This is a genomic window from Marinomonas spartinae, from assembly GCF_900089775.1.
Classification (GTDB): Bacteria; Pseudomonadota; Gammaproteobacteria; order Pseudomonadales; family Marinomonadaceae; genus Marinomonas; species Marinomonas spartinae.
This window is the reverse complement of sequence record NZ_FLOB01000002.1, coordinates 173,015-230,685: the sequence shown is the minus strand read 5'-3', so window position 1 is coordinate 230,685 and position 57,671 is coordinate 173,015. Positions and strand designations below refer to the sequence as shown.

The 57,671-nt window shown below is 44.3% G+C and carries 53 protein-coding genes and 3 tRNA genes (2 of these 56 running past the window's edge); 24 read left to right on the top strand and 32 right to left on the bottom strand.

Annotation, left to right across the window (positions count from 1 at the left end):
- Positions 1-1,320, top strand: partial view of an APC family permease gene (locus MSP8886_RS05130; RefSeq protein ID WP_067013423.1) — the 3' portion only. It extends 102 nt beyond the left edge of the window; the window shows 1,320 of its 1,422 coding nt (coding positions 103-1,422); its start codon lies off the left edge, out of view; it ends in the stop codon at positions 1,318-1,320.
- Positions 1,321-1,489: 169 nt separating this feature from the next.
- Positions 1,490-1,565 (top strand) — tRNA-Arg (locus MSP8886_RS05125).
- A gap of 146 nt (positions 1,566-1,711) precedes the next feature.
- Here the strand turns inward: MSP8886_RS05125 and MSP8886_RS05120 are convergent.
- Genes MSP8886_RS05120 through MSP8886_RS05105 form a run of 4 tightly spaced genes read right to left on the bottom strand, consistent with a single transcriptional unit; the run spans position 1,712 to position 4,621 of the window.
- Positions 1,712-2,119 carry an OsmC family protein gene (locus MSP8886_RS05120; RefSeq protein ID WP_067013421.1) on the bottom strand — a complete coding sequence of 136 codons (408 nt, stop codon included), beginning with the start codon at positions 2,117-2,119 and terminating at the stop codon, positions 1,712-1,714.
- A gap of 37 nt (positions 2,120-2,156) precedes the next feature.
- Positions 2,157-2,969 carry an indole-3-glycerol phosphate synthase TrpC gene (trpC, locus tag MSP8886_RS05115; protein WP_067013419.1) on the bottom strand — a complete coding sequence of 271 codons (813 nt, stop codon included), beginning with the start codon at positions 2,967-2,969 and terminating at the stop codon, positions 2,157-2,159.
- A 35-nt stretch (positions 2,970-3,004) separates the two neighbouring features.
- Positions 3,005-4,033 carry an anthranilate phosphoribosyltransferase gene (trpD, locus tag MSP8886_RS05110; RefSeq protein WP_067013417.1) on the bottom strand — a complete coding sequence of 343 codons (1,029 nt, stop codon included), beginning with the start codon at positions 4,031-4,033 and terminating at the stop codon, positions 3,005-3,007.
- 9 nt (positions 4,034-4,042) lie between these two features.
- Positions 4,043-4,621, bottom strand: a complete 579-nt coding sequence (locus MSP8886_RS05105; RefSeq protein ID WP_067013414.1) for an anthranilate synthase component II — start codon at positions 4,619-4,621, stop codon at positions 4,043-4,045.
- A 295-nt stretch (positions 4,622-4,916) separates the two neighbouring features.
- Between MSP8886_RS05105 and MSP8886_RS05100 the strand changes: the two genes are divergently transcribed.
- Entirely contained in the window at positions 4,917-6,248 is a 1,332-nt protein-coding gene (locus MSP8886_RS05100; protein ID WP_067013412.1) for a magnesium transporter, read from the top strand.
- Between the two features lie 79 nt (positions 6,249-6,327).
- A complete protein-coding gene (locus MSP8886_RS05095) occupies positions 6,328-7,500 on the top strand; it encodes a mechanosensitive ion channel family protein (RefSeq protein WP_083200831.1) in 1,173 nt (390 codons plus the stop codon).
- Positions 7,501-7,618: 118 nt separating this feature from the next.
- On the opposite strand, the gene MSP8886_RS05090 is transcribed toward MSP8886_RS05095, so the two are convergent.
- A complete protein-coding gene (locus tag MSP8886_RS05090; RefSeq protein WP_067013410.1) occupies positions 7,619-8,299 on the bottom strand; it encodes a phosphoglycolate phosphatase in 681 nt (226 codons plus the stop codon).
- A complete protein-coding gene (rpe, locus tag MSP8886_RS05085; protein WP_067013407.1) occupies positions 8,299-8,970 on the bottom strand; it encodes a ribulose-phosphate 3-epimerase in 672 nt (223 codons plus the stop codon). Before rpe ends, MSP8886_RS05090 begins: the two co-directional genes overlap by 1 nt.
- Before the next feature lie 136 nt (positions 8,971-9,106).
- On the opposite strand from rpe, the gene MSP8886_RS05080 reads away from it, so the two are divergent.
- Positions 9,107-10,186: a DUF3530 family protein gene (locus tag MSP8886_RS05080; protein ID WP_067013405.1), complete on the top strand. Its 1,080-nt coding sequence runs from the start codon at positions 9,107-9,109 to the stop codon at positions 10,184-10,186.
- A gap of 4 nt (positions 10,187-10,190) precedes the next feature.
- On the opposite strand, the gene djlA is transcribed toward MSP8886_RS05080, so the two are convergent.
- Complete coding sequence (djlA, locus tag MSP8886_RS05075; protein ID WP_067013403.1) at positions 10,191-10,982, bottom strand: co-chaperone DjlA; 792 nt, start codon at positions 10,980-10,982, stop codon at positions 10,191-10,193.
- A gap of 128 nt (positions 10,983-11,110) precedes the next feature.
- Between djlA and MSP8886_RS05070 the strand changes: the two genes are divergently transcribed.
- The 8 genes from MSP8886_RS05070 to MSP8886_RS05035 are packed head-to-tail and all read left to right on the top strand — an operon-like array spanning position 11,111 to position 19,177.
- The gene (locus tag MSP8886_RS05070) at positions 11,111-13,399 is read left to right on the top strand and encodes an LPS-assembly protein LptD (protein ID WP_067013401.1); all 2,289 of its coding nucleotides are present in this window, start codon (positions 11,111-11,113) and stop codon (positions 13,397-13,399) included.
- Positions 13,400-14,677: a peptidylprolyl isomerase gene (locus MSP8886_RS05065; protein ID WP_245659033.1), complete on the top strand. Its 1,278-nt coding sequence runs from the start codon at positions 13,400-13,402 to the stop codon at positions 14,675-14,677.
- A gap of 4 nt (positions 14,678-14,681) precedes the next feature.
- Positions 14,682-15,719, top strand: a complete 1,038-nt coding sequence (gene pdxA, locus MSP8886_RS05060; protein ID WP_245659032.1) for a 4-hydroxythreonine-4-phosphate dehydrogenase PdxA — start codon at positions 14,682-14,684, stop codon at positions 15,717-15,719.
- On the top strand, positions 15,697-16,494 hold the full coding sequence (gene rsmA / locus MSP8886_RS05055) for a 16S rRNA (adenine(1518)-N(6)/adenine(1519)-N(6))-dimethyltransferase RsmA (protein WP_067013399.1): 798 nt from the start codon (positions 15,697-15,699) through the stop codon (positions 16,492-16,494). The genes pdxA and rsmA overlap by 23 nt, the downstream gene beginning before the upstream one ends.
- A gap of 5 nt (positions 16,495-16,499) precedes the next feature.
- Entirely contained in the window at positions 16,500-16,874 is a 375-nt protein-coding gene (gene apaG, locus MSP8886_RS05050; RefSeq protein WP_083200861.1) for a Co2+/Mg2+ efflux facilitator ApaG/CorD, read from the top strand.
- Positions 16,875-16,882: 8 nt separating this feature from the next.
- On the top strand, positions 16,883-17,710 hold the full coding sequence (locus MSP8886_RS05045; RefSeq protein ID WP_067013395.1) for a symmetrical bis(5'-nucleosyl)-tetraphosphatase: 828 nt from the start codon (positions 16,883-16,885) through the stop codon (positions 17,708-17,710).
- Entirely contained in the window at positions 17,707-18,027 is a 321-nt protein-coding gene (glpE, locus tag MSP8886_RS05040; protein WP_067013393.1) for a thiosulfate sulfurtransferase GlpE, read from the top strand. Before MSP8886_RS05045 ends, glpE begins: the two co-directional genes overlap by 4 nt.
- A gap of 55 nt (positions 18,028-18,082) precedes the next feature.
- Entirely contained in the window at positions 18,083-19,177 is a 1,095-nt protein-coding gene (locus MSP8886_RS05035) for a tRNA nucleotidyltransferase/poly(A) polymerase-related protein (RefSeq protein WP_067013391.1), read from the top strand.
- Between the two features lie 106 nt (positions 19,178-19,283).
- Here MSP8886_RS05035 and folB read toward each other — a convergent pair whose 3' ends face one another.
- Together folB and tsaD are read right to left on the bottom strand one after the other, a co-directional pair.
- Complete coding sequence (folB, locus tag MSP8886_RS05030) at positions 19,284-19,637, bottom strand: dihydroneopterin aldolase (RefSeq protein ID WP_067013389.1); 354 nt, start codon at positions 19,635-19,637, stop codon at positions 19,284-19,286.
- The gene (gene tsaD / locus MSP8886_RS05025; protein ID WP_067013387.1) at positions 19,634-20,674 is read right to left on the bottom strand and encodes a tRNA (adenosine(37)-N6)-threonylcarbamoyltransferase complex transferase subunit TsaD; all 1,041 of its coding nucleotides are present in this window, start codon (positions 20,672-20,674) and stop codon (positions 19,634-19,636) included. Before tsaD ends, folB begins: the two co-directional genes overlap by 4 nt.
- A gap of 443 nt (positions 20,675-21,117) precedes the next feature.
- Between tsaD and rpsU the strand changes: the two genes are divergently transcribed.
- The 5 genes from rpsU (at position 21,118) to MSP8886_RS05000 (ending at position 27,746) form a co-directional block, all read left to right on the top strand.
- Positions 21,118-21,333, top strand: coding sequence for a 30S ribosomal protein S21 (gene rpsU, locus MSP8886_RS05020; RefSeq protein WP_009835737.1), 216 nt, complete (start codon positions 21,118-21,120; stop codon positions 21,331-21,333).
- A gap of 172 nt (positions 21,334-21,505) precedes the next feature.
- On the top strand, positions 21,506-21,952 hold the full coding sequence (locus MSP8886_RS05015) for a GatB/YqeY domain-containing protein (protein ID WP_067013385.1): 447 nt from the start codon (positions 21,506-21,508) through the stop codon (positions 21,950-21,952).
- A gap of 4 nt (positions 21,953-21,956) precedes the next feature.
- Positions 21,957-23,957 (top strand): DNA primase, encoded by a 2,001-nt coding sequence (dnaG, locus tag MSP8886_RS05010; RefSeq protein ID WP_067013383.1) that lies wholly within the window; start codon positions 21,957-21,959, stop codon positions 23,955-23,957.
- Positions 23,958-24,070: 113 nt separating this feature from the next.
- The gene (gene rpoD, locus MSP8886_RS05005; protein ID WP_067013381.1) at positions 24,071-25,915 is read left to right on the top strand and encodes an RNA polymerase sigma factor RpoD; all 1,845 of its coding nucleotides are present in this window, start codon (positions 24,071-24,073) and stop codon (positions 25,913-25,915) included.
- Between the two features lie 403 nt (positions 25,916-26,318).
- Positions 26,319-27,746, top strand: a complete 1,428-nt coding sequence (locus tag MSP8886_RS05000; RefSeq protein WP_067013379.1) for a PhoH family protein — start codon at positions 26,319-26,321, stop codon at positions 27,744-27,746.
- Between the two features lie 84 nt (positions 27,747-27,830).
- On the opposite strand, the gene MSP8886_RS04995 is transcribed toward MSP8886_RS05000, so the two are convergent.
- The 4 genes from MSP8886_RS04995 to MSP8886_RS04980 form a co-directional block, all read right to left on the bottom strand.
- Positions 27,831-28,460 (bottom strand): bifunctional 4-hydroxy-2-oxoglutarate aldolase/2-dehydro-3-deoxy-phosphogluconate aldolase, encoded by a 630-nt coding sequence (locus MSP8886_RS04995; protein ID WP_067013377.1) that lies wholly within the window; start codon positions 28,458-28,460, stop codon positions 27,831-27,833.
- Positions 28,461-28,490: 30 nt separating this feature from the next.
- Positions 28,491-29,966, bottom strand: a complete 1,476-nt coding sequence (zwf, locus tag MSP8886_RS04990; protein ID WP_067013375.1) for a glucose-6-phosphate dehydrogenase — start codon at positions 29,964-29,966, stop codon at positions 28,491-28,493.
- 20 nt (positions 29,967-29,986) lie between these two features.
- Positions 29,987-30,961 carry a glucokinase gene (glk, locus tag MSP8886_RS04985; protein ID WP_067013373.1) on the bottom strand — a complete coding sequence of 325 codons (975 nt, stop codon included), beginning with the start codon at positions 30,959-30,961 and terminating at the stop codon, positions 29,987-29,989.
- A gap of 102 nt (positions 30,962-31,063) precedes the next feature.
- Positions 31,064-32,128, bottom strand: coding sequence for a diguanylate cyclase (locus tag MSP8886_RS04980; protein WP_067013371.1), 1,065 nt, complete (start codon positions 32,126-32,128; stop codon positions 31,064-31,066).
- Between the two features lie 290 nt (positions 32,129-32,418).
- On the opposite strand from MSP8886_RS04980, the gene MSP8886_RS04975 reads away from it, so the two are divergent.
- Entirely contained in the window at positions 32,419-32,742 is a 324-nt protein-coding gene (locus tag MSP8886_RS04975; protein ID WP_067014456.1) for a hypothetical protein, read from the top strand.
- A 5-nt stretch (positions 32,743-32,747) separates the two neighbouring features.
- Here MSP8886_RS04975 and MSP8886_RS04970 read toward each other — a convergent pair whose 3' ends face one another.
- A complete protein-coding gene (locus tag MSP8886_RS04970; protein ID WP_245659031.1) occupies positions 32,748-33,779 on the bottom strand; it encodes a DUF3080 family protein in 1,032 nt (343 codons plus the stop codon).
- Here MSP8886_RS04970 and MSP8886_RS04965 point away from each other — a divergent pair.
- Positions 33,778-34,188: an acyl-CoA thioesterase gene (locus tag MSP8886_RS04965; RefSeq protein ID WP_067013369.1), complete on the top strand. Its 411-nt coding sequence runs from the start codon at positions 33,778-33,780 to the stop codon at positions 34,186-34,188. The two genes, MSP8886_RS04970 and MSP8886_RS04965, sit on opposite strands and share 2 nt — an antisense overlap.
- Positions 34,189-34,300: 112 nt before the next feature.
- Here the strand turns inward: MSP8886_RS04965 and MSP8886_RS04960 are convergent, their stop codons facing one another.
- From MSP8886_RS04960 to rlmE, 16 genes are all read right to left on the bottom strand, one after another.
- Complete coding sequence (locus MSP8886_RS04960; protein WP_067013368.1) at positions 34,301-34,900, bottom strand: LPP20 family lipoprotein; 600 nt, start codon at positions 34,898-34,900, stop codon at positions 34,301-34,303.
- A 122-nt stretch (positions 34,901-35,022) separates the two neighbouring features.
- Entirely contained in the window at positions 35,023-37,131 is a 2,109-nt protein-coding gene (pnp, locus tag MSP8886_RS04955) for a polyribonucleotide nucleotidyltransferase (protein ID WP_067013366.1), read from the bottom strand.
- Between the two features lie 232 nt (positions 37,132-37,363).
- On the bottom strand, positions 37,364-37,633 hold the full coding sequence (rpsO, locus tag MSP8886_RS04950; protein ID WP_067013364.1) for a 30S ribosomal protein S15: 270 nt from the start codon (positions 37,631-37,633) through the stop codon (positions 37,364-37,366).
- Between the two features lie 113 nt (positions 37,634-37,746).
- Positions 37,747-38,673, bottom strand: coding sequence for a tRNA pseudouridine(55) synthase TruB (truB, locus tag MSP8886_RS04945; RefSeq protein ID WP_067013362.1), 927 nt, complete (start codon positions 38,671-38,673; stop codon positions 37,747-37,749).
- A gap of 9 nt (positions 38,674-38,682) precedes the next feature.
- Entirely contained in the window at positions 38,683-39,072 is a 390-nt protein-coding gene (gene rbfA, locus MSP8886_RS04940) for a 30S ribosome-binding factor RbfA (RefSeq protein ID WP_067013360.1), read from the bottom strand.
- 12 nt (positions 39,073-39,084) lie between these two features.
- A complete protein-coding gene (gene infB / locus MSP8886_RS04935; RefSeq protein WP_067013358.1) occupies positions 39,085-41,670 on the bottom strand; it encodes a translation initiation factor IF-2 in 2,586 nt (861 codons plus the stop codon).
- Positions 41,671-41,697: 27 nt separating this feature from the next.
- Complete coding sequence (gene nusA / locus MSP8886_RS04930) at positions 41,698-43,188, bottom strand: transcription termination factor NusA (protein ID WP_067013356.1); 1,491 nt, start codon at positions 43,186-43,188, stop codon at positions 41,698-41,700.
- 27 nt (positions 43,189-43,215) lie between these two features.
- Complete coding sequence (gene rimP, locus MSP8886_RS04925; RefSeq protein ID WP_067013354.1) at positions 43,216-43,677, bottom strand: ribosome maturation factor RimP; 462 nt, start codon at positions 43,675-43,677, stop codon at positions 43,216-43,218.
- A gap of 198 nt (positions 43,678-43,875) precedes the next feature.
- Positions 43,876-43,952 (bottom strand) — tRNA-Met (locus tag MSP8886_RS04920).
- A gap of 45 nt (positions 43,953-43,997) precedes the next feature.
- Positions 43,998-44,083, bottom strand: a tRNA-Leu gene (locus MSP8886_RS04915).
- Positions 44,084-44,105: 22 nt separating this feature from the next.
- Positions 44,106-44,471, bottom strand: coding sequence for a preprotein translocase subunit SecG (gene secG, locus MSP8886_RS04910; protein ID WP_067013352.1), 366 nt, complete (start codon positions 44,469-44,471; stop codon positions 44,106-44,108).
- Positions 44,472-44,474: 3 nt separating this feature from the next.
- Positions 44,475-45,224 (bottom strand): triose-phosphate isomerase, encoded by a 750-nt coding sequence (gene tpiA, locus MSP8886_RS04905; protein WP_067013351.1) that lies wholly within the window; start codon positions 45,222-45,224, stop codon positions 44,475-44,477.
- Positions 45,225-45,322: 98 nt separating this feature from the next.
- The gene (gene glmM, locus MSP8886_RS04900; protein ID WP_067013349.1) at positions 45,323-46,657 is read right to left on the bottom strand and encodes a phosphoglucosamine mutase; all 1,335 of its coding nucleotides are present in this window, start codon (positions 46,655-46,657) and stop codon (positions 45,323-45,325) included.
- A complete protein-coding gene (gene folP / locus MSP8886_RS04895) occupies positions 46,657-47,490 on the bottom strand; it encodes a dihydropteroate synthase (protein WP_067013347.1) in 834 nt (277 codons plus the stop codon). Before folP ends, glmM begins: the two co-directional genes overlap by 1 nt.
- Positions 47,491-47,517: 27 nt before the next feature.
- Positions 47,518-49,512: an ATP-dependent zinc metalloprotease FtsH gene (gene ftsH, locus MSP8886_RS04890; RefSeq protein WP_245659054.1), complete on the bottom strand. Its 1,995-nt coding sequence runs from the start codon at positions 49,510-49,512 to the stop codon at positions 47,518-47,520.
- Between the two features lie 67 nt (positions 49,513-49,579).
- Positions 49,580-50,200, bottom strand: coding sequence for a 23S rRNA (uridine(2552)-2'-O)-methyltransferase RlmE (rlmE, locus tag MSP8886_RS04885; RefSeq protein ID WP_083200830.1), 621 nt, complete (start codon positions 50,198-50,200; stop codon positions 49,580-49,582).
- Positions 50,201-50,299: 99 nt separating this feature from the next.
- Here rlmE and yhbY point away from each other — a divergent pair, with 99 nt between their 5' ends.
- The gene (yhbY, locus tag MSP8886_RS04880) at positions 50,300-50,602 is read left to right on the top strand and encodes a ribosome assembly RNA-binding protein YhbY (RefSeq protein WP_067013341.1); all 303 of its coding nucleotides are present in this window, start codon (positions 50,300-50,302) and stop codon (positions 50,600-50,602) included.
- Between the two features lie 113 nt (positions 50,603-50,715).
- Positions 50,716-51,567, top strand: a complete 852-nt coding sequence (locus MSP8886_RS04875; RefSeq protein ID WP_067013339.1) for a hypothetical protein — start codon at positions 50,716-50,718, stop codon at positions 51,565-51,567.
- Between the two features lie 122 nt (positions 51,568-51,689).
- Here MSP8886_RS04875 and MSP8886_RS04870 read toward each other — a convergent pair whose 3' ends face one another.
- Complete coding sequence (locus MSP8886_RS04870; RefSeq protein WP_067013337.1) at positions 51,690-54,797, bottom strand: multidrug efflux RND transporter permease subunit; 3,108 nt, start codon at positions 54,795-54,797, stop codon at positions 51,690-51,692.
- 19 nt (positions 54,798-54,816) lie between these two features.
- On the bottom strand, positions 54,817-55,968 hold the full coding sequence (locus MSP8886_RS04865; RefSeq protein ID WP_067013335.1) for an efflux RND transporter periplasmic adaptor subunit: 1,152 nt from the start codon (positions 55,966-55,968) through the stop codon (positions 54,817-54,819).
- Between the two features lie 113 nt (positions 55,969-56,081).
- Here MSP8886_RS04865 and MSP8886_RS04860 point away from each other — a divergent pair, with 113 nt between their 5' ends.
- The gene (locus tag MSP8886_RS04860) at positions 56,082-56,819 is read left to right on the top strand and encodes a response regulator (protein WP_067013333.1); all 738 of its coding nucleotides are present in this window, start codon (positions 56,082-56,084) and stop codon (positions 56,817-56,819) included.
- On the top strand, positions 56,816-57,671 hold the 5' portion of the coding sequence (locus MSP8886_RS04855) for an ATP-binding protein (protein ID WP_067013331.1). 203 nt of this gene lie beyond the right edge of the window; the window shows 856 of its 1,059 coding nt (coding positions 1-856); its start codon is at positions 56,816-56,818; the stop codon falls past the right edge of the window. Before MSP8886_RS04860 ends, MSP8886_RS04855 begins: the two co-directional genes overlap by 4 nt.

The window sequence follows — 57,671 nt, the reverse complement described above, 5'->3', positions numbered from 1 at the left end:
CCCATTGCTTTTATGGCAGGAAATGGCCCTGGTATTCCAGGCATTTATGTCGTTGCAGGAATTTTACTGATGCTATTTAGCTTTGGTTTTATTGCCATGAGCCGTCATGTCGTTAACTCAGGGGCATTCTACTCCTACATAAGTAAAGGGTTAGGTCCCTCGATTGGCTTAGGGGGATTTTCTATCGCGATGCTAGCCTACTTATCTATGGTTTTTGCTGTAAGCTCTCTATTTGGCTTTTTTTCTAGCATTTTCTTATCTAGCAATTTCGGCATTGACGTTCCTTGGTGGGTATTAGCCGTTGCGAACCAGGTTATCGTGGTCATACTTGGCATTGCCAAAGTGGAAATTGGGGGGAGAATTCTCGGCATTCTAATGCTTCTTGAAGTAGCCATCATTCTGTTAGTTGACTTTGCTATCGTCAAACAACCCGTTACCATGGAATTCTCGTCTTTTTCACCATCTGTTATATTTTCAGGCAACGCAGGTGTCGGGCTAATATTTGCCATCTGTTCGTTTATCGGGTTTGAAGCCTCTGCTATTTATTCAGAGGAATGCAAAACACCGGAAAAAACCATCCCTCGAGCCACTCTCGTTGCTGTCACGGTTATCACTATATTTTATGCCTTCACAGCATGGGCAATTGTTCAGTATTTAGGTGCTGCCAACGTCGGTTCCGTCGCAGCGAAAGACCCTGGTATGTTTATTTATAATATGGCCGATCAATTGCTCGGCGGCTGGTCAAGTCAAGTCATGTCTGTTTTGCTGATCACAAGTTTATTTGCAGCAACTCAAGCATTTCATAATACGCTTGCTCGTTACCTATTTTCGCTAAGCCGTGATGGTTTATGCTGGTCTAAATTTTCAACTTTACACAAAAAGTACCATACACCTTATGTTGCTAGCCTCGTCCAAGGCGTCGTAATAATAGGAGGACTACTTTTGTTCGTCGCAATAGGCCTTGATCCAATGGCAAATATTTTTGCATGGTCATCTGCTCTTGGTGCTATGTCAATCTTAGTTCTACAATGTGCCGTTTCCCTTGCCGTGGTTGCATTCTTCATGAGAAACCCTTCCTTAGAAGCTTCTCTTTGGAGTCGTTTAATTGCTCCCACAATAGCGTCAATTGGAATGGTCATTTCACTCTATATGGTTGTCAACAACCTTGATGTATTAAGTGGCTCTAACTCACCAGTAGTATCTGCATTACCATACTTAGTCGTCATTTGTGCCCTTGGAGGGTTTTTCATCGCCAAATGGCTACACAAAGCGAATCCAGAACGATTTGCTAACATGGCTAAAGTCGTGGAAACACTGTAACGTTTTCACTCATTGTTCCCTCCCTTATAGGCGCGTCATTAATAATGTCGCGTCTATTTTTTTCCCTCTCGAAAAGGAAACAAAAGGCAAAAACATTTATAAATCAATGTTTTTTCTTTTATAAATTTGAGTTCGAGACAAAAATCAGGTATAAACTTCCATACAAAATGTCCCCTTAGTTCAGTAGGATAGAACGAGGACCTCCTAAGTCTTAAACGTGAGTTCGAATCTCGCAGGGGACACCAAACTACCCCATTTTCTACCGTACTAAGGTAGAAAATTGAAGACAAAAAAAGCGACCATTGGTCGCTTTTTTTGTTGTTAAATATAACCCACTCCGACATAGCAGCGCGCTAGGTTTTCATCGCCACAATGCGAATGCGTAAACCACTTATTCTGCTTCAACCACTTCAAAACTATGAACAATCTTTACACCACCTTTTTCCAGCATCAAAGACGCTGAGCAGTACTCTTCTGCAGACAATTTTACCGCTCGTTCAACCACACTTTCTTTTATGCGATGGCCAGTAACGACAAAGTGTACACGAATCTCAGTAAAGACAGCTGGCACAGAGTCTGCGCGATCTGCATCAATATGCGCCACACAAGAAACAACATCCTGACGTGACTTTTTGAGGATGTTCACCACATCATAGGATGTACACCCCCCCAACCCAGCTAGCAATAACTCCATAGGACGAGCGCCAGCCGTTTGGTTTCCATCAATCTCTAGCGTATGACCAGAGCCCGTATTGGCAGTAAAATGCACATCTTCTTTCCAGACTACACTTGTTTTCATGCTTTTCTCTCAATTTATCTTACACAGGCCGGAACACTTATTTAAAAAGCTCAGCCAACTTATCACCTGGTTCATCTGCTCGCATAAAAGCTTCACCAACCAAAAAGGCATTAACATCATGTTCGCGCATTAAGGCTACATCTTCACGAGTATGAATCCCACTCTCAGTGACGATCAAACGATTACTCGGCACACCTTTTATTAATTCCAAGGTATGATTTAAACTCAATTCGAAGGTATGTAAATCTCGGTTATTAATGCCTAACAACTCGGTTTCAGTGAACTTAAGCGCTAGCTCTAACTCAGCCTGATTATGCACCTCCACCAGCACATCCATACCAAGCTCTCTTGCTAAAGTATCCAAAGAGCGTAATTTTTCACCATCTAGGCAAGCGGCAATTAACAGTACACAATCAGCCCCAATGGAACGAGCCTCAAGGATTTGATACTCATCCACCAAAAAATCTTTACGGATCGCGGGTAACTGACAGGCAGCACGCGCCTCAACTAAATAATTTTCATGCCCCATAAAAAAGTCATGATCAGTCAAAACGGACAAACAAGCAGCACCACCTTGCTCATAGGAGCGAGCAATTTGTGCAGGTTGAAAATCCTCACGTATCACACCTTTACTTGGTGATGCTTTTTTCACCTCAGCAATCACCCCCGCTTTACCTACTGCAATTTTCTGACGCAACGCGTTAGCAAAACCACGAGCTGGATTATGTACATTGGCAACAGATGCCGCCATTTCCATGTCTGCATAAGACGTATTGTTTTTTCGCTCTTCAATTTCCTCGAATTTACGAGCCACAATTTTTCTTAAAATAGTCGGTGTTTCAGCTTTCATAATAAACCAGTCCTCTCGCAATCACGGTTGTCTCATTACTTCATAAAGTAGCGTGTAAAGCTCGCTAATTCAGACATCTTAATCTTTGCTAATCCGCCACCAATCATATCTTCTGCCATCGACACCCCCTCTTCTAGACTATCAGCAACGCCACAAACGTAAATTGCAGCGCCCGCATTAATCGCGACAATATCACGGGCTGGATTGACCTTACCCTTACCGTCTAATGCTGTTTTCACAAGCGCTAAGCTTTCTTCAGCGTCTCTTGCTTGAACAGAATCTAATGATTGTAACGGAATACCAAAAGCTTCTGGCGTAATGGTATATTCAGTGATCTCACCATTCTTTAGTTCGGCTACATAAGTAGGAGCCGCAATACTGATCTCATCCAAACCATCCTCCGAGTGAACCGCCATAACATGCTCACTTCCCAAGGCTTTAAGTACTTCCGCGATCGGCCGAACCAGCTCTTTAGAGAAAACCCCTATTACCTGACTCTTAGCATTCGCTGGGTTAGTTAAAGGTCCCAATAAGTTAAAAATCGTTCGTGTGGCCATTTCTTTTCTTGGGCCAACAGCATGCTTCATCGCCGTATGGTGGTGAGGCGCAAACATAAAGCCAAGACCAATCTCACGAATACAACGGGCAACCTGCTCAGCATCTAAATCTAAATAAATACCCGCCTGCTCTAATACATCTGCACTACCCGACTTGGAGGACACAGAGCGACCACCATGTTTAGCCACATTCCCCCCAGCTGCAGCCACAACAAATGATGCCGCTGTAGAAACGTTAAACAAATTCCCACCATCGCCACCTGTGCCACAGGTATCAACCACATTATCGAGAGAAATATCCACTTTAGTAGACAGCTCACGCATCACTTGCGCCGCTGCTGTAATTTCAGCGACGGTCTCACCTTTCATTCTAAGGCCAATCAAAAAACCGCCAATTTGCGCAGGCGTTGTCATCCCAGTCATGATATCACGCATAACAAGGCGCATTTCATCGCCCGTTAGATCTTGGCGATTAACAACAGCTGCAATTGCTTTTTGGATATCCACCCAACTCTCCTATCGTGTCAAAAAATTTGCTAACAAGGCATGCCCCGCCTCAGTTAGTATGGATTCAGGGTGAAATTGCACCCCCTCAACAGGCAAGTTCTTATGGCGTATTCCCATAATTTCTTCGCATTCACCCGTCTCATTTTGCGTCCATGCGGTCACTTCAAAACAATCAGGTAATGACAGTTTATCGATTACTAACGAATGATAGCGTGTCGCAATCTGCGGGTTTGGAACACCAGAAAACACAGAGGTATCATTGTGATAAATCATAGATGTCTTACCATGCATGACATTTTTAGCACGAATAACATCCCCACCAAAGACCTGACCAATACTTTGATGACCTAAGCAAATACCTAAAATAGGAATTTTACCTGAAAATGCCCGAATAGCTGCCATCGAAATGCCCGCTTCATTAGGAGTACACGGCCCTGGAGAAATCACCAAGTGACTTGGCGCTAAGTCAGCGATACCTTCTACTGTGATTTCATCGTTACGAAACACCTGTACATCCGCCCCTAGTTCACGAAAATATTGCACAAGGTTGTACGTGAAGGAGTCATAATTATCAATCATCAACAACATAGACATTCAATACTTAATTTTAATGACATTGAGCCAATATCATCGGTTAAATAACCCCTGTCCTATCATTTTCGATATCGTCTGAAAACGAACAGAGAAACAAGCACCAAGATAAATGGATTCTACCAAACCAAGCCTATCTTGGCTCACTTTTACATTAAGATTTCTATTAGCTGAATATTACTACCCTGCCATTGCCACCTCTTTGCAAAAAGCACACAAGAAACCTCCTCACGTTTGAACCTATCCCAGTTATACTGCACACTCAGCTATTTTGATTCGTTAAGGACTCTTTGTGCACAGCCAAGTTTCAGATTTAATTGAACTTTTAATTCAAGAAGAACACTCATGCGAATCCATTGGCAAGGCCATGCGCGAACTAACGCCAGATGATGTTGCCTTAGCCCTTGAGTCGATTCCGCTCGCCCAACGTACCCAAGCTTGGCAGAGCATTAAACAAGCAAATCGCTTAGACATTTTGGTTGAAATGCGCGGAGAGTCTCGACAACTCTTATTAAGAGAGCTAGATGACGCCGATATAGAGCGCTTATTTGCCGATGCTGAAGCCGAAGATCTACTTGAAATTGCTGACTCTCTGCCAGATCACCTAGTCGATCTGGCACTCAGTCAAATGGACTCCAAACAACGCGAATACTACCAACAAGGTATTGTCTACGATGATGAGTTAGTCGGACGCTGGATGGATCATGATTTACTCATTATTTCACAAAGCGCACGAGTCTCTGAAGCCATGCGCCTGTTAAAAAAAGAAACACCGAATTACACACAAATGATCTATTTAGTGAATCGAACAGGTCGTTGGGTCGGCTGTGTATCCTTTGACAAACTGTTCAAAGCACAAAGTCACGAACCCGTATCCAGTCTAATGGATGAGGATTGCCCTTTTATTTTAGATACAACAAACCTAATAAAAGCCGCTGAGCAGCTAGAGCGCTCAGGCCTATCCGCATTACCGGTTGTCAATGAACACCAAGTGTTACTAGGTCGCCTTCACGCAGGATTAGCGCTGGAGTCTTTGCGACTTGAGAATGAAGCACAACAAATGTCAACGGCAGGCCTAAATGAAGAATCGGATCTATTTGCTCCAGTGAGACGCAGTGCGGGAACACGGGGTATTTGGCTAGGCATCAATTTATTAACCGCTTTTCTTGCCTCGTCTTTCATTGGGTTATTTGAGGCGACCTTGCAACAAGTCGTGGCATTAGCAGTATTGATGCCGATTGTTGCTTCGATGGGTGGCATTGCTGGCAGTCAAACACTTACGCTCATTGTGCGAGGCTTAGCTTTAGGACAGATAACACGAAGTAACTTCAAATCCTTGTTATTAAAAGAACTTAAAGTCGGCGGACTAAATGGCATACTTTGGGCCATCGTCATTGGGCTTATCACACTTTGGTGGTTCGACAATCCAATGCTTGGCATAGTAATTGGTTTAGCGATCATCATTAATATCATCATGGCAGCATTTTCAGGCGTTATCATTCCTGTGCTATTGGATACATTTAAAATCGATCCAGCCCTCTCGGGATCTGTCATTTTAACCACGGTAACCGACATTGCTGGATTCGTTGCTTTCTTAGGACTTGGGACACTTCTATTGCTTTAACGGTTACAGCTTTAACTGTTTTAAGTGTATGACTAACCCTTGCCATTATGTAAACACGATTTAAAAAAGGAAAAAAACCATGACTTGGCAAACCTTACAAACCTACCTTGGCTTAGGTGATTCAAATATGCATTGGGTAGTACGCGTTTTCATTGCCGTACTAATCACCCTATTTCTAAACTTTATAGTGACTAAGCTCCTTGGGCGTATTGAACATCAAATGGAGAAAACCAAAACCCCTTGGGATAACGTGTTAATCAATGCAGCACAAAAACCCATTGGTATGTTTATTTGGTTAGCTGGTTTATCGATTGCAGCCGAAATTTCGGGGACTGAAATCGATGAAAAGTTTTCCACTTTAATCTCCACCATACGCGTCGTAGGCGTTATCGCGATTATCACTTGGTTCGTTTTACGCATTATCAAAGAAGCCGAAAATACGCTTACCACGTCTTCAAAGGTAAAAAACAAAGTCGATTACACAACAGCCAGTGCCATCAGTAAACTACTGAGAGCCTCTGTTATCATTACTGCCTTATTAGTTATTTTACAGTCTCTTGGCTATAGCATTTCTGGGGTACTGGCCTTCGGTGGCGTCGGAGGTATTGCCGTTGGTTTTGCCGCCAAAGACTTATTAGCCAATTTCTTTGGCGGTTTAGTAGTCTACCTTGATCGACCTTTTGCCGTCGGCGATTGGATCCGTTCACCAGACAAAAATATCGAAGGAACAGTGGAAAACATCGGTTGGCGCCAAACCCGCATTCGAACCTTTGATAAACGCCCTCTCTACGTTCCCAATGCGACTTTTTCAACCATCTCTGTGGAAAACCCATCACGAATGTCTCACCGCCGCATTAATGAGACGATTGGGGTTCGCTATGATGATTTCAGCAAACTTCCTCAAATCATTGCTAGCATTAAAGAAATGGTAAGCCAGCACCAAGATTTGGATACCAATGAAACCTTCATGGTCAACTTTACCCAGTTTGGCCCATCATCATTAGATTTTTTTATCTATACCTTTACCAAAACCGTTGATTGGAAAACCTACCACGACGTTAAACAAGATGTGTTATTCAAAACCATGGAGATCATTGAAGAGTATGGTGCCGAAGTAGCCTTCCCAACCACAACCATGCATATGGCCTCTGATAGCCAGATGACATTCGTTAAGCCAACTAAAGAGGACAAAGGCGCACCTCAAGATAAATATCAATCAGAAGAAAGCGCAAAAGATTCACCACGCCAATAATGCTGATGAAGCGATCACCCTTCAGCTTAAAAAACAATGCCAAGCAAATCGCTTGGCATTGTTGTTTTTGACATGTTGTTAACGAGGCTATGGCCTTATAGACACAAAGATAAGTTGATTAAATAAGCAACTCTGCTAAATCGTCTATTACCACATCCGCTCCAAGCGAAACAAGATCGATACCTTGATGATAACCGTACGTAACCAGAGCGCAACGAAAACCTGCGTTACTTGCAGCTCGATAATCAGTAATAGAATCGCCAATCATTAAGCAGTTTTCAGGTTTCGCTTCAATGGCATCAGAACAATGTAGCAAAGGCATGGCGGATGGTTTATGTTCTTCTAAGGTATCTCCCCCTAGAAACCAAGCAAAATGTTCCGTGATCTCAAAACGATCTAATATTGGCTTAATAAAGCCGCTCGGTTTATTGGTGATCAGAGCAACAGGCACATTTTGATGTTTAAAAGCTTTCAGTAACGCTTTTACATTTGGGTAAAGTTGCGTGTTATCGGCCACATGAACATGATAATGTTGCAAAAACGCTTTATAAGCCTCTTCGTAATAATCACGATCAAGTTGTGCCCAATCTAACGCTTGCTCAATCAATTTTTTGGAGCCAAAACCCACCCAACCACGAACTCGTTCTTCACCTGCAGCATCAGCACCTAATAGGGCTAAAGCAGCATCCACCGCCCCTGCGATATCAGGCACACTGTCAACCAAGGTGCCATCAAGATCAAGGCAGACTAATTCCGGCCAGCCATCAAACCAAGCTTTAAAATGCTTCGGTGTTTTCATTAGCGTACTCTCGCCAATTCAGCACGCATATTACCAATCACGGCTTGATAGTCGTCTTTACCAAAAATGGCAGACCCTGCCACAAATGTATCCGCTCCAGCTTGAGCCACTTCGGCAATGTTTTTCTCACTAATCCCCCCGTCCACTTCTAAACGGATGTTATAGCCACTGGCATCGATCAACGCCCGCGCCTCACGGATTTTATCTAATGTTGAAGGGATAAAAGATTGGCCACCAAAACCTGGGTTGACTGACATCAAAAGAACCATATCGATTTTATCCATCACATGCTTCAAGTCATTCAACGGCGTGGCAGGATTAAACACTAATCCCGCTTTGCAGCCACCATCTTTAATCATCTGCAAGGAGCGATCAATGTGTTCACTTGCTTGAGGATGAAAGGTAATACTAGAGGCCCCAGCCTTAATGAACTCCTCAATCATACGATCAACAGGTTTGACCATAAGATGAACATCAATATCGGCCGTCACTCCGTGATGACGTAGTGCTTTACAGACCATTGGCCCTATCGTTAAATTAGGGACGTAATGATTATCCATCACGTCAAAGTGAATCATGTCAGCCCCTGCCTCTAGTACCTTATCCACTTCTTCGCCTAAACGAGCAAAGTCTGCGGAAAGAATAGATGGGGCAATGATAAAATCATTCATATCTGGCTCCAGCAATGACAGAATAGAAAACAGTAGGACTTAAGCACGATGTAACAATTCTCTATCCATCGAGCATAAGGACACATGGTAAAAGGTCATTCATTCTAACAAGGCAAGTGACATAAGTATTGAAACAATGAAGAAAAATATTTACCCATTGCAAATTCTTTTATCGACTATAATGATCTCATTATCATCTAACCTATTGGCCGCTGAAGACTCCCAGACTAATAAAGCAGCTACACCAGCGTCCCCCCAAAAAGGGGCACCGCCAACACAAAATAGTACCAATAATACGACGACAGATACTAAAAGGGTCATACCAACCCCTCAAGTAAATCGCATTAAAGCATTAGAAAACCGTTTAAAACAAAACCAACAGTCTCATCAAATCAATATTCTGAATGCCGATAACACACCGTTTTTAACTCTCTATCGAGAATCTCAAACTCGCGACACAGAAGGCTGTGTGATTCTACTGCCTTCCGATAACGAACACCCTGATTGGCCAACCGTGATCGCCCCTCTTAGAAACGCGCTCCCCCAGTACAGTTGGTGCACTATTTCAATGGAGATTCCTGATATCACCCCTCGCGCCAACGCTATTACAACCTTTCCAGAGCCATCATTTCCGACTACAAGCTCTAGCACATCAAACACTGCAACCGACAACAATTCCAGTGAAAATACAAAAAACAGTACTGAGTTGCCTAATCAAAAAGTGGTGTTTGACCGCTTACAAGCCGTTATAACAGAAGCCAAACAAAAAGGTGCCAAACAAATTGTACTTGTTGGCTACGGTACAGGCGCCGCTTATGCCATGACTTATCTTGCGACGAACCCACAAGCAGCAAATGCCCTAGCAATTATTAACGTAGACACAGCGAAGCCGATCACCGATTACCAATTAGCCCAGCAAATACGGCAAATCAATGTACCTATATTAGACTACTACTATGGACAATCCATGGCTCTAAAACGTTTCGCACTTTGGAGAAAGCAGTCAGCCAATAAAAGATCAGACAACAGCCTCAACTATGTGCAAATGGATGCATTCGCCGAAACCCAAAGATCCATGGATGGAAGACTGATACTCATTCAATATGTTCGCGGCTTTCTAAAGCAAAACACCCAACAAAAAGAACAATTAAAGCCCCTACCAGATTATGATAAAGGGCTTTTTTATAAAGATCCTAGTGATGATGAAACGGAATAATAACCTACTTACGTGACTTTCTAATCAGTTCATAAGCGGCTTGGATTTCTTGCGTTCGCTCTTTAGCGTGTTCAATCATTTCATCCGGTAGTCCTTTGGCACTAAGTTTGTCCGGATGATTTTGGCTCATTAACTTGCGATAGGCTTTTTTGATTTCCGCGTCGCTCATCTCCGCTTTAACGCCCAATACGTCATAAGCGGCTTTTAGCAAATCTTTAGAATCCTGTGCATTAGCAGAGGATTGGTAGCCCTGACGAAAGTGTGTTTGCTGTTTTACTTGGATATGTAAGGCTTCGAATTCGGCAACCGACACCCCTAAATAAGCGCACACCTGAGAAACAAGAGATTTTTCCTCAACGCTAAAATGCCCATCAGAGTAGGCAGAGATTAAGAGAATCTCAATCAAGGTACGGGTCAGATCTCCAGGCCCAACCACATCTCGGAACTGAGTAAGCACAGCAGTCAAATCAAAACTCGCTGACTTTCCCTCATTAAAAAACTGACGAGCTTGCTCTTGGGCGGCAGGCGAAAGACGCAATCTTTGCATCACCGCTTGAGCCAATTGAATCTCTTCTTCTGTCACTCGACCGTCAGATTTCGCCAATCTTCCCATTAATAAGAAGAGTGTGCGAAAAAAAACTTCTTGTTGTTGGCGGATATTAGAACGAGTGCCGGCCCCCATAAACGCACCACCTCGTTGCCCTCTATCCAGCATGGCGCCTACAATCAAGCCAATTAAGCCGCCCAAAAAACCCATTAAGAGAGTGCCGAGAATTGCACCGACCAATTTCCACATAAAGATATTTCTCCAGAATCGGTAGCCCCTAGAGGCCTGCTTAGATTATCATTTGCCAACAACATGGACCCGTATAAGGGAAGAGTCCAATTTGGGACAATCACTATTTACCAACAAGTATACCCTGCATGGTTAAGTATTTACGTATTTACGCTTTATTTTTTCAAACTCTTTTCGTCATTCCGTTGGCACACGCTAGCCAAGTGACAAAAGAAAATCAATGGGATTGGGTGCCTAGAGAATCTCTTCCCAAGGCCCAACAAGAGCAAATAAGCCGATATTGTCAAGGCAGTTATGTTGACCGTTGGAAACCTACAACCAGTCTTGATACCAACCTCAATGCAAAAACGATTTATCGTGATAAGGCAGGTGTTGTCCATTTAATTGGAAATGCTGAGGTCATTAAGCCGACATCAACCTTGCAGGCGGATAAGATCGAGGGGGTGCCAGGCAAATACTATAAAACCAATGGTAACATCATCTTACGTCAAAAAGGTCAGGTTATTCGTGGGACAAGCGGCTACATATCTAATGACAGTGACTCGCCAACGGAGTTTGTGGACGCAAAATTCACTAGTATTGCGACAGGGCAACGAGGGGCAGCAAAATCCTTATTGCGTAGTAAAAATGGTATTATCTTTATTTACCAAGGTTACTACACTACCTGTGAACCCACAGAAGATAGCTGGAAACTTTACGGCAGTTCTATAGAACTTAATCCCAAAGCCGGATTTGGTACCGCAGAAAACGTGCAACTACGAGTACATGATATACCAGTATTCTATTTCCCTTGGCTACGCTTCCCCTTAACAAGCGCTCGTCAAACAGGTTTTTTATTCCCGACCTTTGGTTTCTCGGCAAGTAAAGGCCTATCGTTATCAACACCATTTTATTGGAATTTAGCCCCCAATTATGACGCGACAATCACCCCTAATATTGTCACCAATGAAGGCACAGGGCTTGACCTTGAAATTCGTCATTTAAGCAAATACGGTTTAACCACCTACGAGCAATCAACCTTCGATGAACATAAGTCTTTCGATGACTCAAAACAAGCAGAAGGGGCACAGACTCTACTCAGGTTTAAAACCGATCAACAGTTTACCAAAAATCTATCTACCGGACTCTTGTACGAAGATAACCCGACAGAAAACAAGTACCCTGATGTTAACTCAACGTCCATCAAACAAAAGGACAATTATGAGCGAAGTGCTTACCTAGGTTTTAACAGTGGCAACTTTAGCAGTAAAGCCACAATCCGTACTTACCAAACACCGGATCCGACCCTAGATAAACCATTTGACTGGAAGCCTCGCATAGATTCCTCATACCGCTACGCGACCACTTATCTAAATTACAATGTAAATGGCCAGTACACGGATTTTTACGATCCAGATGAGAACAATTTTGATGGTAAACGAAGCGTATTAAACCAAGATATCTCGTTAAATTTAAGCAACGCTTGGGGAACCTTCTCACCAGGGATCTTATTAAATTACCGCGACTATCAAATACATAATTACAAATCCCCTGATTATGATACCAGCTTAAGTCATGCATCGGTTTACTTTGACTCTAGTGTGGTATTTGAGCGTCCGTTATTAATCGACGACACCACCTGGCGACAAACTTTAGAGCCGCGTTTAAGCTATTTAAACTCACCCTATAAAGATCAAAGCTTGATTCCAGACTTTGATGCCAGTGTACCAACTCTTAATTATTCTCAAGCCTTTAGCCATCAACGGTTCAATGGTAATGACCGAGTTGGGGACACAGAGCAAGTGACCTTGGGCATTGAAAGCCGTCTTTATGATGGCCAAAATCGCCAACGGTGGGCATTTAAACTGGGTCAAATTCAATACTTGAAAGATCGTTACATCAACAAAACAGGGGTAACTAGCCAAAACACGCCTGTTGATGATGAGAACCAAAGCCCCTTACTCGGTTCCGTTACCTATACCGGCAGTAACCGTTTTAGTCTGACAGGAAACGTAAATTATGATGTCAACAAGCACAAATCCAACCTCGCTCAAGTTATCATTAAGACGAGGCCTGCCGATTATGTACGATTAGACATGAGCTATCTCTACACAGTCGGCAATGACGACCCAACCAATGATGCAAAACAGGCGAATGTGAGCACCATTTTCCCTGTTAGTCAGGATTGGTCGGTGTATTTACAACGTACCTATGACTTTTTTAAACACAAAAAAACCAAAGATGTTGCCGGAGTTGGTTATGAAAATTGCTGTGTAAAAGTATCATTGAGTTACCAAGAATGGTTGAATGACAACAGTGATATGGAACGCGGCGTGTTCCTACTCTTTAATTTACGCAGTTTGAGTACCGTTGGGCAGAACAGTGGAGAGCCTAGTGTCGCCCAAGACTATTGGAATAATGGAAAAGTTGGATATTAAATGATGAAGTTGTTTTCTCTAATATTAAGCGCATTTCTCTTTATCGCGCCTTTTCAATCGCTCTACGCAGCGACTAACAAAGATGGCCTAACCAAAATAGATGGTGTTGCTGCCATTGTTGATTCAAGCGCCATTTTAGACAGTGATATTCGGGCACGCTTTGATGTGGTTAAAAACCGTGTCCCTGGCGGTCAAATGACCGCTAATATTCGTCACCAAATTCTCAATCAATTGATCGACGAAACACTAATGGCGAATTATGCCACCAATGTGGGCATGCAAGTTTCCAGTTCTGAAGTGGATCAAGCCATCCAAGGCGTTGCCAAGCGTATGAACTTGGACCTAAACGGTCTCAAAAATGCATTAAAGCAGCAAGGTATTGACTACAGCCGCTACCGTGCCCAAATCAAAAAAGAAATTTTGATCAATGACATTAAACGAGAAATCATTCGCAAACGTATCTCAATCACAGACCAAGAAGTCAATGATTACTTGTCGGCTAACGCCAATCAGGCCAAAGGCAAAGATGAAGTTCACCTCTACCACATCTTAATTCGTGCGGCTAATCCAGACGAAGCTAAAGCAAAAATCGAAGCCATTGCGAAAAAAATTCACTCCAAAAAGGATTTTATTAATCAGGCCATTGCCAGCTCTGATGGCCAATTTGCCATTGAAGGTGGGGATATAGGATGGCGTCCTCTTAATGAATTGCCTCCCCTATTCGTTAAAGCCATTGCAGGCAAAAAAGATGGCACCCTAGTTGGCCCTCTGCAAAGCCCTGCGGGCTTCCATTTACTGTGGATAGACAGCAAACGCTCTGCATCACAAACGATTCAACAGCAGACAGAAGTCAGTCACATATTGCTTCGTTCCAATGCCATTCGCGATGAGGCACAAACAAAAGCGTTAGCAGAAAGTCTCTACAAACAACTTAAAAACGGCGCTGACTTTGCTACACTGGCGAAAAAATACAGTGAAGATGAAGGCTCTACTTTACAAGGCGGTAGCCTAGGCTGGGTCTCTCCTGGCACCATGATTCCAAAATTCCAACAGGAAATGGATGAGACGCCAATTGGTCACATCAGCCGCCCATTTAAAACAAAATTTGGCTGGCATATATTGAAAGTCGAAGCCCGTCGTAAAGAAGATATTAGTCAAAAGGTTCTACGTGCTAAAGCTCGTCAGGCCCTCATCGCCCAAAAACAAGATGCGGTTCTCAACAACTGGCTTGGCGAACTCAAAGCTGATGCCTTTATTGATATCAAAGAGGGAAATTAGCCCCATGGTTCAAGGCATGACCAATCAGAGCCCTATTATTGCCATCACCTCTGGTGAGCCATCAGGTATTGGGCCTGATATCATCCTAAGTGCGTTAAGCGAACAAACGTTTAACGCACGCCTTGTTGTCTTGGGCGACCTCGGACTGTTACAAGCAAGAGCCAATCAATTGGGACTGGCTCCAAAATTCCATATGACGCCCCAAATAGATATCGTGCCAACACACCAAGCTGGCCATATTTATCTGCTTCCTGTTCCCTTAGTGGCCCCAGCAAAGGCAGGAGAACTCAATGTTGCCAATGCACCGTACGTGTTGGAAACCTTGCAACAAGCTGGGGAAGGCTGTTTAAATCAAACCTTTGATGCGGTTGTCACCCCTCCTGTACACAAGGGTATTTTATGTGAAACTGGAGTGCATTTTTCAGGGCACACCGAGTTTTTCCAATCCCTGTGTCAATCGCCCCATGTAGTGATGATGCTTGCAACAGAGGCAATGAAAGTTGCTTTGGTCACCACCCATCTACCACTACAACAAGTGTCTTCCGCTATTACCAAAGACAGTCTATCTCGTGTGATTCATGCGCTACATGCAGACTTGCAACGCAAATTTGCGATCAACAATCCTAAAATTTTAGTGTGCGGACTGAACCCCCATGCAGGCGAAGATGGGCATCTTGGTATGGAAGAAATCGATACCATCATCCCCACCCTGAATACGCTGCGAGCACAAGGTTTAGATTTAGTCGGTCCCTTGCCAGCGGATACATTATTTACGCCAAAATATCTGGAGCATGCTGACTGTGTACTGGCCATGTATCACGATCAGGGATTACCTGTGCTAAAATACTCAGGGTTTGGTAACGCTGTGAATATTACATTAGGCCTACCCATCATAAGAACATCTGTAGACCATGGTACCGCCCTCGATTTAGCGGGCACAGGCAAAGCCAATAATGGCAGTCTTAAGGTAGCCATTCAACATGCCATCAATATGGCCAATAACGCGAAACAATTTCCTAATGAGCAAAACACAACCCCATAAAGCCCGCAAACGCTTCGGCCAAAATTTTCTTCACGACCATGGTGTCATTCGTCGTATCGTCGCTTGCATTGGCCCTAAAAAAGGCCAACGCCTAGTAGAGATTGGACCAGGTAAAGGCGCTTTAACAGAAGGCATCATCAGCATCACTGAGCGTATGGATGTCGTGGAGTTAGACCGCGACCTTATTCCAATTCTCAAAGTGAATTTATTCCGCTACCCCGAGCTAACGGTTCACGAAGCGGATGCAATGACATTTGACTTTTCATCTCTGGCGCAAGAACAAGCTATTCGTGTCGTTGGTAACTTGCCATATAACATTTCGACCCCATTGATTTTTCACTTATTAAGTCAAGCCAGCAGCATTGAAGATATGCACTTTATGCTGCAAAAAGAAGTCGTTGATCGGCTTGCAGCACGTCCAGGCGATAGCTTATATGGTCGCTTAAGCGTGATGGCACAGTATTATTGTCAAGTTGAGTCCTTGTTTATTGTGGGTCCAGAATCATTTGACCCAGCTCCGAAAGTAGATTCAGCAATTGTCCGTATGACTCCCTATAAAACACTGCCTTACCCAGTTAACAATGTTAAAGCCTTGGAAAACACGGTTCGTATTGGCTTCCACCAACGTCGTAAAACGTTGAGAAACAATTACAAAGGGGTTCTGAGTAATGACGACTTCAATGCACTAAACATAGACCCAAGCCTTCGCCCTGAGCGATTAGACGTTGAAGATTATGTGCGCATTGCTAACTTCATACACAACAAGGAGGCATGATTGATATGATAAAATACGATATCGCTGTCAATGTTCAAGCCGAATACCTCCCTCACCAATCCACACCGAGCGAGTCACGCTATGTATTCGCATACCACATCACGATTACCAACTGCGGTACGCAAGCAGCAAAGCTTCTATCAAGACATTGGATCATTACCAACGGTAATGAAAAAATACAAGAAGTGAAAGGTAGTGGAGTCGTTGGGGAATACCCACACCTTGAATCAGGTGAATCCTTTCAATACTCTAGTGGAACGGTAATGGACACAGTGGTTGGCAGCATGCATGGCAGCTATCAATTTGTTGCCGATGATGGCACCGAGTTCGAAGCCCCTATTCGAGCTTTTCGCCTTTCTGTTCCGAACCAAGTTCACTGAGGTAACATATGGCGACCTACGCAATTGGTGATCTACAGGGCTGTTTTACACCACTGATGGTACTGCTCGAAACCTTTCATTATAATCCTCAAAAAGATCAACTTTGGTTTGCAGGTGATTTGATCAATCGTGGACCAGAATCCCTAGAAACCCTTCGATTTATCAAGTCTCTAGGGAACAATGCCACTGTTGTTTTGGGCAATCACGACTTACATTTGCTTGCGGTCTCGCGCGGACATAGCGCACTAAAACGCAATGACACACTGTTTGATATATTAGCAGCGAGCGATCGAGACGAACTCATGGAATGGCTTCGCCAGCAGCCGCTTTGCCACTACGATGAAAGCCTTAATACCATTATGACTCATGCGGGCATACCACCTTGCTGGACGCTGGAGCAAACCCTATCCCTCGCTCATGAAGTGGAAACTCAACTGAAAAGCGATAAAGTTGATGATTTTCTCGCGGTTATGTATGGTAATACACCACAAAGGTGGGATAACAATTTAGCGGGGATGGATAGGCTTCGAGCCATCACCAATTATCTGACCCGTATGCGTTTTTGTGCTGTAGATAGTACTTTAGAACTAAAAGCGAAAGAAGGTCTTGATACGGCACCGGAGGGCTATGCCCCTTGGTTCTCTTATCCATCCCAACTGCCTAAAGATTGCCACATTGTTTTTGGTCATTGGGCAGCACTTGAGGGCATTACCCACTCCAATACCATCCATGCCTTGGATACGGGTTGTGTTTGGGGAGGCAGCCTAACGGCCTTACGACTTGATGATCAACAGCTTTTTAGTACGCCATGTACCATTAAACGGAAAGAACTATGACTTATACTTGTATCGATGTGTCTGATGCCCTTCCTATTATCGAAAACGATGCGACGGTTGTGGATATTCGCGACCAAGCAAGTTACCAACAAAGCCATATCAATAATGCTATCTTGCTAAACAACGACAATGTCCAAGAATTTATCGAACAAGCAGACAAAAGCAAGCCTGTTGTCGTCTGCTGTTACCACGGCAACAGCAGTAAAGGGGCCGCCGAATATTTAGCGGCTCAAGGCTTTCAAGCAGTCTACTCCCTAAATGGTGGTTTCAGCCAATGGAGCGCCATGTTCCCAGAACAATGCGAGCTTGGAGTCTAGAGCCTTTTCAACGACAAGTGGCCTTTTGCTAGTAGCCAGTAGAGCGAATAAAAGCATGACGACATATCAGGTGTATTTAGTCGGTGGAGCCGTTAGAGATCAGCTACTAGGTCTTACAGTAAAGGATCACGACTGGGTGGTGACTGGCGCGACTCCAGATCAATTATCAGCACAAGGCTATCAACAAGTAGGCAAGCAATTTCCAGTTTTTTTGCACCCAAACACCAAAGAAGAATACGCGCTTGCTCGAAAAGAAAAAAAACAAGGCCAAGGTTATACTGGTTTTATTTGCGACTTTTCTCCCGATATTCGCCTAGAAGAAGATTTGGCTCGCCGAGATCTCACCATCAATGCCATGGCACAAACACCTGACGGCCAGCTAATCGATCCGTTTCATGGTAAGGAAGATCTGGAGCAACGCCTATTACGTCATGTCTCTGACGCCTTTGTTGAAGACCCGCTTCGCGTGCTCCGTGTCGCCCGCTTTGCTTCTCGATTTCATCATTTTGGCTTTCATATCGCCCCAGAGACTCTCGACTTAATGCGTCAAATCAGTCATTCAGGGGAACTTAGCACCCTAAGCCCTGAACGTGTCTGGAAAGAGCTAGAAAAATCCTTAACAACGCCTTACAGCTTTGTCTTTTTTGATGTACTGCAACAAGTGGACGCCTTAGACCTCTTGTTTCCAAAACTGGTTTGGGAGAGTCAGGAATCGACCAAAGTCCAATTACAGTCTTCAGCACTGGTACCACATCAACGTTGGGCGATAATTTGCCAATATACTCCGCTTGACGCACTGGTGACTCTACACCAAAACATTAAATGCCCAAATAAGTACAAGCAAATAGCGGAACAGTCGTGCCATTTTCTGCAATCTCATCACATTCCTATGTCGGCCGAACACTGGGAAACATGGTTACTCTCCGTCAGTGCCATAAAAAAACACCAGCCTTACAAGCTTTTGGTAGAAGTATTGAGTTTATTAACGAATAGCAAACAAGAAGACTGGCTTAGCCTGCGTGATAGCATTGCAGCCATCAACGCAGCCAGTTTAATGAAGCAAGGTTTTTCAGGAGACGAGCTTGGCAAGGCGATGAAAGAGGCTCGAATCACGGCCTTGGAAAAATTGCTTCACCCGTTCATGACCTAGGCATCTACTCTTTTATTGACTAAGCCTCCTAAGAGTAAGACGATCAACCTTGCTCAAAACCATGACGACCGAACATTTGAGGGACCTTATCATGTCCCTCAAATGTTTAAGCTGTTCGATATAACTTAACCCCAACAGACCTTGCGGCAGAAACGGCCCCAGGCTTGCGTACCGTCAAGGTTAATGCGCTTACGGAAAATATCTGAATAACCTCTTCACTTAGGCGCTCTGCTAACGTCTCGATTAATTCAAATTGTCGTTCCGTACAAAACGTCGTAATAAAATTTGAAATCGCTTCATAATCGAGCGTTTTAGATAAATCGTCTGTTTGTGCTGGCACACGATTGTCATGTTCCATTTCAAGATCCAACAGTAACTCCTGCTGAATGCTTTTTTCCCACTCATAAACCCCGATCACAGCCAGAACCTTCAGCTCTTCAATAAACACTATGTCTTTCATGCAGCACCTTTAATAGACGGTAATTCAGAAAGCGGCCAACGCGCACGAATGGACAGGCTAAGCCCTGAGGATTGACCACTAAGCAAGCGCTGAGCCCCCGCATAAGCAATCATCGCACCGTTATCAGTACACAACTCCGGCCGCGCATAAAACACACTGGCCTGTATTTTTTTCAACTGAGACTCAAGCTGCTCACGCAAACGGGTATTAGCACTGACGCCACCGGCGATAATAAGCCGCTTTAACCCTTCACTTTCTAGAGCCCGACGACATTTGATCACCAAGGTATCCACCACCGCCATTTCGAAGGCCAAAGCGACATCGGCTTTGAATGGCTCATCACAACGTTCCTCATCCAATGCGTTGTGGATAGCGGTTAAAAATGCGGTTTTTAAGCCACTGAAACTAAAATCCAATCCAGGGCGATCCGTCATAGGACGCGGGAATTTCAGATCAGGACGTATCTGACCGTTTTTGGCTAAAGCCGCAATTTGAGGTCCTCCAGGATAAGGTAAACCAATCATTTTGGCGGCTTTATCGAAAGCTTCACCGGCAGCATCATCTAAAGACTGACCTAGCAAGCGATACTCACCTATCGCATCCACTCGAACAAGCTGAGTATGACCGCCAGAAACCAACAAAGCGATAAAAGGCATGTCAGGCTTGGCATCTTCTAACATTGGAGCCAATAAGTGCCCTTCCATATGGTGCACACCTAGCGCAGGAATATTTAACGAATAAGCCAATGATCGACCAATCGTTGCCCCTGCCATCAGGGCGCCAACCAAACCAGGACCACTAGTGTAAGCAACAGCGTCCAATTCATGCTTAGTCAATCCCGCTTCCTGTAACACCTCATCGATCAAAGGCAAGGTTTTACGCACATGATCACGTGACGCCAACTCAGGTACCACACCACCATATTCCGCATGTTTAGCTATCTGTGAATATATTTGATGTGCCAAAAGGCCGTTTTCGGTATCGTAAATGGCGATTCCCGTCTCATCACATGACGTCTCTAATCCCAATACTTTCATCACTGTTGTCTCATCACTAAATTTGCTCGCATTGTACCCCATCTACACAGGTTAAGGCAGAGCTGATACAAATCTGATTGGACAAAGCACGCCAAACGTTTTAGAATACGCGCGTTTTAAACGTTTAGATAAAAGGCAGGTGATTTTTTCTCGTTTGATCCATTCTCGTAGCGGTAAGTTTTAATGTGATGATTTACATCACTTCGCAAGCTACCATCAGAGTGAGATACAAACACCCTTATGAAAGAAAATGAGTAAAGACAGACGCCAATACCGTCTGTTTCAGGGTTGGAGAAATCGATCTCTATAGGGCAAATATGCCATGAAATAGATGATCTCACTCTGTTCAACAAAAGCGTGCTTTGAAAGCCCTGTTAATACAGGTATGATTCACGCCGTTTTTGTAAAATTTAAACTTAAAACACATTTAAAAAGGTAAAAATATGCCAGCAGTAAAAGTAAAAGATAACGAACCATTTGACATCGCTCTACGTCGCTTCAAACGCTCTTGTGAAAAAGCAGGTGTGTTGGCTGAAGTTCGTCGTCGTGAATGCTACGAAAAACCAACAACACTTCGTAAACGTGCTGCAGCAGCGGCAGTTAAGCGTCACGCGAAAAAAGTTTCTCGTGAGCAGAAAAAATTCCAACGTTTGTACTAAGCCAATCTGCCGTTTGGCAATTTGCTAAAAAACAAATGTTTGCCTAGACGCATCGTGCTTTTAGGCTTATAAAAAAACGGCTAGTTAACAAACTAGCCGTTTTTTTTGCTTACAAAGGAACCCTTGCAGGCCAATTGCGCGCAAAGGTTCCTATTAATTAAAAGAGGACCCCATGTCAGACTTAAAAAAGCACATCTCCGACGCCCTAAAAACGGCCATGCGAGCAAAAGAAAAACAGCGAGTCACCGTCATTCGCACGATCTTATCTGAATTCAAAAAGATTGAAGTAGACGAACGCATCGAATTAGATGATGCTCGCGTATTAGCTGTACTAGACAAAATGAACAAGCAGCGCAAAGACTCCAACCAACAATTTCTCGATGGTGGTCGTGAGGACTTAGCACAGGTAGAACAAGAAGAGATGGCCATTATCAGCGAGTTTCTTCCTGCGGCACTAACCGATGCTGAGATTACTGAGATTGTCAAAGCCGCTATTGCTGAAACAGGTGCCAATTCCATGCAGCAAATGGGCGCTGTGATGGCAATTGTCAAACCTCAAGTACAAGGTCGTGCTGACATGGCACAGATCAGCAAGCAAGTTAAAGCACAACTGGGTTAATGGTATGGCGGGACGTATTCCAGATCAGTTTATTGACGAGCTCTTAGCTCGAACTGACATAACCGATGTGGTTGCGTCCCGCATTAGCTTAAAAAAAACAGGGCAAAATTACAGTGCCCTATGCCCATTTCACAATGAAAAAACCCCTTCTTTCAGCCTAAACCCGAACAAACAATTTTATTATTGTTTTGGTTGCGGCGCGGGAGGAAATGCCATCTCCTTTGTCATGGAGCATGACCATCTAGACTTTATTGATGCTATTGAAGTCCTCGCCAAAGATGCTGGCCTAGAAGTACCCAGAGAAAAAGGGGCGCCAGATCGCTATGAGCAAAACGCAGAGTTACTAAAGCGACTGTCCGAAAGCGCCCACTTCTTCCAAGAACAATTGATCAAACACCCCGACAAAAAAAGAGCGACAGACTATCTCTCTAAAGATCGTGGTTTATCTGGACAAATAGCCAAGGTATTTGGCTTGGGATTTGCCCCTCAAGGCTGGGATAATCTGCTCAGAAAAATCGGTACACGCGCCGAACAACAAGAGCAACTCTTACTCGGTGGCATGTTGATAGAAAAGAAAGATCAACCGGGACATTACTACGACCGTTTTCGCGATCGCATCATGTTTCCAATTCGAGATAGCCGTGGTCGAGTCATCGCCTTTGGCGGTCGGGCTTTTGGCGATGAAAAACCCAAATACCTGAACTCCCCTGAGACCCCTGTTTTTCAAAAAAGCCAAGAGCTCTATGGCTTGTTCGAAGCCAAGCAAAACACTCCGATCCTTGAGCAAATTATTGTCGTCGAAGGCTACATGGACGTGATCGTCTTAGCCCAACACGGCATAACAAACGCCGTCGCCACCCTAGGCACCTCCGTCAATAGTCAACATATCCGCAAGTTATTTAAGCTTGTCAGCAAAGTAACGCTCTGTTTTGACGGTGACAAAGCCGGCCGAGCTGCCGCTATTCGCGGCTTAGAAGCCGCACTGCCTGTTATGCAGGATGAAAAACAAATACGATTTTTATTCTTACCAGAAGGAGAGGACCCAGATTCATTGGTGAGAAAAGAAGGCAAAGAATCATTTAACCATCGCTTAGAAGACGCCCACTCTCTGTCTCATGTCCTTTTTGATCATGCCAGAAATCAGGTTACGCTTGGAGACGAAGAAGGCGAGGCCCAATTTGCCCGCAACGCCATGGAAATGATTCAACAACTCCCGAAAGACCTCACCTTCCGTTCTGTAATGATCCGCCAGTTGAGTGATCAATCCGGTATTGATAGCAATACCTTAAATAATACAGTCTTCAAAACACGACGCCATTTCTCCCCTGAGTCCGAGACTCCAGACACCTCTTCTACAACAACAGCGCCCTATAGCAACCATGATGATGCACCCGATTTAAATTATTATGACAACACCTTAGGCCATAATAACTATGACGATTACCCGCCAGACGCCCACTCTTACGATGCAGATCCCGCTTATACACCGACAAGGGAGTCAGCAGGTAAAAAGCCGTATGGCAATAAAAAGTCGTTCAAAAAAGGCAAATTTAACCAAGATGAGTCCGCCACATTACCGCCGCCAACACCAACTCTAAGCCGCGTAAAACAAGCGACATTGTGTATTTTGCTACAACCTAATATTGCCAGCGCTATTGAAATCCCTGATCCATTACAAAATAAAGCCGATGGGGATCTACAGTTGTTTTGCAAAATATGGAGATATTTCGCAAAACACCCTAAAAACAATGTTGGCCATTTGCTTGGCTCAACGACAGAAAACACCACAATTCAAGGTATTTATGCTCTTTTGAACCATCAAGATGCAGCTATAAAATTGAAACTTCATAATCCTAGCCAAGAAGTAACAGAAACTATTCAAGCCTTAGAAAAGAATCTTGGAAGCGAGCACTTGAAAAAACAACAAAGAGAATCCATAGATACGGATGAAGATAAAGAATTTTGGCGGAACAAAATAGATCAAATACGACGAAAAAAGTCGTAACAGCTGCCTGATTTTCGCTCAAAAAAGAGAGAACATCTGGATAAAATTGAACTCTTTTGTTATAATCCGCTGCTTGCAAAACTCCAAACGAATTTCTAACGATAGGTTGTCGAATGCCAGACACTCAACAGTCACGTCTCAAAGAGCTGATCGCTAAAGGTAGAGAACAAGGTTACCTAACTTTTGCCGAAGTCAACGACCATCTCCCTGATGACCTTTCTGATCCGGAGCAGGTAGAAGAAATCATTGCCATGATCAATGACATGGGCATCGTGGTTTCTGAATTTGCCCCTGACAAAGACAGTCTTCTTATGGAAGAAGGCGACTCAACCGATGAAGCCGCTGCTGAAGAAGCCGCTGCCGCTCTTGCAGCAGTTGAAGGCGACATCACCCGAACCACTGATCCGGTTCGTATGTACATGCGTGAAATGGGAACCGTTGAACTTTTGACTCGAGCTGGCGAAATTGCCATAGCGAAGCGTATCGAGGAAGGTACGCGAGAAGTCATGGCGGCCATTTCCTACTTCCCAGGCGCAGTCGATGTCCTTCTTGACGCCTACACCAAGGTAAAGGAAGAAGAAGGTCGTCTAAGCGATATATTTAGTGGGTTCATCGATGGTGATGGTGAAGAGCCTGTCTTTGACGACGTCCCAGATGAGATTCCCGCCGAAGACGATACTATCGATGCGGAAACGGATGACGATGATGACGATACCGATACCTCTTCGGAAGAAGAAACGGATAGCGGCCCTGATCCAGAAGAAACAGCACTTCGTTTCAATGACATCACTCGTATCTATAATGAGCTTAAAGAGTTACTGAAAACACGTGATCGCCAAGATCCCGACGTTCAAAGTAAACAAGAAGAGCTCAGCGTTAGCTTTGCGCCAATAAAACTGGTTCCTAAAATCTTTGATGATTTGATTGACCGTGTTCGTTCGCGTATGGACAAAGTGCGTGAGCAAGAACGTTTGATTATGCAAGTATGTGTTCGCAAAGCAGGCATGCCACGTACCGAGTTTTTGAAACGCTTCCCTAGCAATGAAACCAATCCTGATTGGTTAAAAGAGCAGATTTCTTCAGGCGCCAACTATGCACCTGGTCTTGAAGAAAATGAAGCCGAGTTTATGCGCAGCCAGCGTAAACTAAGAGCCGTAGCGAAAGAAACAGGGCTTAGCATCGCTGAGTTAAAAGAAATCAACCGTCGTATTTCCATTGGTGAAACGCGTGCTCGTCGTGCGAAAAAAGAGATGGTTGAAGCCAACTTGCGACTGGTTATTTCTATTGCGAAGAAATACACAAATCGTGGTCTACAATTTTTGGATCTTATCCAAGAAGGTAACATTGGTTTGATGAAAGCCGTTGATAAATTCGAATACCGCCGTGGTTATAAGTTCTCGACTTATGCCACTTGGTGGATTCGTCAGGCTATTACTCGCTCCATTGCGGATCAGGCTCGTACGATTCGTATCCCTGTGCACATGATTGAAACCATTAACAAACTGAACCGTATCTCTCGTCAGATGCTTCAGGAAATGGGTCGTGAAGCAACACCGGAAGAATTGGCTGCTCGCATGGATATGCCTGAGGATAAGATTCGCAAAGTGCTGAAGATCGCTAAAGAGCCGATTTCAATGGAAACACCGATTGGTGATGACGAAGATTCTCATCTTGGTGACTTTATTGAAGATGATGGTGCCGAGTCTCCTATCGATACTGCCACGATTGAAGGTCTGCGTGAATCCACCACTATGGTTCTGGCTGGACTGACTGCACGTGAAGCCAAAGTTCTTCGCATGCGTTTCGGCATTGATATGAATACCGATCACACCCTTGAAGAAGTGGGCAAACAGTTTGATGTAACTCGTGAGCGTATTCGCCAAATCGAAGCCAAAGCATTACGCAAGCTTCGTCACCCAAGCCGATCAGAACATCTAAGAAGCTTCTTAGACGACTGATATATCCTTCTTTTGTTAAGTGTTTTTAAAAGCCGTTGTTATACAACGGCTTTTTTATCTCTCCCTACCCACTTCTCACATCGCATAAATTTTATTAGGCAGGTAGATCTCTGCAAAAAAACGCAGCATTATCAACAAAACTGTCATACACTCAAAATATAATCGAACAAAAGACAGTGAGATTCAGTTTGATAAAAAACCTTCGTGAGCAAAAACACGACCATTTTCCGAACGCTTTTCGCAATGACGTACGTTCATTATTTTCACCAGATGTTAGCCTCTCTAACATCTCCTATTTTTTTTACTTAAAAAGCCTCTTTCAACAACTCGGTCAGCAATCTTTTTTCAAATCAACCCACATCTCAATCAAGACGTTTTTTACGTCCCAAAGGAGTAATGCTGCATGGAAAAAATTTACGTTCTAGACACCAATGTCTTACTACACGACCCACTAGCCATCTACGCTTTTGCTGAACACAAAGTGGTTATTCCCATGACTGTGCTAGAAGAGCTAGATGTGATAAAAGATCGTCGCGACAAAGACGTTAGCCGCGAAGCACGCTTAGCCATTAATACCATTGATAAAATTGTCGGCGATGCCACACCTAAAAAGTTGCAAAGCGGTGTGCAAATTCGCACCAGCATTCATGATGACAATGAAACAGATGACACCACAGACAACGCTCAAAAATCCTATGTAGAAGGCTCTCTGGCCATTTATCCAGATCAACAAATAACCAGCTTAGACAATGTTCCGTTTTTAAACGGCAACCACGACCACGCAAACGACAATCGGATTATAAATGTCGCTCTGAGCCTTCAAGCCACCAACCCACGTGCTGATGTGTGCTTGGTAACCAAAGACATCAATATGCGAATCAAAGCCAAAGGCTCAGGTTTGGAGCGTGTAGAGGACTATCGTAAAGACAAGGTCCTAGACGATGTCGACCTAATGAGTAAAGGCTACATTGAAGTGGAGAACAGCATCTGGTCGAAAATTGGCAGTGTCAAAACCGAAGCGCACGGTCGCCACACTGTACACGTCATCAAAAAATCCGATTTACCAACCCTGTATTTCAATATGTTTATTATTGATCAAGAGGATTTTGTCGGCTTCGTTGTCAATATAGACAAAGAATACATCTACCTTCTCGACATCAATAAACAAAACCTAATGAATCAAAGCTTCTGGGGGATTAGCCCAAGAAACTTAGAGCAAGCCATGGCGTTTTATCTGTTGCGCCATGATAATTCTGATTTAATGATCATGACAGGACCAGCAGGATCAGGAAAAACCCTACTCGCATTGGCCTATGGCTTACAAGTCACCATGGAAGAAAAGCGTTTTAATAAGATCATTGTGGCTCGATCCACTCCTCCAATGGCAGAAGACATAGGCTTTCTACCAGGAACGGAAGAGGAGAAAATGGCACCTTGGCTTGCCGCCTTTGATGATAACCTAGAAATCCTTCATGGAGCGGATGAGCACGCCTTTAGCAGCATTGACTATGTCAAACAAAAGGCCAACATCCAATTTAAATCCTTAAACTTTATGCGGGGTCGCTCGTTTAATAACGCCCTAATCATTATTGATGAGGCGCAGGGGCTGACTCAGTTTCAACTTAAATCCATTGTCACACGGGTCGGTAGCAATTCTAAAATCATTGTGCTGGGCAACTTGGCCCAAATCGACAATAAATACATCACCCCCCTCACTTCAGGTCTAACCTACTTAGTCGAGAAAACCAAGTCATTCAAATACGCCAGCATTATGCATGTCAATGGCATAGAACGAAGCCGCTTAGCGGAATTCGCGGAAGAAAACCTGTAATAAAAAAGGGAGGACGCATCAGTCCTCCCTTTTCATCCTCTGTTATCCTGTCCTGAAATACGTTGACATAAATAAAAACAAAACTTACTGGCTGACGACAGATTGTGCTAACGCTGTAATCTCATCCCATTTACCCGCTCTAACCAAGTCAGTAGGCACAATCCAAGAGCCACCAACACAGAGCACATTCGGCAAAGCCAGGTATTCTCGGAAATTATTGGCACTGATTCCGCCTGTTGGGCAAAACTTAATATGCGGCAAAGGTCCACCAAACGCTTTCAATGCTTTTACCCCTCCATTCACTTCGGCTGGGAAGAATTTGAAGCGGTCATAGCCATACTCAATACCTAACAGAATGTCTGAAATGGTCGCAACAGCCGGTAAATAAGGAATATCATATTCTTTGCCAACCTTTAATAAATCGGGCGTCAATCCAGGACTGATAATGAATTGAGAGCCTGCCTCAACGGCCTGAACATATTGCTCGCGAGAACAAACTGTACCCGCGCCAACTATCGCCTCAGGTACTTCTTTGCGAAGGGCTGTTATGGCTGCCAATGCAGCAGATGTTCGCATTGTCACTTCCAATACGGGTACACCACCCGCAACCAGCGCTTTACCTAAAGCAACCGCTTGCGCCACATCATCCACGACAATAACAGGCACAACTGGGGTCGCCGTCATTACTTGTTCTGCTGTATAAGAAACCGTCATGTTATTTTCCTTTTATTAAGACCCTAAAGGCTAGTAGTCGTGCCAGTTACGGCCATCTTTGATTGGTAACGCCATAGACGCCGCAGGGCCCCATGATCCCGCCGCATATTCTTTAGGGCGCTCACTGGTTTGGTTCCATGCTGCCATAATACCGTCAACCCATTTCCATGCGGCTTCAACTTCGTCATAGCGCATAAACAAGGTCGCATCATTGCGCATCACATCCAGCAACAAGCGCTCATAGGCTTCGGGACTACGCTTATTATGAAAAGCTTCTGTCAAACTGAGGTTAAGATCAACAGGTTGGAGATTCATCCCTTCGCTTGCGCCAGGTACTTTATTCATTACCGTTAGCGAAATTTTCTCTTCTGGCTGCAAACGAATGACAAGCTGATTACGTTGTAATTGACGATTACTTTCATCACTAAAAATACTGTGGGGCACAGACTTATACTGAATAACAATTTCAGAATAACGCTGCCCTAGACGTTTGCCCGTTCTCAGATAAAACGGCACCCCCGCCCAACGCCAGTTATCAATATCTGCACGCAATGCAACAAAGGTTTCCGTACGCGATTCTGGGTTACTTCCCTCTTCATCGAAATAACCAGGTACCTCCTTACCCTTTATCATACCTTTAGCATATTGACCACGTACTGTTTTAGTATAGGCATTGGCACCAACAATCGGGCGAAGCGCTTTCAATACTTTGATTTTTTCATCTCGCACCGAATCCGCATCCATACGTCCAGGGGGCTCCATTGCCACCAAACACAGTAACTGGACAATGTGGTTTTGTACCATATCACGCATGGCACCCGCTTTATCGTAGTAACCCCAGCGTCCTTCCACGCCAACGGTTTCTGATACGGTAATTTGCACATTATCAATATGGGCACTGTCCCAAAGGGGCTCAAATAAGGTGTTACCAAAGCGAATCGCCAATAAGTTCTGAACGGTTTCTTTACCAAGGTAATGATCAATTCGGAAAACTTGCGACTCGACAAAGTTTTGCATCACTTCGTCATTGATCGCACGGGATGACTCCAAATCACGACCCAGTGGTTTCTCCAATACAACACGCATGCGTTCTTTATTTAAATCATGGGTAGCAAGGGAAGAACAGATAGAGCCAAACAAATCAGGCGAGGTGGCAAGATAGAACACCACATCACGGTTATCACCACCCACTTCATGGTCGTTAAAACGGGAGAAGTCAGATTCTTGTTGAGCATCAACGGACACATAACTCAAACGCTCTTTAAAGCGCGGCCATGTTTTCTCATCTCCAACGCTTGAAGGAACAAACTCATCCAGAGCACCGCGTACTTTTTCTTGATAATCTTGAGCACTCATATCACGTCGAGAAGCGCCGATAATTCGAGTGGTCGGAGCGAGCAAGCCATCCATTTCTAAATGGTAAAGGGCTGGCAATAATTTACGCATAGCAAGATCACCGCCACCACCGAAAATAACGACATCACAGGCTTTTAAACTGGCCTTCATAGATTCTTTCTCCAACTGTTTTAGGCTTTCGATAAAAGATGAGAGGCATAACAAGCACACCCCATCAGCCCTGGGTATTCAGACATCACAACGAAAGTGGGAATAGGTGAAACAAAATCTTTCATGCGACCCTTCTCTTGCATCGCATTTCGAAAACCACTTTCCTGAATTTCATTTAGATAACGAGGAACAATCCCTCCAGCAATATAAACACCACCTCGAGATTCCACCGACAAGACTAAATCGCCGATCACTCGTCCCAGAAAAACAAAGAACTGTTCAAGAGCGGCTTTCGCGATGGGGTCCGTTCCTGACTTTAAAGCATCACCGATTTCAGGCGCGGTCAGACGAAGCTCAATCCCTTCCCGAAATGCCATCGCCTCATAGATGTTCTCAAGTCCCATACCGGAAAGAACCCGCTCTGCAGACACTCGCTTATGTCTTGTTCTTAAAAAGCGTAAAATATCATCTTCTAATTCATTACAGGTTGCTAGATCAACATGTCCCCCTTCGCCGGGCAACACAATATTTGGCCCATGGTTTTGAGGCACGACACAAGCCACTCCAAGCCCTGTTCCCGCACCGATAACCCAGGCCGCCCCTTTGGGATCAACTTCAGCATTATCGCCAATGACCACCATGTCTTTAGGTGTTAAGATTTCTAGACATTGTCCGACGGCATCAAAGTCATTTAACAAGGCAACCGCTTTATTTTCGCCAAAATATGACTCAACTTCTTGGCGAGTAAATTGCCAAGGATTGTTAGAAAAACGGATAACAGGTTGATTAACAGGGCCAGCAATGGCCAACACGACCGCACTTATATTTTCTATGTCGACGCTGCAACTATCAATATAAGCAGCAACCGCATCAAAAAAGTTCTCATAGTCCTTACAAGACAGCACACTGACTTCTTGAGGGTCGAATTCATGTATACGAACCAATGCAAAGCGAGCATTCGTTCCGCCTAAATCAGCAATCAAAGCATGAGACATAATGGGACTCTATTTAATTTTTTCTGAAAGTTTACAACAAAACACCCTCAAAAAATACTCACCTCAAAAATTTTCAGCATATAAATGTAATAAAATTACATTTTATCGCATTCGATTTAGAAACTTGAATACTTTTGTCGGTACAGATCGTTTGCGGTTATTTTTATAGCTGTAAAGACGCTCGTCTGCAATTTTAAGCAGATGCTTATAGTTTGTTGGCATATCTTCCATGACGCTCGCCCCGCCGTAACTAATAGTGATAGGAACATGATTAGACTTATACCTCAACGGATTAGATTGCAGATAATCATGAATAGATTCAGCGATAAGCAATGCATCATCATAACTCTTGCCAGGCGTCACAAAGACAAATTCATCGCCAGCAAAGCGAAAGGCCAATCCCTGTTTGTGAACATATTTTAGCAGACGCTTAGCAATATACTCCAATACCTCGTCCCCACAATTGTGTCCTAAAGTATCATTAATCGACTTAAAGCCATCACAGTCAATAAAGACTACCGTCAAGTCACGCTTCTGCTGTTGAGAGCGGGCAAACTCTCTGTCCAGCATGAGCTCAAGTTGGCGGCGATTCAACAAGCCCGTTAGCGGGTCTCGAGTAGCTAAATATTCTAACTTCTCCCGTGCCGTCACATTGCTTAAACAAATGGAAATTTTGATCGCCAGCTGATCCAGCAAAAACGTATCTTTCGTGGCGGCATCATAGCGAGTACTATCTGAATCAGCTTGGCAAAACAGCCCCACTAATTCACCATCAATGGTCAGAGGTGAAATGGCGACAGAAGAAATAATATCCCGATAAACAGAAGGAATAATCTCATCACATTGAGATAGGTCATCATTGACAAGCACCGTTCGACTACTGGCCTTAATGATGTCTATCATGGCACGACGGCGAGTAAACAACACACGATCGCGTAAATCCGACGATTTTTCTAACGCTTCCATTAAATGCGATAAAGGGGCTTCATTTATTAAATTTACCCAGACATATGGCACATTAAACTGCTTCTGCACTTCTCTTGTTAGAGTAGAAACAAACTGATCACAACGTCCAATAGACAAAATACAACGTTCAATCTCAAAAAATTTGAGGGCTATTTGTTCGTTATGCCTAACGTTTTCTATCAGCTCATTGATATCATGCATGCATCATCGGCCTTAACCACCTCAAACAAGCGGCATTAATGAAAAACTTTCCATATATTGACTAAAAAAACAACGTATTTACAATTTATTATAGTACCCTCACTCATCTTTTCCCGCCATATATAACAACAAAATATCCTTTTCGCTATTCGCCATAAAAAAGACTAATAACATCATTCAGGTATCAATAGAAGCTTTTCAATTTTTTTGTCAGCGAGGTCATTTTTGGGTATCAAGAATATCGAGCACTTGCCGATAGACTGGAAAGCCGAATGTCATTGGATTTGTACATGAACATCAGAAGTATTGTTGAAACACAACTCACACAAAGTAGCTACGAAGGCTCTCCCGTATCAGGAAGTGCTAACTTTGCCCTATTTATGAGTTTGTTTAATCAGCCAGGCCCTTCTATTATAGACACAAACGATACATTGAATCGGCATGAGCCACACGCAGTCATTCGTCCGATTCAATTTTCCCACAGCATCATGGAAAACCCTGAAGCGAACATCGCCATGTTAAAATCCTTAAGCGAAGAGCCGCTCGCGCAAGGTCCTGCCTACCAATATAACGCCGTAGAAGCATTAGAAAATCAGTTAAGCGTACACATCTAGAACCATTAATTATTTTGTCCTTTTAGAGAGACACCACAACGTTGGAATAACCTGCTCCATGCCATCGCGTGGCGCCTTGAAGCCGCTTGATAACGCCCCCAAACACTATGCTTATCCTGCAAGGAAAACTGCTCTAAATAATTCGCTAATGCTGTTGGCAAAGGAGCACCCACCATCGCTAATTGATGCAACTGTGACAACACAGGATAAGCGGAGGCATTCAACCTCGCCATATAAGGCTGAATCAATTTCACATAATGATGCTCAAACTGCTGCTTTAAGAACGTGACAGGTGGCCCACAGACAGAGGAAGGGAGAGATTCGATCGACTCAGAAACCGCATTTAAATAGCGTGTTATCTGCAATACACTATAAAGCAGTTTCCCTCCGTACTCACTGTCTGCCATAGTTTTCAGATCCTGTTCAAATGCATTCGAGTCAATATGCGGTAACTCTAAAACATGCTGTCCTATCACTAATATATCCCCTAAAGCAGACTGTAAAGACTGATAATTTGCCGCCGTATATCCCATCGGAACAAACCCATTGGAAAAGCTGAAAAAGGATTTGGCTTCATCGCCATTAAATACAGCATTAATAAAGGCCTGGGGGAGTTCTTTGTGTTTTTGCTGAGCAATGGGAGCCAGTTTTTCGGCCAAAGACTGATTCTCAATCGGGCAAGTTTCTAACGCTCGAGTTATCTTTACTTCATACAAAAAACGCTGGCTGCTTAACATAACACGTCCTAAAACACTGTTACGCTCGCCCACTAACAACCCTAAGTTACAGTGCTGCAAAGACAGAAAATCAAGTAAACTTACGTCAAAGTGAGTCAACACCATCGTACGCGCTTGAACAGAAGGGTATAACTTAGGCATAACCGGATTCGGTACCGATACATCTAGATAGGCAGAGCGTGATAAACTAGTGGCATAATCCGATAAAACCTGCTCTGGTTTGTATCGAGTATCACAACCGACAAGCATCAAAAAAGTGATGATAATCACCATACTTTTAGGAAAAATATAAGCCTCCATGAACCAACTACTTATTCAAAAACGTGAAGAAATTTCAGAAACTCGCGTGGCCAAAATGGTCTTTCCCAACACAACAAACCATTACGATACTCTATTTGGTGGTATCGCATTACAATGGATGGACGAAGTGGCTTATATTGCCGCGACTCGCTTCTCTCGTAAGCACGTTGTCACTATTTCCACTGAACAGGTGAATTTTACGCAGCCTATTCCATCAGGTATCTTAGTTGAACTGGTTGCTCGTGTTGTCAGTGTAGGCCGTACATCCTTAAAAGTAGCAGTCAATATTTTTCTTGAAGAGCTAGACAGTGATAAACGCACTAAAGCGATTACGGGACACTTTAATTTTGTCGCCATCGATGAAAATAAAAAACCAACCCCCATCTTTCCAGAAGACGACCCCCATTAGTCTCATATTGAAAGTGGGGAATCGCCCACTCGGTGTTTTAGCAAAAACACCTAAAGCGATACCCCCACAACATACTGCTCAATCACGCAAAATAGCAGAGCGCTAGATGAGCCTAAGGCGCTTTTTGCTTAGCAATATCTGCCGCTAATTCATCAAAGCTTTTCTTTGCCTCTAACTTCTGAAAGAGAGCGGCATTATTCTTCATGGAAGTACGTAAAATATCCTCAGAAATCGACTCAGTCTGTTTCGGATCCAAACCAACCAACACAACCATGCCACCGGTAGGGGTTGGCATTTGGCGAATCACTTTAGAGCCAACCAGTTTTTGATCGGTAATCTGCTTGGTAACAACACTATTAACTCGATCAACCGTTTGAGCATCCCCCGTGCCCGTTGTCTCAGCGTATTGCTTCACCATATTTTGCAACTGTAAACTCAATACTTGAGCTAACTCAACGCGAGCAGCCGTCGCGGCCATTTGACGCATAAAGTTTGGTCCAGCCGCTGACTTCTCAGCATAGCCCACAGCCGATAAAGCAACATTTTTCACTGGTGCACCGCAAACCCATTGTGGTGCGGGTTGATTAGAGCCATCTGCAAAAACACAATCCTGCACAGTTTCTGATGCATCCGCATTTTTAACCGTTTCGTTAGAACTACAGGCCGATAGCAACCCTACCATTGCTACCACACTAAGCAGTTTGATCTTCATTTTGATCCCTCATCCATCCGACAATAAAGTGATATTTCTGCTTTTATACTAATCCAATTCTTTAGATAAAAACAAAAAAAGGTGTCATCAAGACACCTTTTTTAAACACAGAACCTAATTACTTAGGCAGAGAATTGTGCTTTTTCTTCTTCTGTTACATCTTTCATGGATAGCTTGATACGACCACGGGCATCAACATCCAACACCTTAACAACAACATCTTGACCTTCAGATAGGAAGTCAGACACAGCACGAATACGCTCTTCAGCAATTTGAGAAATGTGAACCAAACCATCTTTACCTGGCAGGATATTCACAAACGCACCAAACTCGGCCAAACGCACGACTTTGCCTTGATAAAGTTTATCGATTTCTGCTTCTGCCGTAATCTCATGAATCTTAAGTAAAGCCGCATCAGAAGACGCTTTATCTGCCGCGTAAATACGGACAGTACCGTCATCATCCAGATCAATCGATGCGCCAGTTTGCTCAGTGATAGAGCGAATGGTCGCACCGCCTTTACCGATCACATCACGAATTTTCTCAGGATCGATTTTGATCGTCGCCATAGATGGTGCGTTAGGCGATACTTCAGGACGAGCGTAACCAATGACTTTTGCCATTTCACGAAGGATATGTGTACGAGCCTCAAGTGCTTGATTCAAGGCGATATCCATAATCTCTTCGTTAATACCTTCGATTTTAATGTCCATTTGCAGTGCTGTGATACCTTCTTCGGTACCCGCCACTTTAAAGTCCATATCACCAAGGTGATCTTCATCGCCCAAGATATCCGTCAAGACAGCAAAGCCATCATCTTCTTTAATAAGACCCATGGCAATACCAGCAACAGGTGCTTTTAAAGGCACACCCGCGTCCATCATAGACAAAGAGGCACCACATACAGACGCCATAGAGCTTGAACCATTCGATTCAGTAATCTCAGAAACGACACGAATAGTGTATGGGAATTCGTCTTCTGACGGCAATACTGCTTGAACACCGCGACGGGCTAGACGACCGTGACCAATTTCACGACGACCAACGCCCCCCATACGACCACACTCACCAACAGAATAAGGAGGGAAGTTATAATGAAGCATGAAGCTGTCTTTGCTTTCGCCAGTCAAACCGTCAGTCATTTGTGAATCGCGGCTAGTACCTAACGTACAAGTTGCAATAGCCTGAGTTTCACCACGTGTAAACAAAGCAGAACCGTGGGTCTTGCTTAACAATCCCACTTCGACATTGATCGGACGAACGGTTTTGTTATCACGACCATCGATACGAGGCTTACCATCAATGACACGGCGACGAACAATGCGTTTTTCCAGTTTAGAGAAAGCACCAACCACATCTGATTCAGAAAACTCACCGCCTTCTGTAACAAGAGCCGCAACAGCGGCATCACGCACCACACCCAGTTGAGCATAACGCGCCATTTTTTCACTGATGCTATAGGCTTCTTCGATTTGTGCTGCATAGCCAGACTCAACCGCTTCGGTCAGAGATACCTTAGCCGTTGGCGCTTGCCATTCCCAACGAGGTTTACCGCACTCAGCCGCAAACTCAGTAATTGCCGTAATAGCGGTTTGCATTTCTTTATGGGCAAAAAGTACAGCGCCTAACATTTCATCTTCAGTCAGCTCTTGTGCTTCAGACTCAACCATCAACACAGCGTCTTTTGTACCTGCCACAACCATGTCAAGCAAAGAACCGTCTAGCTCAGAATAACTTGGGTTAAGCAGGTAACCAGATTCATCGTTGAAGCCCACGCGAGCCGCACCGATAGGGCCATTAAACGGAATACCCGAAATAGTCAAGGCAGCAGACGTCGCCAGCATCGCAGCAATATCAGCATCCAAGTCGGTGTTGGTAGACATTACTGTACAAACGACTTGGACCTCGTTCATAAAGCCTTTAGGGAACAATGGACGAATTGGACGGTCAATCAAACGCGAGGTCAACGTCTCTTTTTCAGAAGGACGACCTTCACGCTTTAAAAAACCACCTGGGATTTTACCTACCGCGTAAGCGCGCTCTTGATAGTGAACTGAAAGAGGAAAAAAGTCTTGATCCTCTTTTGCTGATTTAGCACCTACTACTGTCGCAAGTACTTGAGCATCGCCAATGGTACAAAGAACCGCACCTGTCGCTTGACGAGCAATGCGGCCTGTTTCTAGAGTTACGGTATCATTACCGAATTGAAAAGTTTTTGTCGTAATACTCACACATATTCCTTTTGGTTAAAAAATTGCTTATCCCAAAGACCTCTTTTTAAGCCAGTACTCATATATGTTCTGGGCGTTTTATCATTCGTCATCCTAGTCACTCTTAATCTATTTCTATTAGCGACATCAGAAACCACAGATTCAAGCTAAAAACACATATGAAGTACAGGCTGTCCTTTGGGAATCTACTTATAAAAAAAGGGCCATAATATCTTATGGCCCTTCCTCAGTCTTAGCGACGCAGACCTAGTTTTTTAATCAAACTAGTGTAACGAGCTGCATCTTTACGCTTAAGATAATCCAACAGCTTACGACGCTGGTTTACCATGCGGATTAGACCGCGACGAGAATGGTGGTCATGGATATGAGCTTTAAAGTGATCTTGTAGACCTGCAATGTTTTTAGTCAACAATGCCACTTGAACTTCAGGAGAACCTGTGTCGCCTTCCGCTACTTGAAACTCTTTAACTAACGCTGCTTTTGATTCTGCAGACAATGCCATAATCTATATCTCCAAATTAATATGCAATAATAAAGGTCAAGGATAGCCGAGCATATTTTCAGTCATCCTAGGCGGGCAAGTTTAACACTCTTTTTAACAGAACTCACTGCTATTTATAAAGAGAACTCGCTCGTATTTACCAGTCGAAAGGGACGTAGCATCGTCCCTTTTATTTGCCCAAGGCCTAAGAAGCGCTGGGTACCTTGATCAAACATTCTCACCACAGTGCCATTGTCTAATGATACCGGGCTAGGGATCGTTCGACCGAACATCATATTCATCGTATCAGTCTCGGGTAAATCTACTTTTGTAAAATATTCTACAGCGGTATCCATTGGCAATAGATGCGCATCTAATGCTTCATAACCCTGCTCTGATATGGCCTCAAACTCTTCCATTGTCATCATGTTTTCTGGTGAATAGCCTGCCGTCGAAATACGATGCAATGAATGCAAATGAGCACCACAACCTAGTGCTTCACCAATATCTTCGCCAATAGTTCGAATATAGGTGCCTTTGGAACACTGAATATCGAGCGTCAGCGTATCAGCGGTTCGTGAAACAAGGGTTAAATTAGAAATGGTAACGCGACGGCGCTTTCGCTCTATCACAATCCCTTGACGGGCATATTCATAAAGCGGCTTTCCTTCGTGCTTCAAAGCAGAATACATAGGAGGGATCTGCTCTATTTCCCCACGAAATCCATCTAGAATACTTTCAAGTGACTCATCAGAGAGAGAAGGAACTGACTCTTCAGTCAATATATCCCCTTCACGATCCCCAGTGGTCGTTCTTTTTCCCAACTGAATACAGGTTAAATAACGCTTATCTGCATCCAACAAATATTGAGAAAATTTAGTCGCTTCCCCAAGACACAATGGCAGCATTCCTGTTGCCAAGGGGTCAAGCGCACCAGTGTGTCCTGCTTTCGCTGCCTGAAAGAGGCGTCGGACACGCTGCAACGCTTGGTTCGAGCTTAAACCTATCGGCTTGTTCAGCAGAACAATACCGTCTACTGAGCGCCATTTTGCCTTAGCCATACGAACTTATTACTCGCCTTCGTTACCGTTTTTTGTCTCGTCATCACGAATCGCTTCGTCAATCAGAGCCGACATACGTGACCCATTGACCACACTCTGGTCATAATGGAAACGCAAATGCGGCATAACACGAAGTTTTACTTCTTGTGCTAAACGACGACGCAAGAACCCTTTTGCACTATCTAGTGCCGCTTGGTTCTCTGCCAATACTTCGGGCTGATCGTCTTTACCAAGTACGGTATAATAAATATCCGCATAGCCTAAATCTTTTGCTACACGTACTTCGTTGACAGTAACCAATCCCAAACGTGGATCTTTTACTTCAAACTGGATCAAGGACGCCAGCTCCTTTTGGAGCTGGTCACCAATCCGACTAGTACGACTAAATTCGCCTGCCATGATCTTGTCCTATTAAAGTGTACGCGCTACTTCGACGGTTTCGAAAACCTCGATCTTATCGCCTACTTTGACATCCGTGTAGTTTTTCACACCGATACCACATTCCATGCCTTTACTAACTTCATTAACCGCATCTTTAAAGCGACGCAGAGACTCAAGTTCACCTTCATAAATCACGACATCATCACGCAATACGCGAATCTGTTTACTACGGTAAACTGTACCTTCGATCACCATACAACCCGCAATCAAACCAAACTTAGGCGAACGGAAGATATCACGTACTTCAGCCGTACCTTTAATGTCTTCACGAAGATCTGGAGATAACATACCAGACAAGGCAGACTTCACATCATCGATGATGTTATAGATCACACTGTAGTAACGTAAATCGATACTTTCGCGTTCAATAAACTGCTTAGCTGAACTATCGGCACGCACGTTGAAACCAAAGATAACCGCATCTGAAGCAAGTGCTAAGGTTGCATCCGTCTCAGTGATACCACCGACACCACTAGAAACAACATTTACCCTCACTTCGTCCGTGTTTAAGTCAGTCAAGGACTTGATTAAAGCCTCAAGAGAACCACGAACATCGGCTTTAAGTACGACATTCAAAGTACGTACTTCGTCTTTACCCATCTCAGAGAACAAGTTCTCTAATTTAGCTGAGTGCTGACGAGCAAAACGAATTTCACGGTATTTGCCTTGACGGAAGTTTGCTACTTCACGCGCTTTACGCTCATCTGCTACAACGATGAACTCTTCACCTGCGCCTGGCGTACCATCTAATCCTAAAATCTCAACAGGAATAGAAGGACCTGCTGCATCAATAGCCTCACCGCGCTCATCAAGGAGTGCACGAACACGACCCATTTGCAAACCAGCAAGAACGATATCTCCTTTACGCAAAGTACCGTTTTGTACCAGTAAGGTTGCAACCGAACCGCGACCACGATCAAGACGGGCTTCAACCACTACCCCTTTAGCAGGTGCACTTGGTACAGCCGTTAACTCAAGCACTTCTGCTTGCAGCAGAACGGCTTCAAGAAGCTCTTCAATACCTTCACCCGATTTTGCGGAAACGCCAACAAATTGAACATCGCCGCCCCATTCTTCAGGCACCACTTCTTGAGCAACTAGCTCGTTCTTCACTCGATCAATGTCCGCGCCTTCTTTATCAACCTTAGTAATGGCAACAACCATAGGCACATTAGCAGCACGAGCATGCTGAATCGCCTCAATGGTTTGTGGCATAACACCATCGTCAGCAGCACAAACAAGAATAACAATATCCGTTGCTTGCGCACCACGAGCACGCATAGAAGTAAACGCAGCGTGTCCAGGTGTGTCTAAGAAGCTGACCATACCATGTGGTGTTTCAACATGATAAGCACCAATATGCTGTGTAATACCACCTGATTCACCAGCAGCAACACGAGTCGTACGAATGTAATCAAGTAAAGAGGTTTTACCATGGTCAACATGACCCATGACGGTAACAACGGGGGCACGTTTAATCGCTTCACCGTCATAATCGATTGCGTCAATCATGTCATTTTCGACAGCGTTTTCGTCGATATACTTAACCGTGTGACCCATTTCCTCAACTACAAGCGTTGCCGTATCGCGATCAATCGTTTGGTTAATAGTCGCCATGGCGCCCATTTTGAACAATACCTTGATCACTTCGGCAGCTTTGATTGACATTTTTTCAGCCAACTCAGCAACCGTAATACTTTCTGGCAAGGCCACTTCATGGATAATTGGCGCCGTTGGTTTTTGGAAACCGTGCTCTTGTTTTTGCAGCGGTTTCTTACCTTTGCGACCTAACTTACCACGACGACCAAACTCTTCGTCACCGTTGATATTCACGCGAGAACGTTTACTCTCAGGGTGACGGCCGCGAGGTTTTTCGCTATCTTGACGATTAGCACTTTTTTTACTTTTTGGTGCAGCATTTGGCTTTTTACTGTCCATTGCTGCCGCTTGGGACGTTTTTTTCGCCGTCTTAGGCTGTTTTGGTGCTTCCACGGGTTCTGCCGCTCCTATACCGGAGACATTCTGCTCCGTATCATTTTGCTCACTTTTTACAACCGCTTCTCTCGCAGCCGCTTCTTTTGCTGCTGCTTCAGCGGCTTCCTTGCGAGCCTGTTCTTCGGCTTCAGCCTGAGCTTTTGCCGCCTTTTCTGCTTCAAGTTTACGCTCAGCGTCTATGCGAGCTTGCTCTTCTGCTGCCAGGCGTGCTTGTTCCTCTGCCTGACGTTGAAGAAACTCCTGTTGCTTTTGAAGTTCTTCGTCAGTATCAGTACGCTTCACATAAGTGCGCTTTTTCTTCACAGCTACATTTACTACTTTACCACCATCACTACGTGACAAGGTACTGGTTTTCTTACGCTGTAAGGTAATACGCTCTGAACCACTTCCTGCCTCGCCATGTTGACGCTTAAGAAAGTTTAACAATGTTTGCTTTTCAACGTCAGAGACTTCTTGGTTTTCACTCTTATGAGGAAGACCGGCGTCTTTCATCTGAGCCAGTAGCTTCTCGACTGGCGTATTCACCAATTCGGATAGTATCTTTACGGTTTGAACTGTCATTAAGTTCCCCCTTCATGTACTCAGATTTTATTCAGATTCAGCAAACCAAGGTGCGCGAGCAGTCAGAATCAGTTTACCTGCACGTTCTTCTGTCATACCTTCTATATCAAGCAATTCATCGACGGATTGTTCTGCAAGATCTTCCATCGTCGTGACGCCTTTAGAAGCCAACACCAACGCCAAATGATTATCCATACCTTCCATTTCTAACAAGTCAGAAGCAGGCTTGGCACCATCTAATTGCTCTTCTGCTTGAAGCGCTTGATTTAACAAGGCCTCTTTGGCGCGAGAACGTAATTCGTTTACTAAATCTTCATCAAATCCGTCGATGTCTAACATTTCTTCCATCGGGACGTAAGCCACTTCTTCTAGCGACGTAAATCCCTCTTCGACCATTTGGATTGCCAAATCATCATCAATGTCGAGCCCATTCACAAACAAGTCGATCAATTTTTGTGATTCTTCTTGTTGTTTTGCTTCGGCATCTTCACTGGTCATCACATTCAATGCCCAACCTGTTAATGCTGACGCAAGACGAACATTTTGACCATTGCGACCAATAGCTTGCGCTAAATTGTCGCTTTTCACTGCAACATCCATAGAATGCGCATCTTCATCAATCACAATAGAATCCACTTCCGCAGGCGCCATTGCATTGATAACTAGTTGAGCAGGATTATCGTCCCAAAGAACAATATCCACACGCTCGCCATTCATTTCATTAGAAACCGCTTGCACTCGAGCACCACGCATACCGACACAAGCTCCGATCGGATCAATACGACGGTCATTGGTCTTTACAGCAATTTTTGCTCGTAAGCCTGGATCTCGAGAAGCACCTCGAATATCAATCACTTCCTCGGCAATCTCCGGCACTTCCAAACGGAAAAGTTCAATCATGAAATCAGGAGAGTTGCGAGATAGGATAAGTTGTGAACCACGATTATCTTCACGAATTTCCATTAGCAAAGCACGAACACGATCATTCATGCGGAACGTTTCACGAGCAATTAACTGATCTTTTGGTAACGTCGCTTCGGCGTTCTCACCCAAATCAATAATCAGACTATCACGAGTCACTTTTTTAACTTGACCATGAACCAACTTACCCATTTTTTCACTATAGCGAGCAACCATTTTAGCGCGTTCAGCTTCACGCACTTTTTGAACAATCACTTGTTTAGCGGTTTGCGCTGCAATACGGCCAAATGCTTCGGATTCCACCTCTTCTTCGTAGATATCCCCCAAAGCAACATTCAAGTTTTGCTCTTCCACATCATCTACCGTTAACTCAGATGCTGGAGCAGAATAGTCTTGATCCTCTACGATATGCCACTGACGATACGTTTTATAATCCCCAGTTCTTTGATCAATAGACACACGAATCAATGCATCGTCTTCAAAACGACGCTTGGCAGCACTTGCTAAAGCAATTTCAACGGCTTCGAAAATAACTTGTTTCGGAACATCTTTCTCGTTGGAAACGGCTTCTACTACCAAAAGAATTTCTTTGCTCATCCTTTTAGCCTCTCTATCAAGGTTAAATTAAAATTGTGGAACAACATTTGCCTTATCAATCAGATCGAAAGGCAGCAGGTATTCTTCCTGGTCAACACGGATAACGACTTCATCGTCTTCGATACCCACTAATAGCCCTTTAAACTTACGACGACCATCAAATGGAACCCGTAAACGCAAAGCAATCACAGCACCGACATAAGCTTGGTATTGAGTCAATTCAAACAAGGGACGATCCAAGCCAGGTGACGAGACCTCAAGGTTATATTCGCCAGTGATAGGATCTTCAACGTCAAGGATAGAGCTAACTTGTCGGCTGACTTGAGCACAATCTTCGACATCAATGCCTTTTTCTAGTTCAGTATCAATAAAAATACGCAACACAGAGTCTTTACCCTGTGATAAATATTCCATTCCCCAAAATTGGAATCCTAAACCTTCCACGACAGGTCGAATCAGTTCTTCTAAAATCGTATATTTAGCTGACAAACGCTTTCTCCGAAACGATAATTTGCAAAACGCAGAAACAAAAAACGGGCTCAAGGCCCATTTCTATTTACAAACAGTAACAGTGCAGATAACAAAAAACCCCATATAGGGGTCCTTATTACTCTACTTTATCATACTGATTAAGAGAGCAACCATTCTTAGAATGGCAATTATTACAACTCAATACTGAGTAAATATTGGTTGCGGAGGCCGGATTCGAACCAACGACCTTCGGGTTATGAGCCCGACGAGCTACCAGACTGCTCCACTCCGCGACAAACTAACGACATTATACAGGAAACATAACATCAACTCAATATTGGTGCCGATGGCCGGACTCGAACCGGCACAGCCGTAGGCTACCACCCCCTCAAGATGGCGTGTCTACCAATTTCACCACATCGGCTAAACTTATCTACAAAGACATATTAATTTGTAGAGGGGAGATCAGATTTACTTTCTGGTGCTTTTTTCTTACTTTCACCTAGTTTTGGCATATCAACAGAATCACTTACATGAGACGCTGCTGGAACCAAATCCGCCGCACCAGATATATTTTTTGCTTGCTGACTAGCTAGGTACGCTAAGCTAAAACTTGTCACAAAGAAAATCAATGCAAAAAGCGCTGTCATTTTACCAAAAAAACTACCGCTACCTTGGCCGCCAAACACAGTCTGTGAGGCACCACCACCGAAAGAGGCACCTGCATCCGCACCTTTACCTTGCTGCAATAATACCAACGTGATAATGACAACCGCCGCCAATATATGCAAAACTAAAATCAGTGCTTCCATTAATTAACCTGCCGCTTTAACGATTGCTATAAATTCATTTGCATCAAGTGATGCACCACCAACCAATGCACCATCTACATCGGGCATTGCAAATAATTCTGCGCTTGTAGATGCTTTCACACTGCCGCCATATAGAATCTGTACTTTCTTGGCAACAGTTTCAGAAGACTTAGCTAAAAATGCTCTAATTGCCTGATGCACTTCTTGTGCTTGTTCAGCACTAGCAGACAACCCAGTCCCAATTGCCCAAACAGGCTCGTAAGCAATAACCATTTTAGCAAAAGCTTCTACACCCACTAAATCCAACACCGCTTGCAACTGTTTTTCACAAACAACCAATGTTTGATTTGCCTCACGCTGCTCTAGTGTCTCTCCAATGCATAATATTGGAGTCACTCCAGCTTCCAACAACACTTTCACTTTAGATGCGATAAATTCGTCTGTCTCCGCATACAGTGAACGCCTTTCGGAATGCCCCACTAGTACATACTTAACTGAGAAATCTTTCAGCATGGAGACCGAAACTTCACCAGTAAACGCCCCTTTCTCTTGATTACTAACGTTTTGAGCCGCTAACGCAATACTGCTATCAGCTGTAGACAGAGAAACCAGAGATAAATAAGGGAATGAAGGCGCTATTACTACTTCAGAATTAGATTGATCCGCCTTAAGTAAACCATCAACAAGAGCACTAATCGACTCTAAGGAGCCATTCATTTTCCAGTTACCAGCTACGATCTTTTGACGAGTCATATCTAACCCCTAAATTCGAGGCGCCCATTTTATGGAATGGGCGCCATTGTTTCAAGTATTTATTTCACCAATTGAAGCAAAAAGCCAAGAATTCGTCTTTATTTGGGAATAGCTGCCTGAACTTCTTTAGAAAGGTACTCAATCAACTCATCCACTGTCTCATCATCACGCCCTTCTACCATAACGCGAATCAAAGGTTCAGTCCCAGAAGCGCGCAACAGAACACGACCAAGACCATTTAAACGCTCATTTGCGATTGCAATCGCTTTCTGTAAAGCTGGCACTTCCGTGGGTACAAAACGTTCCTCAACACGGATGTTTCGTAACTTCTGAGGAAATTTGACAAACCCCGTCAGCAATTCATCAAGCGCCTTACCACCTTCGATCATGGCCAGTAAAACTTGAAGCGCGGCAATAATGCCATCCCCCGTGGTTGTAATGGAACGGCATACTATGTGGCCAGAAGGTTCTCCCCCCAAAGACCAACCATGCTGAACCAGTCTCTCATTGACATAACGATCTCCGACAGCAGCTCGACTAAAACCGATGCCACTTTCAGAAAACGCTAACTCCAATCCAAAGTTACTCATCAATGTGCCAACCACACCGCCACTGAATCGCCCTGTCTTCATTAGGTGATGAGCAATAACATAAAGCACATCATCACCATCACGAACAACACCATGACGGTCCACTAGAATCAAACGATCACCATCACCATCCAGAGCGACACCAATATCGGCTTGCTCTTCTAGTACCGTTTTTTGTAGCAACTCTGGCTTAGTGGCACCACTGGTCTCATTGATATTTAAGCCATCAGGCTCAATACCTATCGCTACCACATCTGCACCTAATTCGGAAAACACCCGTGGTGCAACATGATAGGTTGCGCCATCCGCACAATCGACAACAATTTTTAGTCCCGTTAACTGCAACCCAATAGGAAAGGTCCCTTTACAGTATTCGATATATCGCCCGGCAGCATCATCGATACGTTTAGCACGACCTATCAAGTTCGACTCCACCACTTCCATTGGTTGATCCAGATAATATTCTATACGCTCCTCAATATCGTCCGAAACTTTCCCCCCTTCAGCCGAAAAGAACTTAATACCATTATCGGTATACGGGTTATGAGAGGCACTAATCACAATCCCTGCACTGGCTCGAAAAGTACGGGTAAGATAAGCGATGGCAGGCGTGGGCATCGGACCAACAAGACGCACATCCGCCCCCGCCGCCACAATCCCTGCCTCCAGCGCTGACTCAAACATATAACCGGAAACTCTTGTATCCTTACCGATCAGAATCTTTTTATCTTTTTCTTTAAAAACCTGGCCCGCCGCCCAACCAAGCTTTAACATAAACTCTGGTGTAATCGGCGATGTTCCGACCCGACCACGAATACCATCCGTACCGAAATATTTACGCATTACCTTTCCTTTTCAATTCTGTACATTAATTCCAGCATATCGACATGGGGCTTAACATCATGCACCCTAAAAATACGTGCCCCTTGAGCAAACGCCGATGCATTAGCCCCCATCGTAGCGAAAAGACGCTCACTGACAGGAACATTTAATATGTCGCCAATCATGGTTTTACGAGACACACCAATCAACACAGGAAAACCCAATTGCCTAAACCCAGCAGTCTGATTCAATAAAGTCAAATTATGTTCTAACGATTTACCAAACCCAATACCCGGATCCAGCATCAGCTTCTCACGCCCAATACCCGCCACTTCACAAGCCGCTACTCTTGCTAATAAATACGACTCAACCTCATCCACCACAGATCGATACTGCACACTTTGCTGCATCGTCTCAGGGTTGCCTTTCATGTGCATCAAACAAACAGGCACTCCAGACTCTGCAGCCGCTTGCATTGCACCAGGGCGCTCTAACGCACGAACATCATTAATCAACCCCACACCAAGACGTGCTGCTGCTGAAATAACCTCTGGCGAACTGGTATCAACCGAGACAATCACATCAAAACGCTGCTTTATCGCCTCAACAACAGGCAAAACACGATCCAGCTCTTCCTGTATAGAAACAACCGCAGCACCGGGGCGAGTCGATTCCCCTCCCACATCAATAAAGCTGGCGCCTTCGAGAAGCATTTTTTCAGTTTGTTTAAGGGCACTATCTAGAGAGGTATAAGATCCACCATCCGAAAAGGAATCGGGAGTAACATTGAGAATCCCCATAACATGAGGAAGAGACAGGTCGAGAGACCTGTCTCCAAAGTTCATAACAGACATTCATTATCCGAAATCAAAGCAGGCAAGCTAAGACTCACCTGATGTTTTAGGGGCTGTTTCATTTGCTTGATTAGGAGACGCACCAAAATCATCGCGCTTTTCACCTTCTTCGGAAGAAGGTTTTGTCTCCGGCTCTGCATCGGCAACGACTTCTTTTGTCTCACCATTACCATTAGATGAGTCACCGTGAGTATCAGACCAACCTTCTGGCGGAGATGGCTTCTTACCATCCATGATCTCTTTAATCTGCTTAGCATCGATGGTTTCATATTGCATCAAGGCTTCCGCCATCACATCCAACTTACTACGGTTGTCAGTTAGAATCTGAGTTGCCTTCTCGTAACAGCGATTAATGATATCTTGTACTTCCACATCAATGATTTTACCTGTCTCAGGCGAGAAATAGTTTGCCTTACTGCCCGTCGGACCAGAGATATAGCTACCACTATTATCATCTTCCTCATAAGCAAAGGGTCCCAGTTTTTCTGACAAGCCCCACTTAGTGACCATATTACGAGCAATACTGGTTGCACGTTCAATATCATTAGACGCACCAGTCGAAACGCCATCAAAGCCGTGGATCATTTCTTCTGCAATACGACCACCATACAAACTGCATACTTGACTTTCAAGCCCTCGCTTGCTGACACTGTATTTATCCTCTTCAGGCAAATACATCGTCACCCCAAGCGCACGCCCTCGAGGTATAATCGAAACTTTGTAAACAGGATCATGTTCAGGCACCAAATAGCCAATAATAGTATGACCTGCCTCGTGATAAGCCGTATTCAGCTTATCCTCTTCTTTCATTACCATGGTTTTGCGCTCAGCACCCATGAGAATTTTATCTTTTGCTAACTCTAACTGCTCCATATTAACCAAGCGACGGTTAGAACGTGCCGCAAATAGAGCTGCCTCATTGACAAGGTTTGCTAAGTCCGCACCTGAAAAACCTGGCGTACCACGAGCGATATTTTTTGGTTCCACATCATCATCACAAGGCACTTTACGCAAATGTACTTTGAGAATCTGTTCACGACCGCGAATATCAGGCAAACCAACCTGTACTTGTCGGTCAAAACGGCCGGGGCGAAGTAATGCAGGGTCCAATACATCGGGACGGTTTGTCGCCGCAATCACGATAATACCTTCGTTCCCCTCAAAACCATCCATCTCAACCAACAGCTGGTTCAAAGTTTGCTCACGCTCATCATTACCACCACCCATGCCGGAGCCACGGTTACGACCAACGGCATCAATCTCATCGATAAAGATAATACAGGGCGCATGTTTTTTCGCTTGTTCGAACATATCACGAACACGCGAAGCACCCACACCAACGAACATTTCAACAAAGTCAGAACCAGAAATAGTGAAGAAAGGTACTTTAGCCTCACCAGCAATAGCTTTTGCCAACAAAGTTTTACCCGTTCCTGGCGGCCCACACATCAAAATACCGCGTGGAATTTTACCACCTAAGCGCTGGAACTTGCTTGGCTCACGCAGGAAGTCAACCAACTCTTCGGTGTCCTCTTTCGCCTCATCACAGCCAGCAACATCAGCAAACGTTGTTTTGATTTGATCTTCAGGCAAAAGGCGTGCTTTAGACTTACCAAAAGACATCGGACCGCCCTTGCCACCGCCACCGCCTTGCATTTGTCGCATGAAGAACATAAAAATAGCCAAAATAAGCAGTATCGGGAAACTCGCAACCAATAGTTGCGTCCAAATACTTTGTCTTTCCGGCATTTTACCTTCAACAACAACCTTGTGGCTTAACAAGTCGTCCATCATTTTTGGATCTTGAGCGGCCGGCCGCACGGTTTCAAATGATTCACCGTTGCTGCGTGTACCATTAATGGTATAACCACTAATCACCACTTTCGCTATTTGTCCATCATTCACTTCCTTAACAAACTCAGAATACGAAATTCTGTTTGTATCGGATGATGAGTCAAAATTGTTAAAGACAGTTAGCAGCACAGCGGCTATTACTAACCACAACAAAATATTTTTTAGCATATCGTTCAAGAGCACACCTCTTAACGGTTAGAGTGAGTATTCTAAGTATAACACTAGAACACCATTATTAACCTTTGTATTGTCTTCCTAATAAATAAACTTCGCGGCTACGAGCGCGCGAGGCATCCGGTTTTCGTGTTACAACTGTTGCAAACTGCGCTCGCATTGCTTTTAGGTAATCATCGAACCCTTCACCCTGAAACACCTTCACAAGAAAGTTTCCTCCAGGGCGCAACACCTGAGCCGCCATATCCAAAGCAAGTTCCACAAGATACATTGCCTGAGGCTGATCCACAGCGTTATTACCACTCATATTGGGGGCCATATCTGAAATTACAAGATCTGCTTTTTTATTGCCAATCGCTTCCAGAATCGCCTCATAGACCTCCTGCTCTGTAAAGTCTCCTTGCACAAAGTCAACACCAGGTAATGGTGCCATTTCCAAAATATCCGATGCGACGATAGTTCCTTGGTCACCAATTAGTTTCGCGGCAACTTGGGACCAGCCTCCAGGAGCTGCACCTAAATCTACCACCCGCATTGCTGGACGAAAAAGCTTATCTTTATCATTCAGCTCAATGAGTTTATAACTGGCTCTGGAACGATAACCATCCTGATGTGATTTTTTGACATAAGCATCGTCAAAATGTTCTTTCATCCAACGGTCACTACTTTTTGATCTTGCCACTGTTTCATCATACCTAAATCAGTCAATATTCCGCTATAATATCGCTTAACCTCTAAAGCCTCCAATAAAGAGGGTTAACTAAGATGAGAAATTTTTATTATGAGTCTGTCAAACGCACAAAAAAAGCAATATCGCTTAATTGGTCATTCCCTTAATCCTATTGTCATGGTAGCAGGTAACGGTTTAACAGAACCGGTATTAACAGAAATTGACCGCGCCCTAGAAGATCACGAGCTAATCAAAGTCCGCATTAGCATAGTTGATCGCGAGGCGAGAAACGCTATTATTGCTGAAATAGCCAAAGTTATGAAAGCAGAAGTCGTCCAAACGATCGGCAAAGTGGTACTCTTCTACCGCGCCGCACTAGAAACCAACGTTAAGCTTTCTAACTTACACCGTTAAAATACCGTCAAGGGATAGTCTGTTTTGATTAAAAAACAAACTATCCCTAAACTCTTCAATAAAAAAGCCGATATCCTCCTATAACTGGATCTTATTAAGATAGGTGTTTATCAATGCTATTTATTGACGCGTTAAGCCGCTCTGGAACACTGCCCAACAAAACAACTGTCATCAACAAAGAGAAGTTACGCTATAACCGCTCTTCTAAAGACTCTGTCGACTTAAGCAGTGCCGCCAACGAAGTGAAAGAAATTCATCTCGATAGCCGCCATAAATTCCCTCTAAGCGCTTCTTCCAGTATTTTTGCCAATCTGATTGAGCACATTATCAATCACATCTTCGACACACAACTAACCGTTTTATCCCCTGAAGAACTCAAGTTTGATAACAAAGATTGGCAGTTGTATTTGCAAGTCCCCCCCAGCATTGCCATAACAGAACAGACTAATAGCAGTTATCAAGAACCCGCCATACAAAAACGCCCGCAAACAAAACAGCTAACGTTCCGTATACCTGTTAAACCTCACTACGGCAACCCTGTCGAGATGACGGTGTTACTGTCTGCCCATAGAGGGTCACCAGGCATCCCCCCCCTATTTTCATCTCTGCCCAAAGAAAATACGCTAGCCATATTAAAAACCCCTTATTTACCTGAGTTCCTCGCCCAACAAATAACGCACTATCATATTTTCCTCGACCAAGACGGCGAAGAAGACCAATTATCACCACTCTATCCATATAACGTAGCAAGCAATGATCACTTAAAAAATATTCCAGAAGAATCGGCTAAAAATTTGCTTGGTCTAAGGCTGTGGCGCGCCAAGGGCGACACCCTTCAACCTGCTCTTTTAGCAGACACTAAGATCGGCCTACTGTTCGTTGGACACTACCAACCCATTATTGGCAAGGTAACTAATCCAGAAGAACAACGACTTAAAGAAAAAAATCTATCAATAAAGGCCTAGCACGACCAACACAATACAAGCTGTAGAATAAAAATCGTCTGTTACCAACACTTACTCGTAGGACTTACTCATTATTACTCCTCTAGAAGTTATATTGAACGTTGGGTTGTGCTAGGCACTTTTCAACAGGAAGTCCTCCATCGAGCAATTCGTTCTCGCGCCCCCATCACGAAGACAAAAAACACAGGAACAAAAAAGATAGCTAATAAGGTCGCACTAATAATGCCACCAAGTACTCCTGTGCCAATAGCCCGCTGCGTTTCAGCACTGGCACCGGAAGCTACCACAAGAGGCACAACACCTAGACCAAAAGCCAATGATGTCATCAAAATAGGACGTAACCTAATACGAGCAGCAGTAGCAGCCGATTCAATCAAGCCTTTGCCTTGTTCATGTAATTGCTTAGCAAACTCCACTATTAATATGGCGTTTTTAGCCGAAAGACCAATGACAGTAATCATGCCCACCTTGAAAAAAACATCATTAGGCATATCTCGAAGCAAAACAGCAACGACAGCTCCTAATAAGCCAAGTGGCACAACCAAGATAACAGAGAATGGAATCGACCAGCTCTCGTATAAGGCAGCCAAGACCAGAAATACCACGAGCATAGATAACGCCATTAACAACGGCGCTTGGGATGACGACTGGCGCTCTTGAAGTGACTGGCCGCTCCAAGCGACAGCAAAGCCTGCGGGCAATTGCCTCACTAAGCGCTCCATCTCTTGCATAGCAGCACCACTAGAAAAACCCGCTGCTGCCGCCCCCGAAATACGGACTGACGGAAACCCTTGATAACGAGTCAACTGCAAAGGAGTTTCTCTCCAAACGGGCGTCACCACTTCAGACAAAGGCACCATGCCACCGCGAACATTACGCACATACAACTTGAGCACATCTTCTATTTGCATCCTTGCCGACGTATCGGCTTGAAGAATCACTTGCTGCATGCGCCCAGCATTAGGAAAATCCCCCACATACGTAGACCCTATCGCCGAGGAAAGCGTTTCACTAATACTATTAAAAGGAACCCCCATTGCTTCTGCCTTCATCCGATCAATATTCAACCGAATACTAGCCCCAGCGGGTAAACCATCTGGATAGACCCCTGTCACAACGCGACTTTTTGCAGCCAAGGCAAGCAGCTTATCCTGCGCGGCTTTCAATGCCTCATACCCTCGATTAGAACGATCCTGTAAACGCATAGAGAAGCCCGAACTGGTGTCCAACTCATCAATTGTTGGAGGCATCGAGCTCATGACGGTTCCCTCTGAAATATTTGCCATAGCCTTCTGAGCCAACGACACCTCTTCCTGTAAAGTCGTCTCACCTCGTTGCTTCCAATCTTTTAACACAGTAAACGCCATGGCAGCATTCGAACCTGAGCCAGAAAAACCAAAACCCATGATCGATAGATTAGACGCTACATCAGGACGAGAAGCGATATACTTTTCAAACACTTTCACTACATCCAATGTCCGCTCCGTGGTCGCATTTGCAGGTAATTGAATCGTCGTCATAAAGTAACCCTGATCTTCTTCCGGCAAGAATGACGTCGGCAAAATTCGCAACGCAACAAGCAACAGTCCAGTGATAATGACGAAAAGTATCATCATTCGCCCCGTTCGAGTCAGCAGCTTAATGACTCTAGAGACATATCCCTTCGTCATACCATCAAACTTTCGATTAAACCAACCAAAGAACCCCGATTTCTCAAGAGGCTGCTGGACATTTGGTTTCAGTAAGGAAGCACACAAGGCTGGTGTCAATGTCAAAGCCAAAAAAGCAGAGAACAAAATAGATACCGCCATCGACAAAGTGAATTGCTGATAGATGACACCAACCGATCCACTGGCAAAGGCCATAGGGATAAACACCGCAGTCAACACTAACGTAATACTAATGACCGCACTGGTTATCTCTCTCATCGCTTGGATAGTCGCATCCTTGGGACTAAGACCTTCTTCATGCATAATCCGCTCGACATTCTCCACCACCACAATAGCGTCATCAACAATAATACCGATAGACAGCACCATTCCGAACATGGTTAATACATTGATCGAAAAGCCTGTCAGCAGCATGATGGCCAATGTCCCTAACAAAGCAATCGGCGCCACGATAGCAGGAATCAAGGTACAGCGGACGCTCTGCAAAAACAAAAACATCACTAGGAATACCAACACCATCGCTTCAATCAGGGTATGGATGACTTTCTCAATAGACACTTTAACAAATGGTGCCGTGTTAAAGGGAATGGAATAACTCATACCGGCAGGCATGGTACGAGCCAACTCTTGCATACGAGCCAGCACTTTATTAGCAGTGCTAACGGCATTTGCCCCTGGCGCTAATTGAATGGCCGCCGACGTAGCCACTTTGCCATTTTCACGATTACTAAAGCTATAAGATTGGGCACCCAGTTCAACCCTCGCAACATCCCTTAGCAAGATTTTTGAACCATCGGGACGCGCTCTTACGACAATATTGGCGAACTCTCCTGGCGAACTCAATTGCCCCTGAATTCTTAACGGCACGGTCACTCTCTGTCCACTGCTAGTAGGAGATGCCCCAATGCTACCGGGCGCAATTTGTACATTCTGCTGAGTAATCGCTGTCGTTAGATCCGTCATGGTCAAACCAAAAGACGTTAACTTACTTGGATCCACCCAGATTCGCATAGCCTGCTCAGAGCCAAACAATTGCACCTTCCCCACTCCACCTATACGACGGAGTTCCTCCAACAGATTGCGTGCCATATAGTCGCTTAGCTCAGTCTCTGTATAACGCCCATCATCAGACTTAAGACCTACAATCATAAGGAAGCTAGATGTAGCCGACTCGACACTTAAGCCATTTTGACGAACAGTCTGCGGCAAACGCGCTTCAATCGCCTTAATCTTGTTTTGCACATCTACTTGGGCCAAGCTAGGGTTAGTCCCTGGCTTAAATGTCACTGTAATAGAAGCGGAACCTGAACTATCGGCCGAAGACTCGAAGTACAACATATTCTTAACGCCAGACAGTTCCCGCTCAATCAAACTCAGCACAGCATCATTCATTGTTTGAGGGCTCGCCCCTGGGTAGTTCGCGGTGATACTAACCGATGGTGGAGCAATCGATGGATAACGGGCGATCGGCAATTCTGGAATCGCCAACACACCACCTAAAATAATAAATAAAGCAATAACCCAAGCAAACACAGGGCGATGAATAAAAAACTGAGCCATAAGTGAATTTCCTGTAAATTTAGTGGGCGAAGCCAGAGGCTGACTGATTCAAGCCCCATTGCTGTTCACGAACCTTTACCCCCTCAGTAAGTCGATCCATCCCTTCGACGACAATTTTTTGCCCTGCTTTCCCCCCTGCTGCTAAGCGGTAATAACGATCAACCAACTCCCCAAGCTCGACTTTGATTAGATGGGCCTGTTGATTTTCATCGATAACCCACACTCGAGATTGTCCTTCAAAATGCACTATCGCCTGTTGTGGCAACATTAAAGCTTGGTCGTAATGACTCCGCTCAACTTTAGCTTGCACAAACATACCTGGTAGAAGCCGCTGATTAGGGTTGCTTACCAACACCCGCAGCAACACATCCCCAGTCCCTGAGTCAACGCTGATACCGGAAAACATGATGCGACCCGTTCCGTAAGGTTCAGCGCCAGGTCGTAAAATCGATACTGTAAGACCGCTTTCTACCCCCTGTTTCGTCAAGGCTTTCCGCAATGGCTCAAGAGAGGACGCAGGTCTACGTAAATCTAAATAAACTCGATCAATCTGTTGAATTCGCGCCATTGGACTGGCATCTGTACGGCTAACCAAAGCCCCCTCTGATACCAAAGTCTGATCAATACGGCCTGAAATAGGCGCTTCCACTGTGGCAAAGGTTAGATCAAGCTTGCGGCGTTTTAGTGTCGCTCGCGCTTGTTCGACATCCGCTAATGCTTGATCTCGTTTGAATACTTCATCGTCGTATCGTTGACGGCTAATGGAATTGGATTTGAGTAATGAGCTCAACCGCACTACTTGCGCTTGGGCATAAGCCAAAGCTACTTCTGCCCGTTTGAGAGTCGCTGCAGCCATATCGACCTCTGCCAAAAAAGGCGCTGGATTAATTTGATATAACGGCTGACCGGCTTTCACCTGACTGCCCTGATCAAAAAGCTTCTTTTGCACAATGCCACTAATCTGAGCTCGGATTTCAGCAATGCGAACAGGTGCTACTCGACCTGGCAACGTCTCGGTTACTGTTAATGATTGTGGAACCAAAGAGATTGTTGATACTAAAGGGGCAGGTACTAAAACTCGTTGATCTGATTGAGATTGATCACATGCACAAAGAATGAGAGCAAACAAAACAACCACGCCATAACGAGTACATCTAAAGCAACACTTCATCGAAAATCCTTTACCTTCTCGGGCGTAAACATGGAATAATCTAAATTTTACTTTTACTGAATGGAGCTATGACCGAGAATGTGTGTAGGTTTGATGGAGATAGATACTTTTTCATGAATAACGTGATAACAGATTCAGAAACCTTAACCCCCCCTAAAGTAACCATACTGATTGCCGAAGACGATCTTGAGATTACAGAGATTCTGACAGCCTATTTGGAAAAATCAGGCATGCATACCTTGCACGCCGCCAATGGCCTTCAAGCTCTCGAATTTCATTCGACCTATCAGCCCGATATCGTTCTACTGGATGTACAAATGCCAAAACTGGATGGCTGGCGCGTGCTGACTGAAATCCGCCACCGTGGTAATACGCCTGTCATCATGCTCACCGCCATGGATCAGGACATAGATAAACTCATGGGCCTCCGTATCGGTGCGGATGATTATGTCGTCAAACCCTTCAACCCCGCTGAAGTCGTGGCACGAACACAAGCGGTATTACGCCGAACCATGGCGACAACGGAGCCTCAAACACAACAAGTTCTGAGGCTAGGAGCACTACAGATTGACATAGAAAACCACTCTGTCTTAGTGGATCAAGGAACAGGTCCCCTAGAAATCACATTAACACTAACCGAATTTAAGTTATTAGCCTTGATGGCTCGTGCCCCAAAACGCGCTTACAGTCGAACGGAACTGTTGGAAAACTGTTTACCAGAAGGGGACACACTCGAACGTACAGTGGACAGTCATATCAGCAAACTAAGAAAAAAATTGGAACAGGCTGGAGTACACGACACTCTTGTTGGGGTGAGGGGTATTGGCTATCGTTTTTGGGATAGAAAATGAGAATCGTCGGACTAAGTGGCAAAATAATCGCCTCAATGATCGCCATTACCTTGCTGGCGATCTTACTCGTCTTTTTCACTTCCTATCTTTTTTATTATCTAATGGATACCTTTTGGCCCAATTACGTCTTTGAAGACAGCTTTCTGCCAGAAGGGCCTGAGCTCATCTGGGTAGCTGTTACCATTATCATAACTCTGTCAATCGCTATCGCTGTTGCCGTACATCTGGCCCGTCAAATATTATCCCCTCTCGAATCCGTCACCAAAGGGATTCGCCAACTTGCTGCCGGGGACTTATCCGCCAGAGCCACGCCGTTTAGTAATACGAAAAACGAAACCAATCAGCTAGTCCGTGATTTTAATTTGCTTGCTGAAAAACTAGAGCAAATGACCGATGAACAAAAATTCTGGAACGCTGCCATTGCCCATGAATTACGAACTCCCATCACTATTTTATATGGCCGCTTACAAGGACTTTTAGATGGCGTCTTTACGCCAGATAATCACCAATTTCGCAGCTTACTTATGCAAGTTGATGGTTTAAAAAACCTAGTTGAAGATTTACGTGTCGTTAGTCTAGAAGAAAGTGGGCATCTCAATCTAAGGACACAGGACGTTAACCTTAGTGCCGAAATCACTGCGGTGGTTGAGTTCATGAAAGACGCCCTAGCTAAGGCACGTCAGCAGGTAAAACTCGACTTAACTGTCACTAACGCCTTCTGCGACCCGATTAGAATCCGCCAAGCGCTCATTGCTTTACTTACCAATGCTATCAAACATGCCATACCGGGCACCATTAGCATTCAAACATATATCCAGCAAAACACCATTATCCTAAGCATCGAAGATGAAG

What these genes read in the sequence shown, in the direction of transcription:
- MSP8886_RS05120 (WP_067013421.1), bottom strand. Translation starts at nt 2,119, where the DNA reads ATGAAAACAAGTGTAGTCTGGAAAGAAGATGTGCATTTTACTGCCAAT.
- trpC (WP_067013419.1), bottom strand. Translation starts at nt 2,969, where the DNA reads ATGAAAGCTGAAACACCGACTATTTTAAGAAAAATTGTGGCTCGTAAA.
- MSP8886_RS05105 (WP_067013414.1), bottom strand. Translation starts at nt 4,621, where the DNA reads ATGTTGTTGATGATTGATAATTATGACTCCTTCACGTACAACCTTGTG.
- MSP8886_RS05095 (WP_083200831.1), top strand. Translation starts at nt 6,328, where the DNA reads ATGACTTGGCAAACCTTACAAACCTACCTTGGCTTAGGTGATTCAAAT.
- MSP8886_RS05090 (WP_067013410.1), bottom strand. Translation starts at nt 8,299, where the DNA reads ATGAAAACACCGAAGCATTTTAAAGCTTGGTTTGATGGCTGGCCGGAA.
- rpe (WP_067013407.1), bottom strand. Translation starts at nt 8,970, where the DNA reads ATGAATGATTTTATCATTGCCCCATCTATTCTTTCCGCAGACTTTGCT.
- MSP8886_RS05080 (WP_067013405.1), top strand. Translation starts at nt 9,107, where the DNA reads ATGAAGAAAAATATTTACCCATTGCAAATTCTTTTATCGACTATAATG.
- djlA (WP_067013403.1), bottom strand. Translation starts at nt 10,982, where the DNA reads ATGTGGAAATTGGTCGGTGCAATTCTCGGCACTCTCTTAATGGGTTTT.
- MSP8886_RS05070 (WP_067013401.1), top strand. Translation starts at nt 11,111, where the DNA reads ATGGTTAAGTATTTACGTATTTACGCTTTATTTTTTCAAACTCTTTTC.
- MSP8886_RS05065 (WP_245659033.1), top strand. Translation starts at nt 13,400, where the DNA reads ATGATGAAGTTGTTTTCTCTAATATTAAGCGCATTTCTCTTTATCGCG.
- pdxA (WP_245659032.1), top strand. Translation starts at nt 14,682, where the DNA reads ATGGTTCAAGGCATGACCAATCAGAGCCCTATTATTGCCATCACCTCT.
- rsmA (WP_067013399.1), top strand. Translation starts at nt 15,697, where the DNA reads ATGAGCAAAACACAACCCCATAAAGCCCGCAAACGCTTCGGCCAAAAT.
- apaG (WP_083200861.1), top strand. Translation starts at nt 16,500, where the DNA reads ATGATAAAATACGATATCGCTGTCAATGTTCAAGCCGAATACCTCCCT.
- MSP8886_RS05045 (WP_067013395.1), top strand. Translation starts at nt 16,883, where the DNA reads ATGGCGACCTACGCAATTGGTGATCTACAGGGCTGTTTTACACCACTG.
- glpE (WP_067013393.1), top strand. Translation starts at nt 17,707, where the DNA reads ATGACTTATACTTGTATCGATGTGTCTGATGCCCTTCCTATTATCGAA.
- MSP8886_RS05035 (WP_067013391.1), top strand. Translation starts at nt 18,083, where the DNA reads ATGACGACATATCAGGTGTATTTAGTCGGTGGAGCCGTTAGAGATCAG.
- folB (WP_067013389.1), bottom strand. Translation starts at nt 19,637, where the DNA reads ATGAAAGACATAGTGTTTATTGAAGAGCTGAAGGTTCTGGCTGTGATC.
- tsaD (WP_067013387.1), bottom strand. Translation starts at nt 20,674, where the DNA reads ATGAAAGTATTGGGATTAGAGACGTCATGTGATGAGACGGGAATCGCC.
- rpsU (WP_009835737.1), top strand. Translation starts at nt 21,118, where the DNA reads ATGCCAGCAGTAAAAGTAAAAGATAACGAACCATTTGACATCGCTCTA.
- MSP8886_RS05015 (WP_067013385.1), top strand. Translation starts at nt 21,506, where the DNA reads ATGTCAGACTTAAAAAAGCACATCTCCGACGCCCTAAAAACGGCCATG.
- dnaG (WP_067013383.1), top strand. Translation starts at nt 21,957, where the DNA reads ATGGCGGGACGTATTCCAGATCAGTTTATTGACGAGCTCTTAGCTCGA.
- rpoD (WP_067013381.1), top strand. Translation starts at nt 24,071, where the DNA reads ATGCCAGACACTCAACAGTCACGTCTCAAAGAGCTGATCGCTAAAGGT.
- MSP8886_RS05000 (WP_067013379.1), top strand. Translation starts at nt 26,319, where the DNA reads ATGGAAAAAATTTACGTTCTAGACACCAATGTCTTACTACACGACCCA.
- MSP8886_RS04995 (WP_067013377.1), bottom strand. Translation starts at nt 28,460, where the DNA reads ATGACGGTTTCTTATACAGCAGAACAAGTAATGACGGCGACCCCAGTT.
- zwf (WP_067013375.1), bottom strand. Translation starts at nt 29,966, where the DNA reads ATGAAGGCCAGTTTAAAAGCCTGTGATGTCGTTATTTTCGGTGGTGGC.
- glk (WP_067013373.1), bottom strand. Translation starts at nt 30,961, where the DNA reads ATGTCTCATGCTTTGATTGCTGATTTAGGCGGAACGAATGCTCGCTTT.
- MSP8886_RS04980 (WP_067013371.1), bottom strand. Translation starts at nt 32,128, where the DNA reads ATGCATGATATCAATGAGCTGATAGAAAACGTTAGGCATAACGAACAA.
- MSP8886_RS04975 (WP_067014456.1), top strand. Translation starts at nt 32,419, where the DNA reads ATGAACATCAGAAGTATTGTTGAAACACAACTCACACAAAGTAGCTAC.
- MSP8886_RS04965 (WP_067013369.1), top strand. Translation starts at nt 33,778, where the DNA reads ATGAACCAACTACTTATTCAAAAACGTGAAGAAATTTCAGAAACTCGC.
- MSP8886_RS04970 (WP_245659031.1), bottom strand. Translation starts at nt 33,779, where the DNA reads ATGGAGGCTTATATTTTTCCTAAAAGTATGGTGATTATCATCACTTTT.
- MSP8886_RS04960 (WP_067013368.1), bottom strand. Translation starts at nt 34,900, where the DNA reads ATGAAGATCAAACTGCTTAGTGTGGTAGCAATGGTAGGGTTGCTATCG.
- rpsO (WP_067013364.1), bottom strand. Translation starts at nt 37,633, where the DNA reads ATGGCATTGTCTGCAGAATCAAAAGCAGCGTTAGTTAAAGAGTTTCAA.
- truB (WP_067013362.1), bottom strand. Translation starts at nt 38,673, where the DNA reads ATGGCTAAGGCAAAATGGCGCTCAGTAGACGGTATTGTTCTGCTGAAC.
- rbfA (WP_067013360.1), bottom strand. Translation starts at nt 39,072, where the DNA reads ATGGCAGGCGAATTTAGTCGTACTAGTCGGATTGGTGACCAGCTCCAA.
- infB (WP_067013358.1), bottom strand. Translation starts at nt 41,670, where the DNA reads ATGACAGTTCAAACCGTAAAGATACTATCCGAATTGGTGAATACGCCA.
- nusA (WP_067013356.1), bottom strand. Translation starts at nt 43,188, where the DNA reads ATGAGCAAAGAAATTCTTTTGGTAGTAGAAGCCGTTTCCAACGAGAAA.
- secG (WP_067013352.1), bottom strand. Translation starts at nt 44,471, where the DNA reads ATGGAAGCACTGATTTTAGTTTTGCATATATTGGCGGCGGTTGTCATT.
- tpiA (WP_067013351.1), bottom strand. Translation starts at nt 45,224, where the DNA reads ATGACTCGTCAAAAGATCGTAGCTGGTAACTGGAAAATGAATGGCTCC.
- glmM (WP_067013349.1), bottom strand. Translation starts at nt 46,657, where the DNA reads ATGCGTAAATATTTCGGTACGGATGGTATTCGTGGTCGGGTCGGAACA.
- folP (WP_067013347.1), bottom strand. Translation starts at nt 47,490, where the DNA reads ATGTCTGTTATGAACTTTGGAGACAGGTCTCTCGACCTGTCTCTTCCT.
- ftsH (WP_245659054.1), bottom strand. Translation starts at nt 49,512, where the DNA reads ATGCTAAAAAATATTTTGTTGTGGTTAGTAATAGCCGCTGTGCTGCTA.
- yhbY (WP_067013341.1), top strand. Translation starts at nt 50,300, where the DNA reads ATGAGTCTGTCAAACGCACAAAAAAAGCAATATCGCTTAATTGGTCAT.
- MSP8886_RS04875 (WP_067013339.1), top strand. Translation starts at nt 50,716, where the DNA reads ATGCTATTTATTGACGCGTTAAGCCGCTCTGGAACACTGCCCAACAAA.
- MSP8886_RS04870 (WP_067013337.1), bottom strand. Translation starts at nt 54,797, where the DNA reads ATGGCTCAGTTTTTTATTCATCGCCCTGTGTTTGCTTGGGTTATTGCT.
- MSP8886_RS04865 (WP_067013335.1), bottom strand. Translation starts at nt 55,968, where the DNA reads ATGAAGTGTTGCTTTAGATGTACTCGTTATGGCGTGGTTGTTTTGTTT.
- MSP8886_RS04860 (WP_067013333.1), top strand. Translation starts at nt 56,082, where the DNA reads ATGAATAACGTGATAACAGATTCAGAAACCTTAACCCCCCCTAAAGTA.